Source organism: Aquabacterium sp. A7-Y (assembly GCF_026153205.1).
Classification (GTDB): domain Bacteria; phylum Pseudomonadota; class Gammaproteobacteria; order Burkholderiales; family Burkholderiaceae_C; genus Caldimonas.
Genome location: NZ_JAPFBW010000002.1, coordinates 230,687 through 276,403, shown reverse-complemented (window position 1 = coordinate 276,403; position 45,717 = coordinate 230,687). Strand labels below are relative to the sequence as shown.

Annotated in this window: 37 protein-coding genes and 1 pseudogene (1 of these 38 running past the window's edge); 22 read left to right on the top strand and 16 right to left on the bottom strand. The window is 65.7% G+C overall.

Translation table 11 applies throughout. The annotated features are described in order from the left end of the window. Positions 1-146: 146 nt before the first annotated feature. Together OOT46_RS03085 and OOT46_RS03080 are read right to left on the bottom strand one after the other, a co-directional pair. Positions 147-593 carry an SRPBCC family protein gene (locus OOT46_RS03085; RefSeq protein WP_265402108.1) on the bottom strand — a complete coding sequence of 149 codons (447 nt, stop codon included), beginning with the start codon at positions 591-593 and terminating at the stop codon, positions 147-149. A 234-nt stretch (positions 594-827) separates the two neighbouring features. Beyond that, positions 828-1,196 carry a response regulator gene (locus OOT46_RS03080; RefSeq protein ID WP_265402107.1) on the bottom strand — a complete coding sequence of 123 codons (369 nt, stop codon included), beginning with the start codon at positions 1,194-1,196 and terminating at the stop codon, positions 828-830. Positions 1,197-1,770: 574 nt separating this feature from the next. Between OOT46_RS03080 and OOT46_RS03075 the strand changes: the two genes are divergently transcribed. Beyond that, complete coding sequence (locus tag OOT46_RS03075; protein ID WP_265402106.1) at positions 1,771-2,544, top strand: DUF1996 domain-containing protein; 774 nt, start codon at positions 1,771-1,773, stop codon at positions 2,542-2,544. A 583-nt stretch (positions 2,545-3,127) separates the two neighbouring features. Beyond that, positions 3,128-5,353, top strand: coding sequence for an ATP-binding protein (locus tag OOT46_RS03070; protein ID WP_265402105.1), 2,226 nt, complete (start codon positions 3,128-3,130; stop codon positions 5,351-5,353). 152 nt (positions 5,354-5,505) lie between these two features. Here OOT46_RS03070 and OOT46_RS03065 read toward each other — a convergent pair whose 3' ends face one another. Continuing rightward, positions 5,506-5,895, bottom strand: coding sequence for an MAPEG family protein (locus OOT46_RS03065; RefSeq protein WP_265402104.1), 390 nt, complete (start codon positions 5,893-5,895; stop codon positions 5,506-5,508). A gap of 8 nt (positions 5,896-5,903) precedes the next feature. Beyond that, positions 5,904-6,128: a DUF2199 domain-containing protein gene (locus tag OOT46_RS30895; protein ID WP_416136139.1), complete on the bottom strand. Its 225-nt coding sequence runs from the start codon at positions 6,126-6,128 to the stop codon at positions 5,904-5,906. A 142-nt stretch (positions 6,129-6,270) separates the two neighbouring features. Here OOT46_RS30895 and OOT46_RS03060 point away from each other — a divergent pair, with 142 nt between their 5' ends. Next, positions 6,271-6,867 carry a HutD family protein gene (locus tag OOT46_RS03060; RefSeq protein ID WP_265402103.1) on the top strand — a complete coding sequence of 199 codons (597 nt, stop codon included), beginning with the start codon at positions 6,271-6,273 and terminating at the stop codon, positions 6,865-6,867. 62 nt (positions 6,868-6,929) lie between these two features. Here OOT46_RS03060 and OOT46_RS03055 read toward each other — a convergent pair whose 3' ends face one another. Together OOT46_RS03055 and OOT46_RS03050 are read right to left on the bottom strand one after the other, a co-directional pair. After that, a complete protein-coding gene (locus OOT46_RS03055) occupies positions 6,930-7,574 on the bottom strand; it encodes an H-NS histone family protein (protein WP_265402102.1) in 645 nt (214 codons plus the stop codon). A gap of 238 nt (positions 7,575-7,812) precedes the next feature. Then, the gene (locus OOT46_RS03050) at positions 7,813-10,077 is read right to left on the bottom strand and encodes a penicillin-binding protein 1A (RefSeq protein WP_265402101.1); all 2,265 of its coding nucleotides are present in this window, start codon (positions 10,075-10,077) and stop codon (positions 7,813-7,815) included. A 392-nt stretch (positions 10,078-10,469) separates the two neighbouring features. On the opposite strand from OOT46_RS03050, the gene OOT46_RS03045 reads away from it, so the two are divergent. Beyond that, complete coding sequence (locus tag OOT46_RS03045; protein ID WP_265402100.1) at positions 10,470-10,739, top strand: hypothetical protein; 270 nt, start codon at positions 10,470-10,472, stop codon at positions 10,737-10,739. Between the two features lie 354 nt (positions 10,740-11,093). After that, the gene (locus OOT46_RS03040; protein ID WP_265402099.1) at positions 11,094-11,528 is read left to right on the top strand and encodes a DUF4148 domain-containing protein; all 435 of its coding nucleotides are present in this window, start codon (positions 11,094-11,096) and stop codon (positions 11,526-11,528) included. 375 nt (positions 11,529-11,903) lie between these two features. On the opposite strand, the gene OOT46_RS03035 is transcribed toward OOT46_RS03040, so the two are convergent. From OOT46_RS03035 to OOT46_RS03020, 4 genes and pseudogenes are all read right to left on the bottom strand, one after another. Further along, complete coding sequence (locus OOT46_RS03035) at positions 11,904-12,095, bottom strand: hypothetical protein (RefSeq protein ID WP_265402098.1); 192 nt, start codon at positions 12,093-12,095, stop codon at positions 11,904-11,906. A gap of 694 nt (positions 12,096-12,789) precedes the next feature. After that, positions 12,790-12,966, bottom strand: coding sequence for a hypothetical protein (locus OOT46_RS03030; RefSeq protein WP_265402119.1), 177 nt, complete (start codon positions 12,964-12,966; stop codon positions 12,790-12,792). Between the two features lie 68 nt (positions 12,967-13,034). Continuing rightward, positions 13,035-13,121, bottom strand: a pseudogene (locus OOT46_RS03025) (hypothetical protein); the annotation flags it as partial. A gap of 82 nt (positions 13,122-13,203) precedes the next feature. Next, positions 13,204-14,124 (bottom strand): alpha/beta hydrolase, encoded by a 921-nt coding sequence (locus OOT46_RS03020; protein WP_265402097.1) that lies wholly within the window; start codon positions 14,122-14,124, stop codon positions 13,204-13,206. Between the two features lie 366 nt (positions 14,125-14,490). On the opposite strand from OOT46_RS03020, the gene OOT46_RS03015 reads away from it, so the two are divergent. The 3 genes from OOT46_RS03015 to OOT46_RS03005 all read left to right on the top strand — a co-directional run bounded on the left by OOT46_RS03015 (position 14,491) and on the right by OOT46_RS03005 (position 19,311). Further along, entirely contained in the window at positions 14,491-15,486 is a 996-nt protein-coding gene (locus OOT46_RS03015) for a helix-turn-helix transcriptional regulator (protein ID WP_265402096.1), read from the top strand. 275 nt (positions 15,487-15,761) lie between these two features. After that, positions 15,762-17,804 (top strand): TonB-dependent receptor domain-containing protein, encoded by a 2,043-nt coding sequence (locus OOT46_RS03010; RefSeq protein WP_265402095.1) that lies wholly within the window; start codon positions 15,762-15,764, stop codon positions 17,802-17,804. 160 nt (positions 17,805-17,964) lie between these two features. Further along, entirely contained in the window at positions 17,965-19,311 is a 1,347-nt protein-coding gene (locus OOT46_RS03005; RefSeq protein WP_265402094.1) for a condensation domain-containing protein, read from the top strand. Positions 19,312-19,685: 374 nt separating this feature from the next. On the opposite strand, the gene OOT46_RS03000 is transcribed toward OOT46_RS03005, so the two are convergent. Next, positions 19,686-20,225 (bottom strand): tetratricopeptide repeat protein, encoded by a 540-nt coding sequence (locus tag OOT46_RS03000; protein ID WP_265402093.1) that lies wholly within the window; start codon positions 20,223-20,225, stop codon positions 19,686-19,688. Between the two features lie 326 nt (positions 20,226-20,551). Here OOT46_RS03000 and OOT46_RS02995 point away from each other — a divergent pair, with 326 nt between their 5' ends. The 5 genes from OOT46_RS02995 to OOT46_RS02975 all read left to right on the top strand — a co-directional run bounded on the left by OOT46_RS02995 (position 20,552) and on the right by OOT46_RS02975 (position 26,715). Beyond that, positions 20,552-21,742, top strand: coding sequence for an acyltransferase family protein (locus OOT46_RS02995; protein ID WP_265402092.1), 1,191 nt, complete (start codon positions 20,552-20,554; stop codon positions 21,740-21,742). Positions 21,743-21,766: 24 nt separating this feature from the next. Beyond that, complete coding sequence (locus OOT46_RS02990) at positions 21,767-22,372, top strand: TetR/AcrR family transcriptional regulator (protein WP_265402091.1); 606 nt, start codon at positions 21,767-21,769, stop codon at positions 22,370-22,372. Positions 22,373-22,431: 59 nt separating this feature from the next. Further along, positions 22,432-23,553, top strand: a complete 1,122-nt coding sequence (locus tag OOT46_RS02985; RefSeq protein ID WP_265402090.1) for an alkene reductase — start codon at positions 22,432-22,434, stop codon at positions 23,551-23,553. A gap of 809 nt (positions 23,554-24,362) precedes the next feature. Beyond that, on the top strand, positions 24,363-26,153 hold the full coding sequence (locus OOT46_RS02980) for a glycoside hydrolase family 6 protein (protein WP_265402089.1): 1,791 nt from the start codon (positions 24,363-24,365) through the stop codon (positions 26,151-26,153). A 247-nt stretch (positions 26,154-26,400) separates the two neighbouring features. Then, positions 26,401-26,715, top strand: coding sequence for an NIPSNAP family protein (locus tag OOT46_RS02975; protein WP_265402088.1), 315 nt, complete (start codon positions 26,401-26,403; stop codon positions 26,713-26,715). A 69-nt stretch (positions 26,716-26,784) separates the two neighbouring features. Here OOT46_RS02975 and OOT46_RS02970 read toward each other — a convergent pair whose 3' ends face one another. Both OOT46_RS02970 and OOT46_RS02965 read right to left on the bottom strand, forming a co-directional pair. Continuing rightward, a complete protein-coding gene (locus OOT46_RS02970; RefSeq protein ID WP_322114223.1) occupies positions 26,785-27,354 on the bottom strand; it encodes a RidA family protein in 570 nt (189 codons plus the stop codon). A gap of 155 nt (positions 27,355-27,509) precedes the next feature. Further along, positions 27,510-27,932, bottom strand: a complete 423-nt coding sequence (locus OOT46_RS02965; RefSeq protein ID WP_265402087.1) for a glutaredoxin family protein — start codon at positions 27,930-27,932, stop codon at positions 27,510-27,512. Between the two features lie 394 nt (positions 27,933-28,326). Between OOT46_RS02965 and OOT46_RS02960 the strand changes: the two genes are divergently transcribed. From OOT46_RS02960 to OOT46_RS02935, 6 genes are all read left to right on the top strand, one after another. Beyond that, a complete protein-coding gene (locus tag OOT46_RS02960; protein ID WP_265402086.1) occupies positions 28,327-31,521 on the top strand; it encodes a hypothetical protein in 3,195 nt (1,064 codons plus the stop codon). 6 nt (positions 31,522-31,527) lie between these two features. Further along, positions 31,528-33,216: an SWIM zinc finger family protein gene (locus tag OOT46_RS02955; RefSeq protein ID WP_265402085.1), complete on the top strand. Its 1,689-nt coding sequence runs from the start codon at positions 31,528-31,530 to the stop codon at positions 33,214-33,216. 467 nt (positions 33,217-33,683) lie between these two features. After that, positions 33,684-35,549: a reverse transcriptase family protein gene (locus OOT46_RS02950; RefSeq protein WP_265402084.1), complete on the top strand. Its 1,866-nt coding sequence runs from the start codon at positions 33,684-33,686 to the stop codon at positions 35,547-35,549. A 360-nt stretch (positions 35,550-35,909) separates the two neighbouring features. Further along, complete coding sequence (locus tag OOT46_RS02945; protein WP_265402083.1) at positions 35,910-37,019, top strand: glycoside hydrolase family 19 protein; 1,110 nt, start codon at positions 35,910-35,912, stop codon at positions 37,017-37,019. Positions 37,020-37,926: 907 nt separating this feature from the next. Then, the gene (locus OOT46_RS02940; protein ID WP_265402082.1) at positions 37,927-39,081 is read left to right on the top strand and encodes an AraC family transcriptional regulator; all 1,155 of its coding nucleotides are present in this window, start codon (positions 37,927-37,929) and stop codon (positions 39,079-39,081) included. An 80-nt stretch (positions 39,082-39,161) separates the two neighbouring features. Continuing rightward, positions 39,162-40,592 carry a serine hydrolase domain-containing protein gene (locus OOT46_RS02935; protein WP_265402081.1) on the top strand — a complete coding sequence of 477 codons (1,431 nt, stop codon included), beginning with the start codon at positions 39,162-39,164 and terminating at the stop codon, positions 40,590-40,592. Between the two features lie 200 nt (positions 40,593-40,792). On the opposite strand, the gene OOT46_RS02930 is transcribed toward OOT46_RS02935, so the two are convergent. Continuing rightward, a complete protein-coding gene (locus tag OOT46_RS02930) occupies positions 40,793-41,608 on the bottom strand; it encodes a crotonase/enoyl-CoA hydratase family protein (RefSeq protein WP_265402080.1) in 816 nt (271 codons plus the stop codon). 165 nt (positions 41,609-41,773) lie between these two features. On the opposite strand from OOT46_RS02930, the gene OOT46_RS02925 reads away from it, so the two are divergent. Genes OOT46_RS02925 through OOT46_RS02915 form a run of 3 tightly spaced genes read left to right on the top strand, consistent with a single transcriptional unit; the run spans position 41,774 to position 44,603 of the window. Next, complete coding sequence (locus OOT46_RS02925) at positions 41,774-42,727, top strand: hypothetical protein (RefSeq protein WP_265402079.1); 954 nt, start codon at positions 41,774-41,776, stop codon at positions 42,725-42,727. Between the two features lie 26 nt (positions 42,728-42,753). Further along, positions 42,754-43,572, top strand: coding sequence for an enoyl-CoA hydratase (locus OOT46_RS02920; RefSeq protein ID WP_265402078.1), 819 nt, complete (start codon positions 42,754-42,756; stop codon positions 43,570-43,572). Positions 43,573-43,619: 47 nt separating this feature from the next. Beyond that, positions 43,620-44,603 (top strand): NAD(P)H-dependent flavin oxidoreductase, encoded by a 984-nt coding sequence (locus OOT46_RS02915; protein WP_265402077.1) that lies wholly within the window; start codon positions 43,620-43,622, stop codon positions 44,601-44,603. Positions 44,604-44,641: 38 nt separating this feature from the next. On the opposite strand, the gene OOT46_RS02910 is transcribed toward OOT46_RS02915, so the two are convergent. Together OOT46_RS02910 and OOT46_RS02905 are read right to left on the bottom strand one after the other, a co-directional pair. After that, complete coding sequence (locus tag OOT46_RS02910; protein WP_265402076.1) at positions 44,642-45,457, bottom strand: crotonase/enoyl-CoA hydratase family protein; 816 nt, start codon at positions 45,455-45,457, stop codon at positions 44,642-44,644. Between the two features lie 73 nt (positions 45,458-45,530). After that, on the bottom strand, positions 45,531-45,717 hold the 3' portion of the coding sequence (locus tag OOT46_RS02905) for a hypothetical protein (RefSeq protein WP_265402075.1). 110 nt of this gene lie beyond the right edge of the window; only the last 187 of its 297 coding nucleotides appear in the window; its start codon lies beyond the right edge, outside the window; it ends in the stop codon at positions 45,531-45,533.

The window sequence follows — 45,717 nt, the reverse complement described above, 5'->3', positions numbered from 1 at the left end:
CCATGGCCGGCCCATGTCCAGCTGACGTCCATCGTCGGCTGCCCTGCAACTCGCACCACACCAGGGCCGAGCCTGGTTGTGAACCTTCAAGATCTTGTTTCTTGATTTGGGATCTTGAAGCTTCACACCCAGGCTGACGACGCCCGTCAGTCGGGGATCACGGGCTCGACCAGGGTCGCGAGTTGCGCCAGCGATTCCTGCCACCCGAGGTAGCACATCTCGACCGGTATGGCCTCCGGGATGCCCTCCTGCGTGATGCTCAGCTCCGTCCCGCATGACACCGCCTGCAGGATCACGGTCGTCTCCATCTCGCCCTGCATGTTGGGGTCGTCGAACTTGTCGGAGTAGCGAATGCGCTCGTGTGGCACGAGTTCCCGATACTCACCGCCGAAGGAGTGGCCGCGACCGGTCGAGAAGTTGCTGAACGACATCCTGAACGTCCCGCCGACGCGGGCGTCCATCTGATGAACCTTGCAGGTGAAGCCGTAGGGCGGCAGCCACTTGGCCATCGCGTCGGCATCAAGAAAGGCGCGATAGACCCGCTCGGGGGCTGCGCGAAGCACACGATGAAGTCGCACGGTGTTGGTTGCCATGGTGATCAGGATGTGAAGCAGAGGAAGGCCCTCTGACTGTACGACGATCGACGGGGGCGGAAATCGACCAGCGAGATCGACACGCTGTCGGGAAGAAGGGCTGGACCGCTACTCGGCGCCATCGGAAGGGATCGACACGGGCCGCCCTGATGAACTGGTCGACGAGGCCCGCCGGGTCCTGTCCTCGTTGGGAAGCGAAGTGAAGCCTGCGCGGCAAGCTGCCTCCCCGACCACCTACTGCCGCGCCTCGAGAAGCTGCTCCAGCTCCAGAACGTCGAAGGGCTTGCTGAGGTGCACATCAAAGCCCGAGCCGAGCGCACGGTCCTTACTTTCCCGGGCTGGCACTCCTGTCACGGCGACCAGCAACAGCTCGGCGCCTGCTGCCTTTCGCAGTCGGCGAGCGGCTTCATAACCGTCCATGACCGGCATGTTGATGTCCAGAATCACCACATCGGGGCAAAAATCGCTTGCCAGCTCAACCGCCCGTTTCCCGTCATGCGCCACCCGGATCTCGTGGCCGCTGAAGCGGAGAACCACCGCCAGCGTTTCAGCGGCGTCCCGGTTGTCGTCGACAACGAGAATTCGTTTGGGTACAGCCTTCACAGTACCGGGGATGTTCTCACGCGACGGAGGCTCATGGCTCTCCCTAGTTTGGGGGACGGTGCAGGCACAGCAGTTGTCGACGGAAACGGACTGGCAACTGAAACGCAGTGCCCGCTCGGCCCCTGCTGCGCTCGGTCAGCACGCCGATCGTCACGGCTCCTTCCTGTTTTGCGGTTTTCCTCACCCCCCTTTCACCTCGAGTTACTTGAGGTTCCAGAGTCCGGTCTACCGGGGGCTTGACACCATTCCGGTGAACCACGGCAAGCCGGCATACAAGAGACAGTCAGGGCGCCTACGGGAACAACACGTCCTGGGTCTGCAAGACAGTCTCTGGCACGCAGCGCTGCAGCAACGAGTTTTTCGGCCGCGACCCGCTGGTCGGCGGCGGCAAGGTGTGTGACGTCAAGAATGACTCGTCCAGCACCCCTCCCCCTACGCCCAACCCGCATGAAGGCGATGGGCCCGTGATCAACGACGCATTGATCCCCACCGGATCAGCCGGCATAGGAGAGGAGAGGCTCTATCCGACGACCGAACGCCCGGCCCCCTCGGATGTTGGGGCCTTCCGGACTTTGTGCGAGTTCAGCCACATGGCGTACGACGATCCCCTCGTCTTCCCGGGACAGCCCGGACGCTCGCACTGGCATGCGTTTTTCGGAACACCGGCGTCAACGCCCACTCGACGGCCGACAGCATCGCCCACAGCGGCAACTCCACCTGCCGCGGCGGCACGATCAACCGCTCGGCCTACTGGGTGCCGGCCATGATCGATACGCGCGAAGGGCGTCCGCTCAAGCCGATGGACAGCAATTTCTATTACAAGAGCGGCTACTACGGCGTCGTGCCGCGGAACTTCAACGCCATCCCGCAGGGGCTGCGCATGATCGCCGGCAATGCGAAGAACGACGGGCCACAGGGGCCGCACCGCTGCAAGTGCGTCGGCACCGGCGTGGACGCGATGTATTCACAGTCCATCCCGAACCGTCCGGTCGGCTCTGAAATGTGGCTGGAGATCGACCTCCCGCAGTACTGGGACGGCCGCAACCTCGACTCGACGGATCACAAGAGCCACGTGGCGTATGCCAATGGAAGCTGCCCGGCCAGCCACCTGGTGGCGCTGCCGGTGATCACCTTCAATATCCGCTACGCGGTCACGGAAGCGGGTGCCCCGCTGCGCTGGCGACTGAGCTCGGACAGGTACGACCCGTCCCGGCCGGGCGGCTACTCGGCGCACGCCGACCGGTGGAACGGCTGGAAGCCGGACCTCATGGACGCATGGATGCGCCATTGCGTCCAGCCAGGGCTGGACTGCCACTCCCACCTGCTGGGCGACGGGCGGATGACGTGAGTCTGCTTTGAATGTAGGGAGGGCTGCTACCCGCTTGCCGCTTGTGGTGGCGGCGGATGATGGCGCGGAGTGGTCCGGGTTGATGGTTTGCCGCAGGTTTCATGCCGATGACGCTGGAGACCCAGTGGCGGTCCACACACCCATGCACTATGGTCACCATGGTGTTTGAGCACGATCAGCAAGCTCGCGACAGCACGCCGCTCTATCGCTCTTGTCTGTCGTTTCCCCACCCCGCTCGCATCCAATGACGCCCCCGAACGGAAGCTTCTCGGCTGGCAGTTGACGCTGCGGAGGCAGGAGACGTCGTGCTGATCAGGGGATTGCCAAGAGACAGGAGGGCACCCCTCTGCATCCTGGTAGGGGGGTAGCGGCTCGTTAGCGGCACGCACCGGGGCCGCTGCTCGACAAGGCAGCACCTGCCGTCAGACCGAAGGCCGAACACGGCTTCCTGCCACCCCTGTCGTGATGACCCGTTGGTCGCCAGGAGGGCAGCTTGCGCGCCACACACAGAACTCCACTGCAGTCCGGTGTCCCCAGCGGTCTCCGCAGCGGTCTCGTTTCTGGGCTCCGACGGCTTGTCCGCTTGAGTTTGCTGGAACGGCGCCTGATTTGTCTTGTGCTTTTCGGGCTCCTTCCGTTGGCCTTGCTGTCCTTCACCGTATTGCTCCACAGCGCCTGGAACCAGAAACGGGAGCTGCTGGGAGCGGCCGGCGACACCATGCGGGCCCTTGTGACGGCGGTCGACTCGGAACTGATGATGTCGATCGCCTCGCTTGAGGCCTTGGCCGTCAGCCCGCGCTTGGCCGCCAGCGACTTCGCAAGCTTTCACGTCGAGGCGCAACAGCTGCTGGCACGTCGACCGAGTTGGGCCAACATCGTTGTGATCGATCCGTCCGTGAAGCACTTGATGAACGTGCGACTGCCCCCGGAGGCGCCTCTGCCTCCCGTTGTAGAACCGGCGTCCGTGGTGCAGACACTTCGCACAGGGCAAGCTTTCGTCGGCGTCCTGGTCTTCAATCCGGTCATCGGTGCACATGCTTTCTCAGTCCGCTTCCCGGTCCACCGAGGCGGTGAGGTCGCGTGTGTGTTGACGGCCATCGTCCGCCCTGACGCCATCAGGGAAGTCATCAAGAAGCAGCAGATTCCGGCATCCGGTCTCGTCGCCATCCTGGATCGACAGTACCGCATCGTCGCCCGATCCACCAATCATGAACAGTGGGTCGGCAAGCTCCCATCGCCCGACTTGCTTCGCTTGCTGCAAGAAGGGAAACAAAGCGGCACGGCACGGACCACAACGCTTGAAGGCAAGCCCGTGTACACGGTGTTCTTCCGGTCGGCGATCACTGGCTGGTCGGCTGCGGTCGGTATTCCCGTCGATGCCTTGGACCGACCCATTGCTCGGTCTTATGCCGCCTTGAGCGTTTCCATCGTGGTCTCTGTGCTGCTCGGTCTGTTCTCTGCTTTCCTGATCGGCCGCACCATCACACGGCCCATGCGGGAGCTGGAGCGGATGGCCGGGGCGCTCGGTCAAGGAGAGCCGCCTTGCGTCCCGCACACCAAGTTGCCGGAAATTCGGCAGGTCGTGGCGGCCATGGCGACGGCGCATGTGGAGCGGGAGAAACTGCTCCACAGCGAGCGGGAGGCACGGTTGCACGCCGAGCACGCCAACAAGGCGAAGGATGAGTTCCTGGCCATGCTCGGGCACGAATTGCGGAATCCACTTGCCGCCATCTCCGCCGCCTCAGAGCTGCTGGACCGCGACCGTCCCGGGCTGGACACAGCGGCATCGAGAGAAGCCTTGGGGATCATTCGAAGGCAGACGCTTTATCTCGGTCGGCTGACCAATGACCTGCTTGACGCCGGCCGCGTGATGCTGGGAAAGATCATGCTGGACCGTCAGCCGCTGAACCTTGCTGATGTGGTGCAAAACGCCGTCGACACCCTCCGCAATACGGGTCGGCTCCCGGAGCAATACCAGCTCACACTCTCCTTGAACCCGGTGTGGGTAAAAGCGGACAGCACCCGCATCGACCAAATCGTCAGCAATCTTCTCAACAATGCCGTGAAGTACACCCCGCCTCCCGGCGCGATCACCATCTGCACGCACTCGCAAGACCAGGACGCGATCTTGAACGTTCGCGACACTGGGGTGGGAATCGAAGCCGATCTGCTGCCACGGGTGTTCGACGTATTTGTGCAGGGTCGGCGATCCCTGGACCGCTCGCAGGGCGGTCTGGGCATCGGGCTTGCGTTGGTACGCCGCCTCGTGGAACTGCACGGAGGATCTGTCGAAGCAAAAAGCGACGGTCCGGGCAAGGGCAGCGAATTCACCCTCCGCCTGCCCATGATCGAGCCAGGCAACTGCCAGTGGGCCCACACCGGTTCCTGCAACCGTAGCGAGAAACGGAGCAAGATCGTCATCGTGGACGACAACAACGACTTCCGCATTGCCCTGGGACGGATGTTGAAGGGCGACGGCCATGAGATACATGAAGCTTGCGACGGTCCCTCAGGGATAGAGACGGTTCTTCGGGTGCAGCCTCAGATCGCGCTTGTCGACATCGGATTGCCCGGCTTGGACGGATACCATGTGGTGCAAGCGATCCGGCAGCAGCTGCACGGCAGGGTCCGCCTGATCGCCATGACGGGATACGGGAGCCCTCACGATGTGGGTCGTGGCTTGTGCGCCGGTTTCGACGCCTACCTCATCAAGCCCTTCGAGCTGGATGAACTGCATCGGTTGATTTCCGACCCGTCGCCCGGCAACTCCCACGAGCTTCGGTCCGCTCCGCCTGCCCTTCCCAGTTGACGCGCACCGAGGACCGCTCCGTCATGGGTCGCGGCCTCTCTGGACTTAGGGCGACAGCTTCCAACCCCAATCAGCAAGCTGGGGGAGAGCCCGCTTCAATGAGGATCCCATTTGACGCCATCGCGCTCATGCTGAATATGCTCGAACGCTTGTCATCTCAACAGTACATACAGAGCTGCGGCACACTCGACCAGCAAGGTACCGAATGTACCCAGCACGCCGAGCAATCGCAGCACGTTAGGCGCTGGACGCGGCAAGCCTAGGGCATGGCAGATGCGGGCAATGATGAGCACCGCGCCAAGACACCACAACAAGCCCTGGGGGGCGGCCGCGAGCTCCAGCAGCGCCAGAAGCAACAGAGCCAAGGGCACATACTCTGCGAAGTTGCCGTGCACGCGAATGCGAATCAGCAGCTCCTTGTCCATGGTTGCAGTGACGGCAAAGTCGGACTTTTTCCTTTGGAGCACGACCCGGACCGAGAGCACCAGATACAAGAGCGTGCACAACCCGGCCGTGGTTAACGAAATCGGCAAAACCAGCATCATCCTTCCTAGGTGCGTCGACAAACTAGACCGCTCGTCCCGCGATAGCCCGGGATGTCGTTCGCCAAACGGCCTATATCGAGCGTACAGAGGTCCGCATTGCTCCTCGATCGCCGGTAGCGCTCGATGTAGCTCAGTGCGTGCACCTGATCTGGAAGCCGAAAGCCGTAGTCGGTGGGAAGACCGGAATGCCTCTGCCCACATGTAGCGCAAACGAAAGATGGGTCGCTCATCGATAAACGCCTCACTTTGACATGGGCCGACACATTCTCGCCCTGACCCAGCGCCGCTCGCGCACAAAACGCTCCTTGCTAGCCTGCAGCCGGAGTCGCCGTGTCAAATTGCGACAGATCAACTCAGGAAGGAGAAGTCGCCATGCCATTCGAACTATTCGATCTCCACGACATTCCGAAGGTACCCTGGAAGAACGGCGCGGGGCTGATGCGCGAGATCACCGTAGAGCCGCGAGGCGCAGGACTAGAGTCGCTCGATTGGAAACTTTCCTGGGCTGAGACGACAAAAAGCTCTCCGTTCTCCGCGTTCCCCGGAATTGACCGCTCGATCGTGCTGCTCCGTGGTGCGGGCCTCCGCCTCACGTTCTTGGAGGACAGGACCACCGTTCACTTCAACGACCCGCACAGACCTGTTTTCTTCAAGGGCGAAGCTGGGGTCAACGCAGAGCTGATCGACGGGCCGACCGAGAACCTCAGCATCCTGCTTCGACGCGATCGGTTCTGGACCTCAGTGAGCTGGGTCGACCAGGAAACCGACCTACCTCCGGCCGACGCCGTGTTCGTACTCTGCATGAGGGGTCCGGTTCGCCTCGTGAGCGCCGAGTCCCCTCCGCTGATCTTGCAAGCCCGACAGGCAGCGCTTTGGCGGAAGGGTGTGAACGGTATCCGCATTGAACCTGTTGCCAAACCGCCGCTTGCTCTGACCGTTCGAATCCAGCGAAGTCTTCAGCAAAAGTAGAAGTGCAAACGACTTGCCGCAGACGCCTGAAGGGGCAAACCCGATGGCATCCTCGGCATGCCTCAGGCTTCGCTTGCCTGGGAACTCGAAGCCTCAGCGGCAGCGGTCGGTGCCGCAACTTGACGCGCTGGTGATGCCTTCGCGAAGCGGCGCTTCTTCGCCGCCGGCTTAGCCACAGCCTTCGGTGCTGCCGCGCGTCTACGGCCCTGCTTGGGCGAGGTGTCCGAAGCCGCGGCGCCCGCCTTCGCCTTCTTCCCCGAGGCCTTGACCTCGCGCCTCGGCTTCTTGGCCACGACCTTCTTGGCGGCAGCAGGCTTCACGGCAGTGCGTCGTTTCCTGGCTGGAGCCGGAGCAGCTGCGTCGCGCGTCGTGCCGGACTGGCCCGGTCGCTTCGACAGGAAGGACTCAAGCGTCTCGCCGTTTTCCAGTGCAACTCGAAGCCATGCCGGACGGGGACCACGACCGGACCAGCTGTTGCCGTGTGCGTCCTGGTACTTCGGCGCCGTAGCCCCGGCGCGCTTGCGCCCCGGCGTCTTCGTCACCGCCCCGTTTGATTCGCCGAACACGTCGTCCTGCGTGAAGCCGTAGAGCGCGATCTGCTTCTTGATCTCCTTGAGAACGCCCGACCCTTCCCTGCGCTTCGCCATTTCCATCTGGCGAGACAGGGTCTCCATTTGTTCCAGAAGTTGTGCATAGGTCTTCGGCATCGTGAAAGTCTCCTGGGGTTAAACACATGAGCATACCTGTGAGCTCAGTGAGCAACTTGCAGTCCACTCTGGAAACGCAGACGGTGTTCGAGAAAACAACGGCGCGAAGGATGTGGAGCAGCAGGCGTCGACATCCAAAGGCGCGCGTGAGGGGGCCTTGAAGAGCGACATCGCGGTGCGAACATGCCGACGCGCAGTGCAGGTGCAAGCGGCGACCATGAGTTGAAGGGGCGTTGCGCTACCGATCCCAGCCGAACAGGCGCCTGAGCGCCTCGCCGGCGCTGCGAATCGCGGCCTGGACGGCCCTGCCGGGGCGGCTCGGGAACGCGGCTTGCGAATCGATGGCACCTTCCGCCAGGGCGCGTTGCATGAAGTCGCCGACCACGTGCAGGGCGTTGTGGGCACCTTGTCCCCAATGGTCGCTGCGCAGCGTGACGCGCGGGTCGTTGAAGCCGACCCAGCTGCCGGTGACGAGTTGCGGGTGCATCAGCACGAACCAGCCGTCTGCGTTGTTCTGGGTCGTGCCGGTCTTTCCGGCCACATCTGCGTGGATGCCGTGTGCGTCGCGGATGCCGCGCCCGGTGCCTTGATCCACGACCGCGCGCAGCATGTCGATCAGTTGAATGGCGACATCGGGCTCGAGCACAGGTTCGCGGGCTGCTTCGGTCCGCGGCGCGAATTGGACGACCAGCCGCCCGCTGGCATCGGTCACACGCGTCACCAGCACTGGCGCTCGGTACTCTCCGAGTGCCGCGATGCTGGCGTAGGCGCTCGCCATTTCGAGCAGGGTGACCGGGCTCGTGCCCAGCGCGAGCGACGGCACCGCCTCGAGCTTGCTCTCGCGCACCCCCAGACGCTGCGCGAAACCCACCACCTTGCGCGTGCCGACAGCTTCCATCACCTGCGCCGTGATGCTGTTGCGCGAATGAACCAAGCCATCCTCGAAATTGGACCGGCCGCCATGGCCCTCACGCGCGTCGTTCGGCGTCCACACACTGCCATTGGGCAGGCGGATGGCGACCGGGCCGTCGCGGAATTCACGCTGCGGATCCATGCCCGCCTCGAGTGCGGCGCCATAGACGAAGGGCTTGAAGGTCGAGCCCGGCTGTCGGCGCGCCTGCTGCACATGGTCGAAGCTGCCGGTCGCGAAGTCGCGGCCCCCGACCCAGGCGCGCACATGGCCGTTGCCGGGGTCGATCGCGACCAGGCCGGCTTCCAGGCGTGTCTTGCGTTCACGCAAGGCAGCCATGAACGCAGTGTCCGCGCGCAACTGTGCCAGCGCGTCGTCCTTCGCGCTGCCCTCGTCCACCAACTTGGCGAATTCAGGCGATTCGCGGATGAAGGCATCGACAAGGTCGGATCGCGTGGCCCAGAAGTGAGCGAAGGGCTCGATCTTGCGGCGTGCCTGTTGATACGCGTCCATGCGCGTCGACAGCAACTTCCCGCTCGCGCGCCCCCATTCGACGTCGGCCACCGCCTGGAGTGCATCGAGCCGGCGTTCCAGAGCCTGGGTTGCCAGGCGTTGCAGCCGGACATCGAGGGTCGACTGCACGACCAGACCGTCGGCGTAGAGGTCATAGTCGAGCAGTTCGCTCCAGCCGATCAACCAGCGCCGCACGACGTCGGCGAAGTGCGGCGCCGGGCCGGTCTCCAGGTCCTGACGAACGAAGTTCAGGCGCAGCGGGCGGCGACTGAGCTTGTCGCAGGCCGACTGGCCTAGCGTGCCGCGCTTGACCATTTGGGTCAGTACCAGGTTACGACGCTCGCGCGCGCGCTGCGGGTTCGACACCGGGTTGTACGCGCGCGTGCCCTTGAGCAGGCCGACCAGGGTGGCGCCCTCGACGAGGGTCAACTCGCGCGCCGGCTTGTTGTAATAGGTGCGGGCCGCCATCTCGATGCCGAACGCGTTGTAGTGGAAGGAGACGGTGTTGAGGTAGGCCTCGAGAATCTCGCGTTTCGAGTAGCGACGTTCGAGCTTGATCGCAGTGATGATCTCCTTGATCTTGCGCGTCGCGGTGGGCGCGCGCCCGATCTCTTCAGCGAAGAAGTTGCGCGCGAGCTGCTGGGTGATCGTCGAGCCGCCCTGGCGCTCGCCGCCGAGGGTGTAAACCACCGCCGCCAAGCTACGCCGCCAGTCGACGCCAGCGTGCTCCCAGAAGCGGTGGTCCTCGGTGGCGATCAAAGCATCGACGACATGCGTCGGGACGCGGTCCAGGGCCATCCATTCGCGGTTCGTCCGCTTGAAGGTCGCGATGACCGAGCCGTCCGCGGCAAGCAGCACGCTCGGTCGCTCGCTTCTCGCCTTGAGCACGTTGTCGACGGCGGGCGTGAAGGGGATCAGCAGCACGGCATAAGCTGCCAGGAGCAGCGCTGCGGCCAGTGTCGCCACGCCGAGGCCACGCAGCGCGAGAAGCGCGCGCTGAGGTGGCCTGAGACCCGGTCCGAGCAGCGTCCGGAAATAGCCGATCAGCCGCATGAGCACGACCGCGCCGAGTGTCCCCACGCCCCCGGCAACAAAGGATAGGCTCCGGAGAAAAGATGCACTGCGTACCCCAACTGACAAATCATTTGGATCACCATCGTCATCGCTACACGGCTATCGATCAATTGTGATTTACTCGCCCGCGGCGGCTCGACGCTCGAGCACACACATGTAACTCCCGGCCGGACTCTGTTCGCCGCCCATCTTCCCATGCGCCTTGGAACTGTCCTCAGAATCGCGATTGTCTCCGCCGCACTATTAGCTTGCGCGGGCCTCGCTGCGCTGGCCTACCTGTTCTCCCTGGAGGACTACATGCCGCGGCCCGGCTCGCTGACCTACTATCTGGGCATCTCCAGCCTGGTGCGCGATGCCCCATTGCCGCGGCGGTCCAGCCGCCCGAGTACTTCGGATCGGTGGGCGATGGCAACAAGCTGCCGCAGTCGCAAGTGACCTTCTACGTCTCGCATGCGGACGCTGAACCCACATGGCGAACCCTGCAGCGGTATTTGGACGAGCAAGGCTTTGCGCAGGCTGCGGTCGCCGACCGCTCGCGAGCGCAGTCCGCGTCGACGGCCCTGAAGGAGGCCGAGTACACGTCGACAGCGGATGGCGGCGTGGCAATGATGCTGTCGGACCTGCCCGGCGCTCCTGGCCTGCGGATCAGTGTGATCCATTTCGATTAGCCAGACGACAACAAACGCCGCAGCCCGGCAGCGTGAGCCTGGCCGTCACCTCGCCGAGCTCCTTGATCGTATCGGCCTCGTGCCGCGGGATTCGCTGCCTTGCTGGCGCCGAGAAGCTGCGCTCGTCGATGGCCTTGGAGAACACACGCATCCGATACAGCCGGTCAACGTCCTCTCCTTTGTTGCGGTTTCCGAAACGATGCCTTGTAGTCAGCCCCGTTTTTCCGCCAAGGGTTAACACCTAAAGTTCATCCCATCGATGAGCACAAACGAATAACGGTTGCGACTCACCGAGGGGGCCGGGGGGCTGATCCTGCCGACCCGGACCTAACCCAGTTGTGAATGGAGCTGAACATGAACGCCAAGAAGACCCTGATCGTTGCCGTGATGACCGCTTTCTCCGCTGCCGGTGCGTTTGCCGGCGAAGCGAACGACTTCGACCAGACCTGGACCCGCGAGCTGCCCTCGGTGAAGACGCGTGCCGAAGTGAAGGCCGAACTGGCCCAGGCCCGTGCCCAAGGTGAACAGCTGGCCGTGTTCAGTGGCGAAGCCAGCGTGTTCCCGGACGCTGCCCGCACCGCCACCGCTCACCGCGGCGAAGACAAGCAGCTCCAGGGCGCGGTTGCCTCGGGCAAGACCCGCGCGGAGGTGAAGGCCGAGCTGGCGCAAGCCCGTGCCGAAGGCCCCTTGCCGGTGTTCAGCGGCGAAGCCAGCGTGTTCCCTGAGCAGGGGCGTAGCGCGACGGCACGCAACAGCGAAGACGTGAAGAGCGTGACCGTCGGCCGTTGAGCGCCCTCCTGTCCGTGCTGCCGCCGATCAACCTTGGCGGCTGAGTTTGAAGGGCGGGCCCCCGCGGCCCGACGCCGGTGACGACGAAGGAAAGGCCCGCTCCGGCGGGCGCTTTTTTTCATAGGCGCGCCGACCACGCCGCGCAGGTCCTCCGGGAAGCGCGTGCCAGCGTCCTTCCAGCCGCCTCGACTTGCTGCCGGGAGGCAGCCGGATTCGAGGTGCCCAGCAAGGCGGCGCATGGACTTCGAACAGCGACTCAAGTCGACTCCGCAGCACATTCATCCTCGTTTCCTGTTTATCGGTCGGCTGCAGCAGCAGTGCAAGCAGGCTGGTACGCGTCCGCTCAAGGCAAGCTGGCTCATCTGCTGCCCACCGCTACTCGATCATTACCTCACGCGCTACTTCGCCCCTGTTGCCATGCGGCCCGTAGTAGGCGGTGAGCCGCACTCCAGGGAGGTGCTCCGCCTGCTGAACTCGCCGCAGCTCCGCCACGATGGCGTCCAGCGTTTCGGTCTTGGTCACCTGGTACAGCACCAAGTCGGCCCCACCTTGCCGAATGAAGGGCACCGCGCGGCGCCCTCCTGCCCAAAATGCCAGCCCCTTGCTTCGGCAGCTGCGCTCACTCTCACAGTAACCCTGTGCGATCAACACACGTTCTGCCACGCGGTGATAACGGATTGCGGCGCTTTGGTAGGGCTCACCACAACCGCTCAGAAAAGGGACAGCGACTGCGACGACGATACCAAGGCGAGTGCAGCAAGAGGCAGGACCGCGTGCAATACGGATCAGTAATGGAACCGGTGAAGGGTTGGGCGAGGTTGCAGAGCGCGTAGCCATACCCGGATAGTGCCCGGACTCGGTCGTTCCGCGAGGAGCAATCGTGCGGGGCTCAGATTCGGGCCCATGGGGTATCGCCTCACGCTACTTGTGACGGCCCCACAGCTTTGCGTTGCAGCTCGTCGCCTGAAGGCGGGTGCTTCCCAAGCGTCGCCGCCCGGCGCATTGAGCTCAGGCAGCTTTCGTGAACCGCGTTGGGCTTTGTGCCCTAGATGTCGAACTCCTGCGGTTGCATCAGATTGCTGAGCCTCGTGCTGCGCTACTTGCCTTTCCAGACGCACCAGGTGGCCGATGGATGCAGTGCTTGCGGCAGATCTTTGCCGCCCCGCCGCCACCCGATGATCGGGCGTGGCAGTCGCTCATAGGTCTGGGACCTCTCACTCGCCCATCGCTTCTTGTCGGTCGGGTCCATCCTCCGCGTAACTTACTTGTCGGTGGCGAGCCGCGCGGCCGCAACGATCAGAAGCGCGCCCGATGTGCCCTCGACCCAGCGGCGGTGCCGCTCACTGAAGTTGCCCTTGCGTCCGGCAGCGGAGTCGACTGCTCCGACGAGACCGTAGACGATGGCGCACAGCCTGATGAAGATGGTCGACAGGAGCAACGCCCGGCGACACCGAGCGTGCTCAGGACCCCGTGCGCACGAAGTGCACTCGCTGGCCTGGAACTCCTCTGGTCGTGGGTCTTGAGTTCCGGGGCATGCCGGTTGGCGAGCCGCGCCAGCTCTTGGATGTCTTCCTCGCCCGCAAAATGCCCCAAGTCTACGGTCCCGGAATGAGGTGGAGCGGGCTGATTTTGAACCTTGAGCCTTCAGTGCAGCCAGCCGCACGCGCCTGTTCGACTACGAGTCGCCGGACCGCTTGAGCACCGACGACATGTTCGATCTCGGTGCCCCCCCGTCAGAAGCATCTTGACCATGTGTCGCGGCCTCCTCCACCGCCAAGTCGAGCGCGAGGGCCGCACTGGGCAGCACCAGGCTGCCGTGATCTTCGCCGTCGAGCAGCCTGAACTCCACATGCCAGCCTGGCACATCGCCCAGGTTGGCGACCAGTTCGCGCGCTGAACTGACCTGACGGCGCACCTGCTGGCGGCGCTGGCGCTCGGGGTCTGCGTGTGACTGACCTTCCTCGAGGCTGCCGGCCGTGACCACCAGGCGTCCGCCCTTTGCGGGGGGGGCCGGCGGGCGCCGCACAAAGGCGTCACAGTGGCGCAAGACGACACGGTCGCCCCACCAGATCGATGGACTCGCGGCCAAGTGCCGCTGGAACAGCGTTGGGCGGCTGAACAACGCGTACAGCGTCAACAGGCCCCCGAACGAATGGCCGAACAGCGTGTGCCGCGCCGGATCGATCGGCATCTGCTGTGCGAGCCAGGGCCGCAGTTGCTCCAGCAGGTCGAGGAAACGATCGGCCTGGCCGCCCGCGGCCGAGCTCGCGCCCGCCGTGCCGGGCAGCGTGTAGTCATCGGCACGCGCCCGTTGGTCGTAGGCCGCTTCGCCGGGGTAGCCCAGCCCCACGACCACCGGCAGTGGGCCGCGCAGGTCAGCCGGCCGGGCCGAGCGCTGGCGCAACAGCGCGGCCAACAGCGGAAACACCGTGTTCCCGTCGAGCGTCCACAGCACGGGGTGGCCTTGCCGTGGCACCGGCCCGTCGGGCAGCGCCACGAACAGCCGGCGCGGCCGGCCGGCGAGCACACGGTCGATCTGATGCGTGCGCGGCAGGCTCACGGCGGGGCTTTCGGCCAGCGACGACAACGAGTGCATGAGGGACTGGGCTTGCACGGGGACAGGAGCACACAGAAGAGCCAGGCCCGCGCGTAGCAGGCGGCGCCGTTGGCTCAAGTTGGCGAAGTTGAGGGTTTCAAGGCTCGACACGGGTCCGGTACTCCCCTTGCCGTCCGAGCGGCTGCCAGCGCCGATGCACCTCCAGCGTCCGGCGCGGAGCGAGACCTTGCTGGCTCATCGATGTCCGTAGAAGGCCTGGGGTTGGTAGGTTGAATACATGTACAAGCATGCAAATAATTCTCATTCAACTTAAACAACTCAGTCAAGCGATGCTGCAGTTTTCCGTTCGCGCGGGCCCCGCCACGGTCTGCGGCTGCCTCGCCGGCTGCGACCGGCACGACCCCCATGGAGCCGCCAGCTTTGTTCCAGGCATCGAACCCCATCCCTCGCGTCCTGCCTACAGCGCTGGCCGTCCACCCAGGCCTGGCGGCCCACGCGGCGCGTGTGCTCGAATTGCTGCCGGGGCTGCGCGTACATGCCGATGACTGGGTCGATCCGATCGACGCCACGGTGCAGGGCCAGTGCGCGCCCGGACTGCACCTCGTGTTTCTGCTCGAAGGCGGCTTGGATGTGTCGTACGGCCTGCGCCGGGTGATGCTGACGACCGCGGCCGCCAGCGAGCGGGCCCGCCCGGCACGTGGCAGCAGCGCCGCGCGCTGTGTGATGGTCAATGTGAACGAGCCGGAGCTATTCACCCGCCGCGTGCGCCAGGGCGGCTACGCGCGGCGCGTGAGCCTCTGTGTCTCGCACGACTGGCTGCGCACGCTGTCGGCTGCCAGCGGTACGCGAATGCCGGCCGCACTCGACGCACTGCTCACGAGCCATCTGGCGCTGCACAGTTGGCAGCCGTCGGCGCGGGCCATCGCGCTGGCTGAACAGCTGGTGCGTCCGCCCTCCTATGCTCCGATGCTGGACCGGCTATATCAGACCAGTTGCCTGCTCGACCTGCTGGCCGAGGCGCTGGCGCCGTTGCAGACCGGCGCGCCGGTGTCCGAACCAGCCGCCCTGAGCACCACGCTAGCGCGGCGCCTGCGCGACTTGCGTGAGTTCCTCAACAGCGAAGCTGCGGATGGCTTGTCGCTCGACGAGATCGCCCGCCATGCCGGCATGAACGTGAGCGCGCTGCAGAACCAGTTCCGCAGGGCCTACGGCACCACGGTGTTCAGCTTCGTGCGCGAAAGCCGGCTGCAACGGGCGCGCGCCGCGCTGGAGCGCGACGGCATCAGCATCAAGCGCGCCGCCACGCTGGCCGGCTATGGCAGCGCCGCCAACTTTGCCACCGCCTTCGGGCGCCGCTTCGGCATCACGCCCAACGAAGCGCGTCGCGCCGCACGGCGCTGACTCTCCAAAGCGGCGTCGCTGCCAACCGCAGCCAGGCCTTTCGACCGGCAGCCTCCGGCAGGCGGTCGTCGGCACAGTCTGCGCATATCGGTCGGCGCTGAGTAGCGGAGGTCACCGTTCACGCAAACACCTTTGTTGACGGCGCAAACCCGTCACACGGAGTTGTTTGTCAGAATTAATGCGACTCATTCGCATTGATAACAACAAGCATGTCGCCTCCTTCTTCAAGAGCCTTCGGCCCCAGGCCCCTCTCCCTTGCCATCCCGGCCGCCCTGATGAGCCTTGCCGGCCAGACCGGCGCCCAGGAAGCCCCGACCCCGCCCGCCGCTGAGACATTGCTGGAAACGATGGTCGTCACGGCCAGTCGGCGCGAGCAGGCGATCGGCACGGCGCCCGCGAGCATCACCGTCATCGACCGCAGGGAAATCGAGGCCCGCCCCGAAACCTCGGTGACCGAGTTGCTGCGTCAGGTCGAAGGCGTCAGCGTCGTTGGCGCCAATCCCAACGACCAGGACATCGCAGTACGCGGCATGCCGGGCGACTACACGCTGCTGCTGGTGGACGGCAAGCGCCAGAACACACGCGAGACCATGAACCGCGGCAACGGCGGTGTGCAGGCGAACCTGTTGCCACCGCTGGCGGCCATCGAGCGCATCGAGGTCGTGCGCGGGCCGATGTCTTCGCTCTATGGCTCCGATGCGATGGGCGGCGTGATCAACATCATCACGCGCAAGCTGCCAACACGTTGGAGTGGCGCGGCCACCGCCCACTCGGTGCACCAGAAACATCAGGAGCTGGGCGACTCGTGGGGAGCCGAGTTCTGGCTGGGCGGCCCGCTGGCTGACGAAACGCTTGGCCTGCAGCTGTCCGGCAGCACCAAGATCCGCGAGGAAGACGACGTCTACTACCCACTCAACGCCACCAGCGGTGCCAATGGTCAGCACGACGGACGGCTCGACCTCAAACTCACGGCACGCCTGGCCGCCGGCCAGGACTTGAGCCTGAACCTCGGTCGTGAAGACTTCAACTACCTGATGACACCCGGTCTCAGCATCGCTGACACTGCGACCGCCGCCACGGTGCTGAAGACGCGGCATCGCCGTGACCACTGGGGCCTGTCGCACGAAGGTCGCTGGGAGTGGGGCCGCAGCTCGCTGGCGCTGTATGGCGAGACCGGTTTGCAGACGCAAGAGGTGGCCTCTGGCGCATCCATCGTCGAGCCCGAGTTGCGCAACACCACGCTCGATGGCCGCGTCGAACTGCCCTGGTCCGACAGTGGGAACACGCTGACGGTCGGCACGCAGGTCCATCACCAGAGACTGTCGGGCGTCTCGAAGCAGGACGCGGTGCCCGCGGGCCTGCCCGCCAATCCCGACAGCATCGAGCGCAACGCCTGGGCGGTTTTCGGGGAAAGCGACTTCGCGCTCGGCGCCCTGACGCTGACCGCCGGCGCGCGGCTGGATCACGATGACAAGTACGGTCATCACCTCAGCCCCCGTCTGTACGGCGTCTACACGATCGATCGCGCATGGACGCTGCGCGGCGGCGCAGGCACCGGCTTCAAGGCGCCCACGCTGCGCCAGAGCACGGCTGGCTACTGCATGACCACCGGCGGCGCAGCCGGCGCCACGCCGGGCACGCTGTGCGGCAACACCGAACTGGAGCCGGAGACCAGCACCACCGTCGAGATGGGCATACGCTGGGACTCGGGCGGCAACAGTGCCAGCGCCGTCGTCTTCGCCAACCGCGTCAAGAACCGCGTGACGAGCTTCGACACCGGCGTGCCCGACCCGCGCGTGACCGGCCGCAACATCTACGTCTACGACAACATTGCGCGCGTCGACATCAACGGCGTCGAGCTGGCCACCGATGTTGCGCTGAGCCGCCAGCTGCGTCTGGCGGCCAACTACACGTACACCGACTCAAAGCGCGGCGCCGGCGGCGAGAACGCCTTCGATGGCAGCTCGCTGGAAGGCCGCCCGCTCGACAAGACACCGAAGCACATGGCGAATCTGCGGCTGCAATGGCGACCACGACAGGCCTTGGAGCTGTACACGGCGCTCCACTACACCGGCAGACAGCACTGGGCCGCTTTCCGCAATGGCGCACTCGGCATGCGCGAGCGCGAAGCGACCACCACGCTGGACCTCGGCGGCCGCTACACCCTGATGCCAGGTGTCGATCTGAAGGTCTCGATGCTCAACCTCACCGACAAGCGCGTTGACGTCGATGCGCGACCGCGCACCGGCGGACTGAGCGGCAACTGGATGGCCGACGAGGGCAGGCGCATCTCGGTCGCGGTAGCGGCGCAGTTCTGACATCACCACCCGCCCGATGCGCCGGCACGCACCGGCCGGCCAAGTGGATCGGGCTCGAGCCGAGCCCGGCCACCTGGTGGGCCGTGCTGCAAGCCGCGCCGGCCCTGCTGCGCCTCGACTTTCTTTCAAATCCTCATTCCCATGCCCAGGACCCGGACCGATGCAAGACACCCAAGCGCGCCTGCGCACCACCACCGCCCAGTACGGCATCTGGGTCGCGCAGCAGAGCGACCCGGACAGCCCCGGCTACCTGACCGCAGAGGCGATCGAGTTCAACGGCGGCCTCGACCTCTCGCTGCTGCGCACCGCCATTGCCGAGGTACTGGACCACTGTCATACGCTGCATATGCGTTTCGAGTGGGACGGCGACACACTGTGGCAACACCCGCAGGCACCCGCAACCGACGTGCCGCTCGTTGACTTCAGCGCCGAGGCCGACGCCCCGCAGGCCGCCGACGCTTGGATGCGCGACTCACTCGCGCAGGCCTGCGACATCACCGCGCAGCCGCTGTACCGCACCGCGCTACTGCGGACCGCGCCCGAGCAACACCTGTGGTTCCTGCAGGTGCACCACATCGTGCTCGACGGCTTCGGCTACAGCCTGGTCCAACAGGCTGTGGCCAGGCGCTACAACGCGCGCGTGGCCGACCTTGAGCCGCCGCCGCTGCCACAGTGGAGCCTCGACCGGGTGATTGCCGCCGAGGCTGACTACAAGCGCGACGGTCGCTTCGAGGCCGACCGCGTGTTCTGGCGCGAGCACCTGCGCAACGTGCCGGCGGCCGCGCACATCGCGCCGCCGCAGGAGCCCAGCGACACGCCGCTACGCCACACTCTGCACCTGGCCGCGTCTCAAGCTGCCGCGCTGCAGGCCGCCGCGCGCACCACCGGCGCTGACTGGGCCGCCTGGATGCTCGCCGCCGCGGGTTTGTGGCTGGGCCTACAGTCGGGCCAGCACGACCTGTGTTTCGGCATTCAAGCCATGAACCGTTTGGGCACACCGGCGCTCGGCGTGCCGTGCATGGCGATGAACATCGTGCCTTTCTCGGTGCACCTGCGACCCGACGCGACGCTGCGCGACACCGTGCAGCGCTCGGCCGCGCAACTGCGCAGCATCAAGCCGCACCTGTTCTACCGCTACGGCTGGATACGTCGCGACCTCGGCCTCCTCGAAGCTGGCAAGTTCCTGTTCAACCAGGCGGTCAACCTGATGCCCTTCGACCGCCACGTAGCGTTCGCCGGCGTGAACAGCCGCATGCGGCCCTTGGGCGGCGGTCCGGTGAAGGACCTCAACCTCACGCTGGTGGTCGAGCAAGGCGATTGGCGGCTGACGCTGGAAGCCAACCCGCTGGCTTACGATGAAACGCGCGTGCAAGCACTGGCAGAGGACTTTCGGGCCTTGCTCGAATCGCTGGCCCACGCGCCGGCCGATACGCCGTTGACCACGTGGATGGGCAAGATGGCGGCCGCATCGGACCTCGAGACCGAGACGGTGGTTGGTTCGGGCTGAGGGATTCCCCGTCAGTGGGGCCTTCCGGCGCGCTGTGAGTTCAGGCGGTAGTGCTGTCGGTCGGGGCCTCCATTTCTGCATTTGAATGAGCCGGTAGCCCTGATGGCTGCGTTCGGGGTTGTAGTACGCCATGAACTCGTCGAGCACGATTTGCTTGTCAGCCCGAGGAGCATGGCCACAGCGAAGACGGAGACGAAACGACGGACAGAGCCTTTTGATTGGAGTTCACCAACCACCGAAGAGCGGTCCGCCCCGAACCACCCGCACGGCGGCAACCAGCATCGAAATGCCACGACGGGGAACGCCTGCCGTACCGTTCGGTTTCATCAACGAGTTGGTTTCGATGAGAGGTCACCGCAATAAGCAAGGTGCGTTCACTGGGGACAGTAGTTCGACGGTTGTCGGCCCCGCTGAACGGCCTCTACTTCTGATAGCAGGTTTCGCGTTATGCGGTCTTCAGGAGCGATCCTCAAGGCACGTTCTGTCGCAGCACGTGCTGCTGAAAGTTGTCTGTCGGCAAGTAGTGCGAGGCCAAGATTTGTGACCAGTCCTGCATCATGGGGAGCCGCCGCCACCGCCACCTCTGCAACATGGACAGCCTCTGCCGTTTCTCCAACACAAATACACTCGATCATGTACTCACGCGCCACGTCCGGCCGACCAGGATTGATGTCATAGGCGTGCTTGAACGCTACATGTGCGGACGTGTGGTCCGCCAACGCTTGATGTGCTTTTCCGATTTGCCAGAAGGCTGGCCAGTGTTGCGGGTTGGCCTTCACAACGACGGTCAATAGACGAATTCCTTCTGCCACTTCTTTACGCCCGACATCCGTCTTCGCGTCGCTGGCTTTGCGGTCTGCGAGCACCAGGTAGGGCCAGAGCAACTCGCTGCCCTTGCGGTAGGCAGCATCCACTTGCCGGTCTCCCGCGAAGGCAGAAGTGGTCGCCGCAAGCGTGAGGATTGTGACAATGACTGAGAGGTACTGGTGGAGCATCGCCTAAGCGCCTAACTTCTAAGTTCCAGCATTTTGCTATGTAAAACCGGCGCTTGTGTATGGCTTGTCCCCCGTTCGAGGGGCACAAGCAAGCCCCGGTCGGGCGGCGCAAACTCATGCTGGAGCGGCTGGTGAGGGAGTTTCTGCTGCGCGCGACGCCGCCGGCCAGCGGCAGTCGGCTTGCCCCTTACGCAAGGCGAGGCTTCAGACTTCGTTCGGTACGCACCGGACCCATCTGCACAACCATGACACCCCCCTCACAGCGCCTGCATGCGCTGGACAACCTGCGCGCCATCCTGATGTGGCTCGGTATCGTGCTCCATGTGGCAGTCAACCACGTGGCCGGCGATTCGCCCGTGCCGTGGCGCGATGAGCGCACCACACCCGTGGCCGATTTCCTGCTGGCTTTCATCCACGCCTTCCGGATGCCGGCGTTTTTCATCGTGGCCGGCTTTTTCGTGGCCAGGCTGGTGGCACAACGCGGCCATCGCGGCATGCTGAAACACCGCCTGCTGCGCCTGGGTCTGCCCTTCGCGTTGTTCTGGCCCCCTATCTTCGCCGGCATGGTGGCGTCGTCGATGGCGTTCTTGCACCTGATGGCGCGCGGCACCTGGGGCCTGGATCCGGCCCTGCTGCCGCCGCCACCCGGCCAGCCGATGATCAATACGATGCACCTTTGGTTCCTTTACCTGCTGCTGTGGTTCTCGGTGCTGACGGCTGCGTTCGGCTGGGCCCGTGATGCGGTGCCGCCGCGGCTGCGCGAGGCGGCGTCGAAGCTGTTCCGGGTGCTGGGCTCGGTCTGGTGGGGCTTTTTGGTGCTCGCGCTGCCGCTGGCGCTGGCCGGTGCCTTCTACAAGGACGGCATTGTCACTCCCACCGGTTCTTTCATACCGCCGTGGACCGAGTGGTTGCACAACGGCTTGTTCTTTCTGTTCGGCTTGCAGCTTCACCGCCATCAGACGACGCTGTTCGTGCACTACCAGCGCCACATCGGCCTGCATGCCGTGGTCGGGTTGCTGTTCTTCGGCGCGGCGGGGGTGTTGAGCACGGTGCAGCATCAAAGTGCGCAAGCGATGCCGCAGATGGCACTGGCCATCGCCTTCGTCTACAACTGCGCGAGCTGGCTGTGGAGCTTCGCGCTGCTAGGCGCTTTCCTGCGCTGGCTGCCACAGCACAACCGGGTGCTGCGCTACCTGTCGGACAGCGCCTATTGGGTCTACCTGGTGCACATGCTGGGCACCATCGGTTTCGGCGCGCTGCTGTACGGCGTGCCGCTGCCAGCGCTCGCGAAGATGGCGCTGAACATTGCTGCCACCTCGCTGGCCGGCCTGCTGAGCTACCAGCTGCTGGTGCGCCGCACGCCGCTGGGCCGCCTGCTCAACGGCGGCCGGCCCACCGGCCAGCGAAGGCTGGAATGCCGGTCTCCAGCACATTAAGACGACCGGTCATATAATTTCTGCATGCCACGCATCGCAGGAAGAACCGCCACCCCCCATCAGCTCTTGGCCGCAGGCCGCGAGCTGTTCTCCCGCCACGGCTACAACGCCACGGGGATCCAGCAGATCACCGATCGCGCCGGGGTGCCCAAGGGGTCCTTCTACAACCACTTCGAAAGCAAAGAGGCTTTCGCCGCGGCCATCATCGACGGCTACACGGCGGAGATGCTGGAGCTTTGGTCGCGCATGATGGAGCGGGCGCCCGCCCAGCCGGTGGCGGCCATCCGGTACGCCTTTGAGCAGATGATTGCCCACAAGGAACGAACCGCTTCCTGGAGCGGCTGCCTGGTCGGCAATCTCGCGGCCGAAGTGGCGGACTCCAACGAACTGTGCCGGCAGCGCCTTGCAGCAGCCATGACCGGGTGGCGCGAGATGCTCGCCTCCCTGATACGCAAGGCGCAGGACAGCGGCGAGGTCCGCACTGATGCGGACGCCTCCCGGCTCGCAGCACTCGTCTGGGATGCCTGGGAAGGCGCCCTGCTGCGCACCAAGCTCGATCGGTCGGGCACGCCTTTGCGCGAGAGTTTCGATCTGATGCTGAATGGCCTGCTCCGTCCGCCGCCCGCCTGACGGCTGCCGGTCATCGATTCCCTTTTTCATCACTATCTGCACTCGCAGAGCATCAAGCCATGGGCACTCCCACCGAACGTTTTCTCGCTGACGCACTGTTCCAACCGATCTCCCTCGGGAAGCTGGAACTCGCCAACCGCATGGTGATGGCGCCGATGACGCGCAATCGAGCCGACGAGGGCAACGTCCCTGCGGAAATGACGATCGAGTACTACGCGCAACGCGCTTCGGTCGGGCTCATCATCGCCGAAGCGACCCAGGTGTCCGAGACGGCTCAAGGCTATGCCAATACCCCCGGTCTGCACACGCCGGCGCAGATCGCGGGCTGGAAGAAGGTGACCGATGAGGTGCACCGTCGCGGCGGCCGCATTTTTGTGCAGTTGTGGCACACCGGCCGCATGTCTCACGTCAGCTTCCAGCCCAACGGCCAGGCGCCGGTCGCGCCCTCGGCGATCGCGGCGAACGCCAAGACCTATCTGGCCGGAGAGGGTTTTGTCGACACATCGGCGCCCCGTGAGCTGGAGACCACCGAGATCGCCGGCGTGGTCAACGACTTCCGCCTCGCCGCCGCGAACGCCATCAAGGCCGGGTTTGACGGGGTCGAGATCCACGGCGCCCACGGCTACCTGATCGATGCGTTCTTGCGCGACGGCTCGAACCATCGCAGCGACCCCTACGGTGGCAGCATCGAGAACCGCTCGCGTTTCCTGCTCGAAGTCATGCAGGCCGTCATTGCCGAAATCGGCGCAGAACGCTCGGCCATCCGCATCTCGCCGGTGTCACCCGTCAACGACTCGTCGGAAAGCCATCCCCAGCCGCTCTTCGAGCACGTGGTGCGGGAGCTGGAGAAGCTGCATCCGGTCTTCATCCACGTCGTCGAAGGCCATACCGGTGGCCCGCGCGACAACGCGCCCTTCGACTACGAGGCACTGCGCCGCCTGTATTCCGGCATCTGGATGGTGAACAACGGCTATACCAAGGAGATGGCGGTTGAGGCGATCACGAGCGGTCGTGCCGACATGGTGTCGTTCGGGCGTCCTTTCATCACCAATCCCGACCTCCCCCGCCGCTTCCGCAAGAACGCGCCGCTCAATGCGCCGTTCAAGGATGCATCCCTTTACGGTGGTGTCGGCCCCCATGGCTATATCGACTATCCGGCTCTGTCGGATTCGGAAGGTTGAAGTACCAGTCAGCCACACGGGATCGAGGTTGAAATAGGCCTCGAGTAACGGCCTCACAGCCCCGCGTGTTGGCACGCGCGGTAGTCGCCGCCGTCCAATCACGCTGCCGCCTGTGCCGGGCTCACGGTCGCTCCACCACGTCGCCTCGATAGCTCAGCGCGGCGCTCAAGCCTGCAGCAAGTGGCGAACAGTTGTAGTCCTTGAACTCCCCGGTGAGGGCCGATGCCGTCCGGCAGCACCACCAGGGTGCCGCGGCCGCCGATGCTCACGCTGCCTTCGATCCAGGCATGTGAGGGCAGGCCTTGCCAGCTGGTATGAGCGGCGCTATGTGCTGCCTTGCCTGCGCATCGCCCTGGAGGCAACCGAACGCGGAAGACGGCGAATATCCGGCTTCTCCTGCAATGGATTTGCAGCCCCCCTCAGCCTCGAAAGCGAGGGCAACGATGCACAAGATCTGCAATCAGATGTGGGACATCTAAAGCATTGCCCCAACATGTTGGATTTCGCGGACGACGTGTCTGGCGCCGTGTGCGGAATGAGTGGCCGTACGAGTGGCAGCAGCAACTTGACAGGCGGCGCTGCGTCGACGTCTGAGTGCCGTCTTCAGCGGTGTGGGGGCTGGAACCTGAGGCTCTGGCGCGCAGCAACGGGTCGTGAAACGAGTTGCCAAATCAACGGAGCTGAGTTGAACTGCATGCCCGGTCCTTCGATACTGCGCCCGTCCGCGACTTCTCATCGAGAGTCCGCAGGTTCATGGCCTTGCCGTTCAGCGCATGCGCCACTCAGCAACCCATTCGGCGAAGATTGGCATGGCACCGTACCGTACCCTGACATTGATTGCTTCGGCAGCAACCGGACTGACCGCGTGCGGCGGCGGAAGCACTTCCGTCGGTGCCCAGGAGCGGGCCGGCACTGCCAGCGTGCAAGAGGCCCAATACGCTCGGAACGCCCTAGCGACCGAGCAGCAACAAGCCCCCCTCATCTCATGGTGGCCCACCGAGGGCAAGGCGATCTCGGGTGATCAGCCGTTCAAGGGGCTCATCGAGGGCCGACCGCTGGACTCGTACCGGCTTCATTGGGTGGTCGACAACAACTTCCAGAATGTCCAGCAACAACAGATGTGGAATTCCTGGGAGGGCGGGCCACACAAGGAGGCGACCGTCAACATCGACGGCTGGTCATGGCGCGGCAACGGTCCCTACACGATCACCTACATCGCCTCTGAATTGAACGGCAGCGAGATCGGCAGGGTCAGCTTCAACGTCTACAAGGCGTCGAGTGCCGATCGTCCTCAGGTGACCTCCTGGTGGCCGGTACAAGCTGCCCGTGTGTCTCAGACTCAAGCGTTCAAGGGACTGGTCGAGGGCTGGAACCTGAATGCGTACAGGATGTACTGGGTGGTCGACAACGACTTCAGTCAGCTGCAGAACAACGAGATGCGTGACTCGCAGACCGATGCCCCGCACAAGGAGGCATCAGTGAACGTCGCCGGCTGGAACTGGAAGGGCAGTGGTCCCTATCGCATCACGTACGTCGCCTATGCCGTATCGAATGGGGCAGAGATCGGACGCACCAGTTTCGACATCTACACAGGAGCTGCGCCCGCACCTGCGCCTGCACCCACGCCTGCGCCTGCACCCACGCCTGCGCCTGCACCCACACCTGCGCCTGCACCGGCGCCCGCACCCGCACCGACGCCTGCTCCCACGCCTGCACCTATCTCGAAGCCCTTGTACGGAAAGGTGCTCTACGTCATTCCTGACAACAAGGCCAAGGCGCAGGCTGACGCCTGGCGTACCAGTCGCGCGGCGGACGCAGCGCTGATGGACAAGATGGCCGCGCAGCCGGTGGCTCTCTGGCTGGGCGGCTGGTTCTCGGACGTGCGGGGCGAAGCGAACCGCTACACCGAGGCAGCAACGCGTGCGGGCCAGGTGGGGACGGTGGTCCTCTACAACATCCCCCTGCGCGACGCCGGCGGCTACTCCTCGGGAGGGGAGGCGGACAAGGCGGCTTATCTGAGCTGGGTGCGCGCTGTGGCAGCAGGCCTGGGCAACCGCCCGACGGTGGTGGTGGTGGAACCGGACGCACTCGCACAGCTGGATCAATTGACGACCGCGCAGCAGGCCGATCGCCTCGAAATGCTTCGCGAGGCCGTGCTCATCTTGCGTCAGTATCCGCAGCTGCAGGTCTATCTCGATGCGGGCAACCCCAGCTGGAAAACAGCCGAGGTGATGGCCGCGCGCCTGCGTGAGGGGGGCATCGACAAGGCCAACGGTTTTGCGCTGAACGTGTCCAACTTCCATTGGACGGCCGACAACGTCAGCTATGGCGAGCGAATTTCAAAGCTGGTCGATGGCAAGCATTTCGTCATAGATACCAGCCGCAACGGCAACGGTCCGGCCGCCAACAACGAATGGGCCAACCCGCGAGGGCGTGCCCTCGGCGATCGGCCCACGCTTTCGGTCGCACACCCGCTGGTTGACGGACTTCTCTACATCAAGGTCCCGGGCGATTCGGATGGCCCGGCCAACGGAGGCCCGGAGGCAGGCCAGTGGTTCCCCGAGTACGCGCTGGAGCTGGCTCGAAACGCCAAGTGGTAGCCCGCGCAAGGGCTACGGTGGCCGGCGTCCATGGACGCCGCGCTGTGGGAGATGGCTATCTCAGCCCATTCAGGCTCAGCGTGCATGGCGCCAAGGGCAGAGCGGGCGCGGCTCTTCGACCCTGACGCCGCTCGACTGGAACGGATGCCAGGGGCGCCACCGCGCCAGGCGCCCACACCCTGCCGCGCACGAGACGCCCGGCGATCGCCTGCTGTACCATCGCTGCCCCTATGCGAAGGCAAAGCCCATGATCACCTGCTACCTGCGTTACGTCATCGACCCGCTCAAGCTGAAAGAGTTTGAGCACTACGGGAAGCTGTGGATACCTCTCGTCGAGAAGTTGGGCGGACAGCATCACGGATACTTTCTACCGTCCGAAGGGGCCAACAACGTTGCGCTCGCGATGTTCACGTTTCCGTCGCTCGCGCTCTATGAGGCGTATCGCACGCAGTCATTTCAGGATCCCGAGTGCCAAGCGGCGTTCCAGTACGCGGTGGACACCCGCTGCATCATCAGCTATGAGCGCAGCTTTTTTCGCCCTGTCTTCAGGGCCACGGACTGAGCCAGCAGGTCCTTAGACTCGAGGATATCTCCCACTCGGTGGCCCCTCCTGGCTTGAGGCGCCAGCGCGTCACGCGAACTCGATCACCGCTTCGATTTCAACGGCGAACCCTTTAGGTAGCGAACCCACTCCAATGGCCGATCTACTGTGTTCACCACGCTCGCCGAGGACAGCGACAAGCAGATCAGAGCAACCGTTGATGACCTCGGTGTGCTCGGTAAAGTCAGGCACAGCGTTGACCATGCCAAAGACCTTGACCACGCGTTGGACGCGCTCCAGGCTACCCAGGGCTTCCTGGGTGAGGGCAAGCAGGTAAAGCGCAACTTCTCGGGCATGCGCCTGCGCCTGCGCCACGGAGACTTCTCTGCCCACCTTCGGAACCGGTGCACCGTGTTCCCGCAGCGGCGCACCCTTTCCAGAGAGATAGAGCGTCGTGCCGCACATGACGTAAGGGCGGAAGTTGCCCCGCGGCGGGGTCACTGGGGGAAGCACCAGCCCGAGCTCTTGGAGGCGTTGTTCAGCGGTGGATGTCATGGCGCCAGTGTATCTGCGGGGTGCCAAATGGGTGGACTGAGCAGCCGCCTTAGGGTTGGCGTCCACCATCTCGATGCCGGACACCATCTGGCGCTCGCGGGTCACGATCGCTGTCTCGGCCGGGCTCGTCGGGACATCGAGCCCTTTTTGTCCACGACGAAGGGGACCGGTTCGTCGACCACCGCGAGGGCGACCGCATGTCTTCGAGACTTGGCGAATGGAAGGGGCATGTTGAATGACCCGCGGTCAGCGCTCGATGTTCAAATACCGGCGTTACGGCGCATGGTTTCAAACTTGTAGGCATCGAAGCCTTCCATGGCCGCCCCCTTCATGACGATGTAGGGGATGCCCTTGGCGCCAAGCGCATCGAGTTCTCGATGGCGTGCTTCGTCTTTCTCGATGTCGTATTCGGTGTATTCGATGCCGCGCTGGTTCATATAAGCCTTGGCTTCAGCGCAAACGCCGCAATAGCTCGCGGTGTAGATCTGAATCGCGGCAGGCGTCGCGACGTGAGAGTTCCCGGACACGCCCTGCCCGCCCTGCTGTTGCTTGTAGACGGCAACGACAGCGATTGCGATAACGGCGGAAACGAACAGAGTTTTGACGTTCATGGGAACCTGTGCGGACAACAGATGAAAGATGTCGCCCCGCCGCGAACCCTGCTGCAGTGCGGCAACCAGCATCGAAGATGCCACGATGGGAAGTGCATCGCGGGACGTCCATGTTCACCGGCGAGTTGGCTTGGTGAGCTTTCCGTAAAGGGAAGAAGGATCGGCGAGGGGCGTTGCTCACGCCGACCCTCGTTTCCCATTCGCTGACACTTTACTCCGCCCAGCTCAGTGCCAACGTCGACAGCCTGAATTTCTCGACAGGATGGCCAGCGAGGTCCGCCTTAGGCAGCAAAGTGCGCGCACCACCTCTTGCTATGCTGTCATGCTGATAGGCCGTGGCGCGGCATTGCGGTCGAGGCTCGGCACAGGGCAGAATGCTCCCCTGCGAAAAGGAAACCCCGGGCTGGGGCAAAGAGGGAATACGACGGTTTTTCACGAATCGGCCGTCGTTCGGGAGAGGGACACCTTGAGGAAGATCGCATCCGCCACGCTGGCGCGGCAGCACCTGCGTGAGCGACTCTGCACCGTCGAGCTCATCGAGCTCGATCTGCCCGAGGGCCAGGTCGGTTCGGCCCGCTACATCGTCGCCGTTCGTCAAGAGCTGCGGGAATCGTCGCTGACGGCCGTGCCCTGCACGCTGGTCGAAGCCGAACGCCGAGCACTCGATTTCCTACAGCGCCGACTGGCGGCAGGCGAGCGGCTGGTGCGGCGCCATGGTTTCGATGCGATCGAATCGGTGCAGCTGCCGCCCACCGTGGTCACGCCACCGCCGCGAGCCGCCACGCAGCCGGTGCCGCGGCAGATGGCTGCGCTCGTTGCCCGCTTCCAGCCCGCGCAGTGGAAACTCCAATCCCCAGAGCGCCGTGCCCGCGCCGCATGGCGCGTGGCCGAATGTAGCGATCCGTCGGATGCAGCCGCGGCATCGCACCATGCACTGCGTTCGCTCGTGCCGCGGCTCGTCGAGCTGCTGGAGAGCGGCAACGACCTGCTGGACCTGTGTCTGGCGGCCGCGATCGGCCGGCTGGGCGACCCGGGCGCCGCCGAGGCGATGCAGGCGCTGTCCCAACGCGGACGCAGCCCAGCCACCCGGCGCGTCGCCCACCAGGCCTGGTTGATGCTGCTGGCGCCCGAGTCGCTGCAGGCGTACGCCGCCGGTTTGTCGAGCCAGTGGCAGAACGAGCTGGCGAGCACCGAAACCGGCGAAGCCCTGGTGGCCCGGCTGGACGGTGCGCTCGATGCGCGCAAGCTCAGCTGGGCGCAATTGCTGCAAGAGTGGTACGACATCGCCCTCGTGCAGCCCAATGTGCGTGCCGTGATGCTCGGCCTGCTGAAGGCGCTGCCGCTCGAAGCCGACTGCTTCCAGGCGATTCGCTACGTCTACAAGGCTGCCGAGCTGCGTCGCGATGCCGAGGTCGTGGGCCTGTTGCATGCGCGATTCGAGAATACGCCTGGTGGACACGGTGCGGCCACGGGGCGGCGATACCGCTCGCCGGCCACGGGTGGCTGGATCGCTCGGGTCAAAGGTGGAGCACGGGCGCCGGCCACGGCCTACGGCCCACGCACACGTGAGTACTTGCGCCTGCGCGGCTGGCGCACCCTGCGGCGCCTTGCCGCCATCGGCCATTCGCACGCACCCGAGCTGGCGGTGAACCTCCTGCTCGGCCTCGTGGACGAGGAACAGGCAGCTGCCCGCGAGGAGCATCGCTGGGGCCAGGTCGATGGCCGCTACCAGCGCATGCTGCGGCTGCATCACGCGGGTGCCGGCTGGCTGCTCGTGCCCAAGGTGTTGCTGCCGGAGCTGCCCGGCTTGCAGACCAGCACACGCGCCAAGCGCTGGTGGACACTGCAGCCGATCGACGTCACCCGCGCCATGCCGCAGCGCACCGAAGGCCTGCGCGCGATGTGGGACGCGCATCCCGAAGCGCTGCTGCGTCTCGCGATGGAAAGCCGCAGCGCACTGGTGCATGCCGTGGTCGCGCGCGCCTTGCAGGACCATGCAGCGTTCGTGCGACGACAGGACGTGCCGGTACTCAAAGCTTTGCTGCGGAGCGCTTATGCGCCCACGGCGTCCATCGGCTTCGACGCTGCGCGCGCCCGTATCGAAGAAGCCATCCGGGACACCGCCGCGCAGGTGCCCTGGCTCAAGCTGATGGCGGCCAGCAGCCATGCCGCCGCGCACGACTTTGCGTTGCTGCACATCGCCGGCGATCCGGCCGCGTTCGCGCGACACGCTGATCTGGTGGTGTCGCTGTTGTTGTCCGCCCAGGAGCGTGCACGCCGGCAGGGCCACGGGCTTGCGCTGCTGGCACCGCCGCAGGAATTGTTCGCCGAGCTGCAGTCCGCACTGCTCGCATCCGACCCCGCTGCCCCAGGCCTGGCCGAAGGCGCCTGTCTCGCCGAGCGGTTGCTGACCGAGCCGCTGGCTGTGGCAGCTGCGGGCGCGGTGCTGCAGAGCCTTGGCTCGCTGCTCCCGCTGCTCGACCATCCGTCCGCTGCCGTCGCCCAGGTCGGCGTGACGTGGCTCCTGCTGCAGCCGGCCGGCGTGGCCATGCTGCCACCACCGCTGCTGACACGCCTGCTCGCCTCCGACGACCCTGATCGCAGGGCCTGCGGCGCACGACTGCTGGCTGCCTTGCCCGACGACGTGCTGCGCAAGCAGATCGATCTGCTCGGCGACATGGCGGTACACGCGCACGCCGGTATCCGCGCCGCCATTGCGCCGGCACTGCTGCGTGTCGCCGCCAGCGATCCGGCTTTTGCGCACGCGCTGGCTGCGCGGCTGCACCAGACGCTGTTTCATGCCGAGCCCGGCGAGGGCGTGCACGACGATGCATTGCGATGGCTCACGCACGAACTGGCGCCGCATGCACCAGCACGCGACCGCTCCGGCACCTGGCGCGCGCTACAGGCGCGAAGCAGGGGTGCGCAGCGCTACGGCGCGTGGGCGCTTGCATTGCGCAAGTCTGCCGACTACTCGCTCAAGCAGCAGGCAACGCTGGCCCGTCATGTCGAGGCCGGTGTGCGCCAGTGGGCCATGCGAGCGATTGATGCCACACTGCCAGCGACGCCAACACCCGAGCAATCGGCCGAGCTGCTGCCGCTGGCCGAGACGGCGTTCGACGACACCCGCGCTTATGCGCAATCGCTCTTCGGCGAACGCCTGCCGGACGAGTCATTGAGCGTCGAGCTGCTGATCGCCTGGGTCGACCATCCGCAAGCCTGGGTGCAGGCCCTCGGCCGCAGCCGTCTCGTGCGCCGCATGAGCGCGGCCGATGCGAGCCTGTGCCTCACGCGGCTGAGCCAGCATCCCGGCGCCCAGGTGCAGTTGTTCGTCACGCAATGGCTGCTGGAGCTGCCCACCGACGATCCGGCACGGCTCGCGCAGCAGCTTCGTGCGCTGAAGCCGTATTTCCTGACCGTGCTGAGCCAGGTCCATCGCGGCCGCGTGGCGAAGTCACGCATCACCGAGTTCCTGCGCGCGCAGACCCAGGCAGTCGACACCGCGGTGGTGGTGGCCGAGATCTTCGCCCGCCAGGTGGTGACCGCGAGCCGCACCGACAAGCCTCAGTACATCGCCGGGTTGCGCGACATCGCCGCGCGGCATCCCCAGATCGAGCTGCCATTCATGGCGTGGAAAACGCCGGCCGTCCACACCGCCTGACCGATCATGCAATTCCGCTACAAGTACTACGGCAGCACCACGGTCGACGACTCCGCGGCCTCGCAAGCCTTCAGCTTCGCGCCTGACACGCTGCGCCCGCCGACCTCCTTCGAAGGCGTGCTACGACGCGATTCGCATGCGCACCTCGTCTTCCGCGAAGCGTTGTCGGCGCTGCATTCGGTGGTGGTGAGCGACCAACGCTTCCGCGGCCGGGACCAGACGGCCTACCAGCAGTGGTTGGCCGACAACGAAAAGTCCCTGCTCACGCAGTTCATGCAGCAGGCCCGGAGCCTCAAGGGCCAGGTGAGCAGCATCACCGAGGAACTGCGGCAACTGCGGGCCCGCAAGGCTGCGGTGCTGGAACCGTTCTACCGTGCCCGCAATACCTACTTCAACTGGCTGTACCAAGCCAACCGTGACGCCTGGTTCGTGCTCGATCCGGTGATCAGCGTGCATCCCGAGCGCTTGCTGTTCGAAGCCTTCAGTCAGGACGAGTCGAGCTATTGCGCGGTGAGCGTCAAACACGACGTGTTCGACCGCACCGCCGAGATGGCCTGTGGAACGACCAATATCGATTACTCCGCGAGCCTCTTTGAGGAGTTCCAGAAGATCCGCGACTACAAGGCAACCAGCTTCAAGGTCGACCCGGCAGGCTTCACCGTCGCGACCGGAGACGACCCGGCCTTCCACGAGGAAAAGATCGACCTGCCCGACAGCTGGGTGCGCGGCTTCCTGCAGGTGTCCAGCGCGATGACGCAGCCAGCCACCGTGGTGGAACTGCACCCGATGGACCTGCACAACCTGTGCAGCGTGCTGCGCCAGCGCAAGGAGCGGGCAGGTCCACGATCGCTGCGCTTCGAGCTCCAGCCGGGGCAGCCTGCGCGCCTGGTGCTGGAGCCGTGGAACATCGAGCTGACGGCGCGCCGTAGCGCGATCGTCGGTGCGCCGCTTGCCGAGCCGCGCAGCGTGCGCGTGTGGGGGCGTCGCCGCCTGCTCACACTCGAGCGGCTGATTGCGCTGGCCACGCGAGTGCGTGTCCACCTGCTGGGCTCGGGCATGCCCAGCTTCTGGGTGGTGGAGATGGACGACATCACCGTGACGCTGGGCCTGTCGGGCTGGACGGCCAACGACTGGTCGGCAGCGGCCCGATTCGATCTGCTTCAGGCGCGTCATGATGTGAGTGAGGCCACCCAGCATGCGGTGGCCGCGGCGCTCCAAGGCGTCTGGATCGCGACGGCATCGGACCTGGCATCGTGCGTCGGGCTGCCGCAGGCGGACGTCGACGCAGCGCTCACGCTCTGGGTGCAGGCCGGACGTGCCGTGTTCGACCTGCCGTCCGGCCGCTATGCCTGGCGAGAGCTGGCGCGTGAGCCCTTGCCGCTTGCGTCCTTGCGCTTCGCCAGCCCTGAGGAAGAAGCGGCCATGGCGCTCATCCATGCAAAGGGCGCGAAGCTGAAGGACATCGTGCCGCGGGACGAGCGACTCGTGATCACCGGCAAGGTGAAGGACCGCGGCCACGAGTACGAGCCGCGGCTGACGCTCAATGCCGACCAGCAACTCGTGGACGGTCAATGCGGCTGCAACTTCTACGGCCAGAATCGCCTGCGCCGCGGGCCATGCACCCACATGCTGGCTTTGCGCCAACTGGCGCAGCCCCAATTGGCAAAACCACACATCGTCCGGGAGGCGGCATGAACAAAGCTTCGGTTAAACTGAAAGCGAGTGCAGCGCGCAGGCTCTTGCAACCCGGGCGGTGTTTCGCCGTCCTTGCCATCTGCCGCTCCATGCGCCACGGGTGCTGTCTTCACTGTGCCGCGCTGACACCCGGTGCGCAATGCCGATGTGGCTCCCAAAGAGCGCATTGGCGCACCGGGTGTCGCGCGGCGTCGAGTGGACAGCCCCCGTCCTCCAAGCCTTTCAGGCTCTTCGACGAGAAGCGCGCTGCACTCACCTTTCCCCGCCGGACACAGCGTCTCGCGTGCGCCTCCCTCATCGAAGGAGCGGCGGCATGAGCCCCGCCCGGCCGCCCGAAGGGGCTCGCACCGCAGTGCGCAGCACGGAGGTTACCCAATGAGCCCCGCCCGGCCGCCCGAAGGGGCTCGCACCGCAGTGCGCAGCACGAAGGTTCCCCAATGAGCGAACGAGTCCCCACCCGGGCAGAGTTGCTCGCCCGCATCAGGGCGTCCAGCAAGGACGCCGTGGTCCTCGCGGAGATGCAGCGCCTGGGCTTCTGGCCTGCGGATTCCGGGGCGCCCACGCTCGAGGCGGCACTGATCGAACGCGAAGTCGAGCTGGTGAAAGCGCTCGATGGGCTTCAGGCCGAGCTTCGAGTCAAGGGCGATCCTGAAGCTGCCCTCAAGGCGATGCGCAAGGAGCGCATGGCCAAGGCGCGCGAGCAGCGCGAAGCCACGGCCCAGGCCCGGGAGCGGCGGCGCCACGAGCGGGCGTTGCGCTGGTACGAGGCGCGCAAGACCGATGCAGGCTACCTCGGAGCCGGTGTATCGGGTGGACTGCAACCGGCGCAAGACGCCCCGAGGCGCCAGTTGCATGCAGGCCTGCCGCCACTGGAGTCGCCGCTCGAACTGGCGCAGGCCATGGGCATCACGCTCGCGGAGCTCAAGTTCCTGTGTTTCCACCGCGAGGTCGCCCGCACCACTCACTACCGGCGTTTCATGCTGCCCAAGAAGACGGGAGGGCAGCGCACGATCTCGGCGCCGATGCCACGGCTGAAGCGCGCGCAGTACTGGGTGCTCGACAACCTGCTCGCCAAAGTGCCTTGCCATGCAGCCGCGCACGGCTTCATGCCAGGCCGCAGCATCGTCACCAATGCGGCGCCGCATTGCGGCAAGCCGGTGGTCGTCAACCTCGATCTCAAGGACTTCTTTCCGAGCGTTACCTACCCGCGCATCAAGGGCGTGTTCCGCAGCCTTGGCTACGACGAGCGGCTCGCGAGCGTGCTCGCCTTGCTGTGCAGCGAGAACGCCTGCGACGAGCTGGAGGTCGATGGCGAACGCTTTTTCGTCGGGGGCAAGGGCCGCGACCGCGTGCTGCCGCAGGGGGCGCCCACGAGCCCGATGCTGACGAACATCCTGTGCCGCAAGCTCGATCGTCGGCTTCAGGGGCTGGCCGACAAGCTCGGCTTCACCTATACGCGATACGCCGACGACCTGACGTTTTCGGCATCCGCCGAAAGTGCCGGGTTGGTGGGACGCCTGCTGCGCCAGGTGCACCACGTGCTGCAAGACGAGGGTTTCACGCCCCATCCCGACAAGCAGCGCGTGATGCGGTCAGGCTCACGCCAGGAAGTGACGGGCGTGGTCGTCAACGAGAAGCCGTCGGTGTCCCGCCGCGAACGCCGGAAGCTGCGGGCTGCATTGCACCACGCACAGCGCCGTGGCCTGGAAGCAGCCACTTGGCAAGGGCAGCCAGCCACGCGCGAGACGCTGGTCGGCTATGCGCGCTTCGTCCAGATGGTCGACCCGCGTCAAGGTGCTGCTCTATTGCCGCGGGCCTTGGCACTTCCGCGGGGCGAGATGCCTGCGCGACCGGCGTTTGCCGACAGGTTCCGCCGTCAGTCCGCGCAGGGTGAAGTGCCGACGCTCGCCCGTGGCGCATGGTGGGAGCCGGCGGAGGCACCGGTGCCGGAATTGGCGCTGACGGCCGGACAGATGAAAGCGGCCCGCCAGGAACGCATCAACGCCGAGCGAGAGGCGCGCAACGCCGCCAGAAAACCTGCCCGGGCCGGCGCCCGGTCGAGCGCATCGAGCGGCCTTGTCGCACGGGACACGATCAGCCAGGACGCGGCCACATCAGAGACGCCGACGCCTCATGCTCCTGTCCGCTGGTGGCAGTACGCGATCCAGCTTTTCATCGTTGTCCGCGTCGCCGCCGGCATGGAGAGTGCGCTCGTGTTCATGCTGGGCATGGTCTGGGTGGGCTATTCCATGATGTCGCGAAAGACCGGCTGGCTGCGCTTCGCGATGGCGATGATCGGCATTGCACTGATCGCCAGCATCATCGATATCTGAAACCGGGGACTGCTCCGAAGAGTTGACATGGGGCGAGCCTTCTCACTCCACCAAGTGCCTGGCGAGGCGTTCAGCTTCATTGACGAGTTGATTCGGCAGAAAGTCCTTGCCGCGCCGTGACCGAAGCTTCCTGCTTGCCGGGTCGAACGCTCGTCGGGTCATCTTCGTCGTCTGTGCTTCGCCTCCTTCGGCGTGAATCCCCGGGACTCAACACCTGGTAGAACTGCGCCATTTCGACAGCCGGTTTGCAGACGCAGACAAGCGGTGACTCACTTCGTCGCGCGACCTTTCTAATAGTGCCCTTGTCCCCCGCCTGGCGGGTCGACCGTCGACGCAACAACGAACGCAGAGAGGAACCGCATGAACATCAGCGCGAAACGTTGGATGGCCTGCCTCGCCGTGCTGGCGACACCCGTGCTCGGCCATGCGCAGTCCTGCAACGCCCAAACCTGGCAGCACGGCTCGACCTACCGCCTCGGCGACGTCGTGCGCTACAGCAACGGCAACTACTACAAGGTGGTCAACGCCGGCGCCAACGGCAGCGACTACACCGACCCGACGATCAGCACCTGGTACTGGCAGCCGACTTCCTGCAGCAGCAGCGGCGGCGGCACCGGGGGTGGCAGTGGCGGCACCTGCAACGCCGCCACCTGGCAGCATGGCTCGACCTACCGCCTCGGCGACGTCGTGCGCTACAGCAACGGCAACTACTACAAGGTGGTCAACGTCGGCGCCAACGGCAGCGACTACACCGATCCGACGATCAGCACCTGGTACTGGCAGCCGACCTCCTGCGAAGGCAGTGGCGGGGGTGGGGATGGGGGTGGGGATGGCGGCAACCCAGGTGGTGGCGGCTCGTTCATCGTCAGCGAAGCCCAGTTCAACTCGATGTTCCCCGGCCGCAACCCGTTTTATACCTACAGCGGCCTGGTCAACGCGCTGTCGGCCTACCCGGCATTCGCCAACACCGGCAACGACACGCAGCGCAAGCAGGAAGCCGCGGCCTTCCTCGCGAACATTGCGCACGAGTCCGATCAGCTGCGCGCGACCCGCGAATACAACACCGCCAACTGGCCGCATTACTGCAGCACGGAGTGGGGCAACACCTGCGCGCCCGGCCAGCAATACTACGGTCGCGGTCCGATGCAGCTGAGCTGGAACTACAACTACAAGGCCGCGGGCGACGCGCTCGGCATCAACCTGTGGGCCAACCCGGACTTGGTCGCGACCGACGCGACGATCGCGTGGAAGACCGCGATCTGGTACTGGATGACAGGCACCGGCGCGGCCGGCATGACGCCTCACGCCGCGATCGTCAACGGCCACGGCTTCGGCATGACCATCCGTGCGATCAACGGCAGCCTTGAATGCAACGGAGGGCGGCCGGACCAGGTGCAGACGCGCATCAACTTCTACAACAGCTTCACGCAGATCATTGGAGTGCCGGCCGGCGGCAATCTCGGCTGCTGAAGGCCCCTGCTCGTGACAAGCCCCGCCTCTTCGGAGGCGGGGCTTTTCTTTGTGCTGACACGCCCCCTCTGCTGTCTTGGCTTCCTATCTCCCAGAGCAGAGCAGCGACCGAGTGGCCCCCACTCGTCGTCCTGCGGCGACGAGCAGGTATCGATGACAGCGCGAATTGAAAGGCCAGCAAGGGCGCTCTGGCACCCCTGCGGCTGACTCAGTGGCGAACTCGAGCAGGCCACCCCAGATGACACCGGCAACGTTAATCCCCAGGAAGGCAACGACCCTCGACATTGGCGGTTGCGTATCCGGCCCCTCGACTGGCGACGAGCTAGCCGCCTGCCAAACGACGCCGGCTGCAAACCCGAGAAACACCGTCGCAAAGCTCCAAGCTGGACCGAACCATGGCAGCGCTCCGGCGAGGAGCAGTGCAACGGCGAGAGCCCCAAGCCCGACAACGACGATGCGCCACAGAACTAGAGCAGAGACCGCAGCAAGCAGTTCATCCGTGAGAGGCGGCTAAACGATTGAGGGAGACCTCCCCGTCCAAGCTTTGATAAATCCGGTCATTCTGCTGCCCCACGCCAGCCGCATTCAACCTTGTTTGGAGGGTATGACTGCTTCAGAGCGGATGTCCGTGACGAAATGCTCCCTGACAAGGGCGTGGCCCGCCCATGCTTATCGATCCGCCACGGCTGCTTTGCTTGAAGAGGCGGCTGACGTGCATCGAACAGCGCCCGTCACCCCACCTTCGCTGAGTGTGGCAAAGAGGTGCGCAGCGACCTGTCACCCGGTCTCTCTCCCTCTCTGCTGCTTCAAGACGGTTTGCAATCGCTCTATTCCACACACCATCGTCGCGCCGGGAGCGACGGCGCCCGGTGGCGCGGGTGTGACCGCAGGTAGCATAGGCGGCGCCATGGCAGATCTTCCCGCACTCTTGACCCTCAACATCGCCCTCAGGGCTGGCTTGATCACGCTGCTGCTGTTCGTCGCGGCCGTTCTCGTGCGGGACCATGCCCGGGCTGTCGCAGCCCGTCTCGCGGCGGCCTGTGCCGCCGGAGTGGCCGCTTACGCGCTGTCCTCGATGCCGGGCTTCACCGCCCCGCCGATGGCCTGGTGGCAGCGGCCCTTGCTGGCCCTGTCCACCGGCAATGCGGTGGTGTTCTGGGTGTTCTCCCGTGCGCTGTTCGACGACGAGTTCAAGGCGCGTTGGTGGCACGCCGCGGCATGGGGTGTGCTGGCGGCAGCGGGCTGGGTCCACTGTTTTGTGCTGGCCCGGTCGCACGCCGTGGCGGCGGCCTCCCTGAACACTGGCATCACCCTGGTGACGCTGGGCTTCGCGGCGCTGGCGGTGCTGCAATCGCTGTCCACCTGGCGCTCCGACTTGGTCGAAGGCCGACGCCGGCTGCGCATCTTCATCGTGAGCGCCGGGGCGGCCTACACGCTGGCAACGGCGATCGCCAAGCTGGCCCTGCACGGCGGCGGCATCTTAAGCGCCCCGCTGGCCAGTCTCGCCGACGCCTTGGCGCTGCTTGCGATCGTGGTGGTGATCCTCTGGCATCTGCTGGTCACCACCCGCTCCGGTTTGTTTGCTAACGCCCCCACCGTGGCGGCGTGCGATGGCCGTAGCGCGGCGCCGGGGACTGGGCCTGTGGCAGAAGTTCAGGTTGAGCGGGTCGACCGCTCGCAGGTGGCAGCACTCGAACGCCTGATGACGGTCGAACGTGCCTACCGGCAGGACGGCCTCACGATAGGCGGACTGGCAGCGCAGCTGGGCGTGCCCGAGCACAAGCTGCGCAAACTGATCAACCAGGGCCTGGGTTACCGCAATTTCAATGCATTTCTCAATCAATACCGGATCGAAGAGGCCAAAAGCGCCTTGGCCGATCCAGCCCAAGCCGAGGTGCCGGTGCTCACCATCGCGATGGACGCCGGCTTCCAGTCGCTAGGGCCCTTCAATCGCGCCTTCAAGGCCGACACCGGCATGACGCCGACCGAGTTCAGGCGGCTCAGAACCCGCTTGCCAAGTCCTGAATCGCAGCCGGTGCTGGCCGTTTCCGAAATCGGCTAGCTCCTTTCGAACGCGGCGAGACGCTTCCCCGGGCAGCCGGCACCCTGAGTGGGTTCAACACCCCCTCGGGAGACATCAGCATGATTGAAGCACCGCGGTTCACGGGCCCCACGATGGGGCGGCGTGGCCGGCGCTGGCTGGGCGTGGCATTCACGGCACTGCTGGGCGCCTGCGCAAGCCTCCAGCCTGGCCGGGCCATCCACATCGCGACCGCGTCGACCAGCCATACCTTGTGTTCCAGCACTTTCGTCTCGGGCCAGGACCCTGACCAGGCCTATCTGGAAGAGATGCGCCCGGAGGCCGGGATGAGCCTGCTGGACTGGGCGCTCCGATACCGCGTCGACCGACAGCGCCGCGAGGTGCATACTTCGGTCGCCGGCCTGTTCGAGAGCCACGCGGTCTTTCGTGACGGCCTCGGCTGCCTGACCGTCCACGGGGATCTGCCCTCGGAACCGGTGGGGTGGGCCGCCGAGCAGCCGGCCCTGCAGCCGGGACGGGACGAGTTCGCGGGCTTGGCGCCGGTGATTGCTCAAGACGAGCGTATACGGGCGGCCATCGACGCGGCCTTCGAAGAGCCCGGGTCGGGGCCCCTCCGGCACACCAAGGCGGTGGTGGTAATGCATCGTGGCCGCATCATTGCGGAACGCTATGCACCCGGCATCAAGGTCGACACGCCGATGCTCGGTCATTCGATGACCAAGTCGGTCCTCCACGCACTGATCGGCATCCTGGTGCGCCAAGGCCACTTGTCGGCGTTCGATCGCGCTCCCGTCGCGCCATGGCGCAGCCCCGGGGACCCGCGCGCCGAGATCACCATCGACCAGTTGCTGCGAATGTCCAGCGGCTTGCCTTGGGACGAGTACGCCGGGGGATGGGACGACGCCACCCGCATGTGGCACCGTGAACGTGACATGTACGGCTTCGCAATCCAAGCTGCGGTCGAAGCGACACCCGGAACCCGCTGGAACTACAGCAACCGCGGCTATATGGTGCTGTCCGGTATCCTGCGGGACGCCACCGGCGGGCGTTCTGAGGACGTCCTGCGCTTCGCCCACCGTGAGTTGTTCGGACCGCTGGGCATGCGTCACGTCACCCTGGAATTCGACGCCGAAGGGACCCCCCTCGGCACCAGCCACCTGTATGCATCGGCCCGGGATTGGGCCCGCTTCGGCCTGCTCTACCTCCGCGACGGCGTGGTGGGCGACCGGCGCATCCTGCCCGAAGGATGGGTCAGCCACGCCGTATCGCCCACCTTGGACACAGGCTACGGCGCCGGTTTCTGGCTCAACCATGTGCGCACCCCCAACCCGATGTCGGGCCGCTGGGGCATGCCGGAGGCGCCGGCGGACGCCTTCTTCGCACGCGGCTACCTCGGCCAGTTCATCGTCGTCGTGCCCAGTCAGGAGCTGGTGGTGGTGCGCCTGGGGGTGACCCATCAACGCGGGGGAGACGTCGCCGGCGTGGGCCAGCTGGTGGGGAAGATCAGCGCAGCGATCACGACGGGCCGGTGACCCAGCGCTGCCGACCTCACAACGGCGTAACGCCGCCGAGCCTTCCACTTGGGCTTGCTGAGCTTCGCCATGTGAGTGCACCCCGGGCACTTGGTGCCCTGGTTGCGCACGTTGGACAGCGTTGCCGGCCAACGTGGCCGCGGTCGCACCTCCACGTCAGTTGGGTCCGCAAACCAAGCCGCACGAAGCGGGCTACCCGCTCACCGACCCTTGAACCGGGCTGCCCGCTTCTCCACAAAGGAGCGCACCCCTTCGGCCCAGTCTTCGCTCGCGAAGATACGCTGGGTGATGGCCGGAAAATCGGCCACCGCCGCAGCAGGCCCTTCTTCCACGGCCTTGATGGCGTTGAGTCGTGTGGCGGTCACCGCCAGCGGCGCCTGCTCGGCAATGCGCTGCGCGATGGCCACGGCTTCATCGAGCACCCGGTCGTTGGGCACCAGCTTCTGCACGAAGTTGAGGCGATAGGCCGTGGCGGCGTCGAACTCGTCACCGGTCAGCAGGTAGAGCATGGCGTTGCCCAGGCCCGCGCGCTCCGACATGCGCAAGGTCGCCCCGCCGCCCGGCATCAGCCCGCGCTGCACTTCCTTCTGGCTGAAGCGGCAGTCCTCGCCGGCCACCACGATGTCCGCCCCCAGCATCAGCTCGATGCCGACGGTGAAGCAGATGCCTTTCACGGCGGCGATCACTGGCTTGGTGCGGCGACGGTAGCCCGGCAGGCCGATATCGTGCGGCTCGACCAGCCCTGGGGGGATGAGCCGCTCGCCGCGCTCGAGATGCGCCTGCACCGAAGGCATGTCGAGGCCGGCGGTGAAATGCTCGCCGAAGGCATGCAGCACGCCCACGCGCAGCTCGGGATCGTCGTCCAGCCGGGTGTAGGCCTCGCCGAGCTGTCGGAACATCTCGGGTGTCCAGCCATTGCGCTTGGCCGGACGGTTGATGCCGATGAGCAGCACGTGGCCGACCACCTGCGTGGCGATGCAGCCGTGGGGAGGAGGAGATGTGGCGTCGAGTTGCATGGGTGGAATGGCTGAATACAGGGAAAACCCTCGGGGCGGCATGCGGCGTGGATCGGCCATCGTCGGACAAGGCGGGCGCCCGCGCTGCCACACGCGCGACAGCACGGCGAGCGCTCAGCCGCTAATCTGTGCGGCTCGCCCGAGAGGCGGCCCGGAGAAAACACCATGACCCCTGCCTTTCCCGACACGACCGCCACGCTGTGCGGCCCGCTGCGCAAGCCGCGGCAGATGCTGGCCGAGCAGACCTACGACGGCCACCTGTCCATCCACGACGACAAGACGGCCGAAGACCTCGGCCTGCGCGCCGGCCCGATCGAAGGCCCCACCCACTTCAGCCAGTTCGACCCGCTGCTGTTCCAAGTCTTCGGCCAGGCCTGGTTCGAGACCGGCTGCATCAGCTCGCATTACCAGAACATGGTCGTCGAGGGCGAAGAGGTGCGTGCCTTCGTGCAACCGCCCGCCGCAGGCGAGCGACTGGCGCGCATCTGGGCGGAAAAGCGCGACGGCACGCCCGTCCTCACCGGCACGGCCTCGATCGGCGACGTGCCCGACAGCGCCCACGAGATACCGCAGCGCATCGCCAAGCTGCGCCCCGCCACGAGCCTGGTGATCAACCGCGACCTGAAGGTGGGCCAGCGTGGCGCGGCGAAAGAGTCCATCGCCATGGACTTCGATCAGCACATGGGTGGGCACTATCCCTTCACGCTGGCGGCCAAGCTCAAGGTCATCACCGAGCCCTCGCCCTGGTACACGCCGGAAGGCGGCGCCGCCTCACCCTGGGGCCGCCCCATCATTCCGTTCGAAATGATCAGCGTGCTGCTGGGCAGCACCATCGACCAGGCGCGCTTGAGCGGGCGCAAGCCCGCGGTGGGCCTGTTTGCCGGTCAGCAGATCCGCCTCGTCAAGGGCCCCTTGTTCGTGGGCCAGCCCTACGAGCTCGAACGCGAGATCGTCGCCCTGAGCGAGAGCGCACGCACCGAATCGGTCTGGGTGCGCACCCAGGTCTTCGAAGCCGGCACGCGCACGCTGGCCGCCGAGATGATCCTCAACGCCGCCACGCTGAAGGCCTCGTACGCCAACTACGACGCCGAAGCGCGCGAACTCGGCTACACCCGTTAAGCCCCCTCCTGCAGGACGCACGCACCATGTCGCAGATCGACACCGGAACCCCCGACCTGCTGGCCTCGTTCGACGAAGGCGTGCTCACGCTCACGATGCACCGGCCAGAGGCACGCAATGCACTGTCGCGCCCGATGCTGCAGGCCCTGCAGCAACAGCTCGTGGCGGCGGAGTTCGATACCGCGGTCCGCTGCATTGTTCTGACCGGCAGCGGCAACGCCTTCTGCGCGGGCGGCGATGTCAAAAGCATGGCCGCGGGCAGCGGCGCTGCGGCCACACGCACCATCGACGAAGCAATTCACCAGCAACGCCACAGCCAGCGCGAGACGGCCGGCCGGCTCTTCAAGATGCCAAAGCCCACGCTGGCCGTGCTGCCCGGTGCGGCCGCCGGCGCCGGCCTGTCGCTCGCACTGTCGTGCGACCTGCGCCTGATGGCCAGCAATGCCTTCATGACCACTGCCTTCGCCAAGGTGGGCTTCGCGGGCGACTACGGCGGCACCTACTTCATGACCCAGCTCATCGGCGCGGCGAAGGCGCGCGAGCTGTACCTGCTGAGCGATCGGGTGTCGGCCGAAGAAGCCCTGCGGCTGGGCCTGGCCAACTGGGTCAGCGAGCCCGAACAGTTGACCGAACGCGCCCGCGAGCTGGCGCAGCGCCTGGCGCGTGGCCCGGCGGTCGCCTACCGCTACATGAAGGAAAACCTCAACCGGGCGATGGCCGGCGAGGTGGACGACTGCCTGGACCTGGAAGCCACCCACCACATCCACTGCGCCGAGACCGAAGACCACCGCAATGCCGCACGTGCCTTCGTCGAAAAGCGCGAGCCGGAGTTCAAGGGCCGCTGACCCCTTGGCGGCAACCCCCTCCCCCTCACTCATCCCATTCGAACGCCATGAAAACCCGCATCACCGAACTCCTGGGCATCGAGCACCCCATCATCCAAGGTGGCATGCACTATGTCGGCCTGGCCGAGCTGGCCGCGGCCGTATCGAATGCGGGAGGGCTGGGCATCATCACCGGCCTCACACAGCGCACGCCCGAGCTGCTGGCCAAGGAAATCGCCCGCTGCCGCGAGATGACCGACAAGCCCTTTGGCGTGAACCTCACCTTTCTGCCCTCGGTCACCCCGCCCGACTACCCGGGTTACGTCAAGGCCATCATCGAGGGCGGCGTCAAGGTGGTCGAGACCGCGGGCAACAACCCGCAGAAGTGGTTGCCCGCGCTGAAGGAAGCCGGCATCAAGGTCATCCACAAATGCACCGCGGTGCGCCATGCCTTGAAGGCCGAGGCCATCGGCTGTGATGCCGTCAGCGTGGACGGCTTCGAATGCGGCGGCCATCCGGGCGAGGACGACGTGCCCAACTTCATCCTGCTGCCGCGCGCAGCGGAAGCGCTGAAAATACCCTTCGTTGCCTCGGGTGGCATGGCCGACGGCCGCTCGCTGGTGGCCGCGCTCGCGCTCGGCGCGGAAGGCATGAACATGGGCACGCGCTTCATCGCCACCCAGGAGGCGCCGGTGCACCAGAACGTCAAGCAGGCCATCGTGGCCGCCAGCGAGCTCGATACCCGCCTCGTGATGCGCTCGTTGCGCAACACCGAGCGCGTGCTCAACAACGCCGCCGTCGAACGCCTGATCGAGAAAGAACGGGCCCTCGGCGCGAACATCAAGTTCGAGGACATCCTGCCCGAAGTGGCCGGCGTCTACCCACGCATCATGCAGGAAGGTGCGATGGATGCCGGGGCCTGGTCCTGCGGCATGGTGGCCGGGCTGATCACCGACGTGCCCACGGTGAAGGACCTGATCGATCGCATCATGGCGCAGGCGCACGAGATCATTGCGCAGCGCTTGGCCCGCATGGGCGCTGGGCGGGTGTGAATGACCGGGCGCGCGTGAGCGGCCGCCCGTCCACGTGCTCACCGAAACCGCGGCACCCGCTTCTCCAGCCCCGCCAGCGCGGCCTCCCGCTGGTTCGGACTGCCGATCAAGGCCTGCTGCTCGCGGGCCTCGGCCAGCAGCACCTCGCTGGCATCCACCGGTGATGCGCCATTGAGCAGGCGCTTGGCGGCGCGGATCGCATCGGGGCTCAGCGCGGCGATCTCCGCGGCCAGTTCGCGGGCCTGGGCCAGCGGATCGGCGGCGACGCGGGTCGCCAGACCCAGCGCCTGGGCCTCGGTGCCGGAGACGATGCGACCGGTGAAGGTGAGTTCGCGCAGCACATCGGCACGCAGCAGCTCGGTCATGAAGACACAACCGGACATGTCCGGAACCAGGCCCCACTTGACTTCCATCACCGACAGCTTCGCCTCGGGATGAACGACGCGGATGTCGGCACCGAGCGCGATCTGCAGACCGCCGCCAAAAGCCACGCCGTGCACCGCGGCAATCACCGGCACCGGCAGCTGACGCCAGCCCCAGCCGACATGCTGAGCGGCGTTCGCCAGCCCGTGAGTGCGTGCGACCAGATCACTGCCGAGCGAGCCCGCCGTCTGGCCTTCGCCCATCTGCTGGAAGCGGCTCATGTCCAGGCCGGCGCAGAAGCCGCGACCCTCCCCGTGCAGCACCACGACCCGAACCCCCGCGTCGTCACGAAGCCGCGCAATGGCGTCGTTGATTGCGTTGAACATCGCCGGATCGATGGCGTTCATCTTGTCCACGCGCATCAGTGCCACCTCGGCAATGCCGCGGTCGTCCACGCTCACGCGAACCCGTTGGTCGGGAGAGTCAGTCATGCCATCACCTGCGAAGTCGAAGACAGGCGATTTTGGCGGAACTTGGAGAGGGCCGCAGGGAGGATGGCCGGACCTAAAGCCGGGGCCCCCGAGGCAGACCCGCTGCGTCGTAGGTCCGGTGGTGGTCCAGCCAGGCCCACGCCCCCAGCCCGAGCGGCAGCAGAACCAGCGCCAGCAGCCATTGCCAGTAGGCGACCGCGAACCGCGACGTCCTTTCCACCAGGGAAGGCTGCTCCCCAGCGGCGCCGACGACCGCCATC

Bases quoted from the DNA above. Each gene is read 5' to 3' on its own strand.
- OOT46_RS03085 (WP_265402108.1), bottom strand. From the start codon at position 593: ATGGCAACCAACACCGTGCGACTTCATCGTGTGCTTCGCGCAGCCCCC.
- OOT46_RS03065 (WP_265402104.1), bottom strand. From the start codon at position 5,895: ATGCTGGTTTTGCCGATTTCGTTAACCACGGCCGGGTTGTGCACGCTC.
- OOT46_RS30895 (WP_416136139.1), bottom strand. From the start codon at position 6,128: ATGAGCGACCCATCTTTCGTTTGCGCTACATGTGGGCAGAGGCATTCC.
- OOT46_RS03060 (WP_265402103.1), top strand. From the start codon at position 6,271: ATGCCATTCGAACTATTCGATCTCCACGACATTCCGAAGGTACCCTGG.
- OOT46_RS03055 (WP_265402102.1), bottom strand. From the start codon at position 7,574: ATGCCGAAGACCTATGCACAACTTCTGGAACAAATGGAGACCCTGTCT.
- OOT46_RS03040 (WP_265402099.1), top strand. From the start codon at position 11,094: ATGAACGCCAAGAAGACCCTGATCGTTGCCGTGATGACCGCTTTCTCC.
- OOT46_RS03020 (WP_265402097.1), bottom strand. From the start codon at position 14,124: ATGCACTCGTTGTCGTCGCTGGCCGAAAGCCCCGCCGTGAGCCTGCCG.
- OOT46_RS03015 (WP_265402096.1), top strand. From the start codon at position 14,491: ATGGAGCCGCCAGCTTTGTTCCAGGCATCGAACCCCATCCCTCGCGTC.
- OOT46_RS03010 (WP_265402095.1), top strand. From the start codon at position 15,762: ATGAGCCTTGCCGGCCAGACCGGCGCCCAGGAAGCCCCGACCCCGCCC.
- OOT46_RS03005 (WP_265402094.1), top strand. From the start codon at position 17,965: ATGCAAGACACCCAAGCGCGCCTGCGCACCACCACCGCCCAGTACGGC.
- OOT46_RS02995 (WP_265402092.1), top strand. From the start codon at position 20,552: ATGACACCCCCCTCACAGCGCCTGCATGCGCTGGACAACCTGCGCGCC.
- OOT46_RS02990 (WP_265402091.1), top strand. From the start codon at position 21,767: ATGCCACGCATCGCAGGAAGAACCGCCACCCCCCATCAGCTCTTGGCC.
- OOT46_RS02985 (WP_265402090.1), top strand. From the start codon at position 22,432: ATGGGCACTCCCACCGAACGTTTTCTCGCTGACGCACTGTTCCAACCG.
- OOT46_RS02980 (WP_265402089.1), top strand. From the start codon at position 24,363: ATGGCACCGTACCGTACCCTGACATTGATTGCTTCGGCAGCAACCGGA.
- OOT46_RS02975 (WP_265402088.1), top strand. From the start codon at position 26,401: ATGATCACCTGCTACCTGCGTTACGTCATCGACCCGCTCAAGCTGAAA.
- OOT46_RS02965 (WP_265402087.1), bottom strand. From the start codon at position 27,932: ATGCTGGTTGCCGCACTGCAGCAGGGTTCGCGGCGGGGCGACATCTTT.
- OOT46_RS02955 (WP_265402085.1), top strand. From the start codon at position 31,528: ATGCAATTCCGCTACAAGTACTACGGCAGCACCACGGTCGACGACTCC.
- OOT46_RS02945 (WP_265402083.1), top strand. From the start codon at position 35,910: ATGAACATCAGCGCGAAACGTTGGATGGCCTGCCTCGCCGTGCTGGCG.
- OOT46_RS02940 (WP_265402082.1), top strand. From the start codon at position 37,927: ATGGCAGATCTTCCCGCACTCTTGACCCTCAACATCGCCCTCAGGGCT.
- OOT46_RS02935 (WP_265402081.1), top strand. From the start codon at position 39,162: ATGATTGAAGCACCGCGGTTCACGGGCCCCACGATGGGGCGGCGTGGC.
- OOT46_RS02930 (WP_265402080.1), bottom strand. From the start codon at position 41,608: ATGCAACTCGACGCCACATCTCCTCCTCCCCACGGCTGCATCGCCACG.
- OOT46_RS02925 (WP_265402079.1), top strand. From the start codon at position 41,774: ATGACCCCTGCCTTTCCCGACACGACCGCCACGCTGTGCGGCCCGCTG.
- OOT46_RS02920 (WP_265402078.1), top strand. From the start codon at position 42,754: ATGTCGCAGATCGACACCGGAACCCCCGACCTGCTGGCCTCGTTCGAC.
- OOT46_RS02915 (WP_265402077.1), top strand. From the start codon at position 43,620: ATGAAAACCCGCATCACCGAACTCCTGGGCATCGAGCACCCCATCATC.
- OOT46_RS02910 (WP_265402076.1), bottom strand. From the start codon at position 45,457: ATGACTGACTCTCCCGACCAACGGGTTCGCGTGAGCGTGGACGACCGC.